Source organism: Gemmatimonadaceae bacterium, assembly GCA_035533755.1.
GTDB lineage: Bacteria > Gemmatimonadota > Gemmatimonadetes > Gemmatimonadales > Gemmatimonadaceae > JAGWRI01.
On the sequence record DATLTC010000053.1, the window covers coordinates 1 to 56,932 of the forward strand.

The window sequence follows — 56,932 nt, forward strand, 5'->3', positions numbered from 1 at the left end:
ACGCGGCGTCGCTGCGTCAGCCTTTCGGCCATTGCGCAAGATTCCCCACTGCTGCCTCCCGTAGGAGTCTGGGCCGTATCTCAGTCCCAATGTGGCTGGCCATCCTCTCAGACCAGCTACCCGTCGTCGCCTTGGTGAGCCTTGACCTCACCAACTAGCTGATAGGCCGCGAGCCCCTCGCGCTCCCCCGGAGGTTTCCTCTTCGGTCGATGCCGACCAAAGAGAATATGCGGTATTACCCGGCCGTTGGGCCGGCTATCCCCCAGAGCGCGGCAGGTTGCTCACGTGTTACGCACCCGTTCGCCGGTTGCCCTTGCGGGCCCCCGTGACTTGCATGTGTTAAGCACGCCGCCAGCGTTCGTCCTGAGCCAGGATCAAACTCTCCAATGAGTTCGAAATAGCTCTCTCGAATACGCTGCCCACGCTGTCGCGTAGACAGCGTGTCCGAATCACAGAATGTTCAGTTTGAACTCTCCCCGGTGCCCCTGAACGGGACCGGCTCAATGAGTTCGCCTCGCACATCCATCTTCCCAATTCAATTGTCAATCAGCTTGTTTGTCGCCTTGTCAGCGACAGCCTTCAATCATAACCAGCATCGCTATCGTTAGTCAAGAGTTTGAAACAACTTTCTCAGCCTCTTTCTTCGATCCGGTCGCCTCGCGCGACCCGCGCTGCCAGCCTTCTCATGCGCCGTGTAGGAATCGAACCTACAACCTAGTGATTAAGAGTCACTTGCTCTGCCAATTGAGCTAACGGCGCATCGCAACTCGATTCCGCGTGGTGCGCCAGGAGGGAATCGAACCCCCGACCTACAGCTTAGAAGGCTGTTGCTCTATCCAACTGAGCTACTGGCGCTTCGTTCGCAACAAAGACCCGCGCACCGCTCGAGCCTCCGTCAGGTCGGGGCGCCCGGATTTGAACCGGGGACCTCCTGCTCCCAAAGCAGGCGCGATACCAGGCTACGCTACGCCCCGTGAGCCCATAATTCTACGCGCCACCCCCACGCCAGTCAACCGCACGCGACGAGTGATTTCAACAGCGCCGCGACCGCGCGGCCACGATGGCTCACCCGCGCCTTCTCCTCCCGCGACACCTCCGAAAACGCACGCCCCAACTCGTCGCTCACGAAGTACGGATCGTACCCGAATCCCTCCCCGCCCTCCACGCGCGCGTCGGCAATGCGCCCCGTCACTTCACCACGCGCCAGCCGCTCCCGCGTCCCGTCCCAGTACGCCGCCACGCACACGTACCGCGCCCGCCGATCGCGCTGCCCCCGGAGACGTTCCAACAGCAGCGCGTTGTTCGCCGCATCGAGCGCCTCGCCCCGAAGGTCCGCCCGCCCGCTCCAGCGCTTGCTGTGCACGCCCGGCGCCCCGCCGAGGGCCGCCACCTCGAGCCCCGAGTCGTCGGCCACCACGGGCAGCCCACCCCCCTTCACGAAGAAATGCCGCGCCTTGGCGCGCGCGTTCTCCTCGAACGTCGCGAACGCCTCCAGCGCGTCCTCCTCCGCGGCCTCAGGAATCCCCGCCTCGGCCAGATCGCGCACCGCGAATCCCGCCGCCGCGAACATCGGCCGCAGCTCGCGCAATTTCCCGGCGCTCCGCGTGGCCAGCAGCACCACGCGCTCGCTCACACGCCGAGCGCGACGCGCTGGGCGGCGTCGAGCCGCCGGATGCCCTGCTCGGCCAGCTCCAGCAACGCGTCCAGCTGGGAGCGACTGAACGTGGTGCGTTCGCCGGTGCCCTGCACTTCCACGAACTCGCCGGCGCTGCTCATCACGACGTTCATGTCCACGTCCGCCACCACGTCCTCGACGTATTCGAGATCGAGCCGCGGCACGCCGCCCACGAGGCCCACGCTCACCGCGGCGACGCGGTGCCGCACCGGCGACTCGGCCAGCCGGCCGCTGGACACCATCCACGCGAACGCGTCGACCACGGCGACGCACGCGCCGGTGATCGCCGCCGTGCGCGTGCCACCGTCGGCCTGCAGCACGTCGCAATCGATGCGCACCGTGTATTCGCCGAACGAGAACCCGCCGAGCATCGCCCGCACGCTGCGCCCGATGAGCCGCTGGATCTCCTGCGTACGCCCACCCAACTGCGCACGTTCGCGCGACGTGCGCGTATGCGTGGCGCGGGGGAGCATCGCGTATTCCGCCGTGAGCCAGCCCTGCCCACTTCCCTTGCGCCAGCCCGGCACGCCGTCCTCCACCGACGCCGTGCAGAGCACGCGCGTATCGCCGAACGCCGCGAGGCAGGATCCCTCGGCGTACGGGGCGGCGCCCCGCGCCAGGGTCACGACGCGCAGATCGGCGTCGGCGCGCGTGGTGCGAGTGGGCACGGAACGGTCAGCCACGGAGTTTCTCGATGATGGAAGTGGTGGATTGGCCCGGCGTGAGCGGAATGACGACCACGTCGCCTCCGCGCGCGCGAACCTCGGGGGCGCCGACGATCGTCGCCTCGGTGTAGTCGCCGCCCTTCACGAGCACGTCGGGCGCGAGCGCCCGGATCAGTTCGAGCGGCGTGTCCTGGTCAAACAGCACCACGGCGTCGACCATGGCGAGCGCGGCGAGCACGTACGCCCGCTCCTGCTCGCTGCGCACGGGGCGCGCCGGACCCTTGAGGCGGCGCACCGACGCGTCGGTGTTGAGTCCGACCACGAGCGCGTCCCCGAGGCGCCGCGCGCCGAGCAGCAGATCCACGTGCCCGGGGTGCACCAGGTCGAACACGCCGTTGGTGAACACGACCCTGCCGGATGTGCTCCGCCGCCACCGGCGCGCCTGGTCCCACGACATGATCCGGTCGAGCGGAGCGCCGGCGTCGCTCAATACGTATCCTCGGCGTGCGGATGGAACGACATCACACGCACGGTGAGCGGCAACTCGATCTGTTCGGTGTAGTCGGCCGACACGCGGATGATCCGCGTGCGGGGATCGCGGTCGATCGACAGTTCCTTGGCATCCTCGGGAAGCCCCAGCGAATCCGCCTGTATCCAGAGATGCGCCAGGATGAGCGAGTCGGGCCGGACGCCGTTGAACTTCAACTCCTGCTTCATCGCGTCTTCGTACTGGTAGAAGGTCCAGTACGCCTCGCCGACGTTGAGGCCGAAGTAGATCGCCGCCGACACGATGAGCAGCGTGAACAGGCAGCCCAGCGAGCTGCGTCCCGCCCGGATCCTCACCATTGCGACTGCGCTCCGTCGACGATGTCGTCCACGATATGCTGGATGGCGAGCTTGCGCCCGTCGATCTCGGCGCGCTCGGCATATTCGCCCGACGCGCTGAGCCCCTTGCGCGACCAGAGCGTCTTGCCGGTGGTCTGATCGACGATCTCGACGTCGAGCGTGATCTGCAGCCGGCGCCGGGCCGAGACGGTCTGGGCCGGATTGGCGCTGAACGAGACGGGCACGTCGGCTTCGTACCCCGTGATCGTGCCGCGCACGATCGCGTCGGCGCGCGTCTCCGGCGCCTCACGCACCCCGAGCCGCTTCTGCAGCTCGCTGCGCATGGCGTCGAACAGCTCACGCTGGACGTCGGGCGAGGCGGTCTGATTATCGAACGGGAGCACGGCCATCGTCTTGATGTTCGGCGGGAAGGCGCCCTGCGAGAACCCGTAATGCACCGCGCACCCCGCGACAGCGGCGAGGGCGAGGACACTAAGGAAACGTCCAGAGCGTGGGATCAAACGGTGCGGTCTCATCAGACCTTGTGATGACGAGATCAAGGGTGCGCCGGTCACTTTCACTATGATAGCGGATATGCCCGTCCGGCGTGCGCGTGACCCATTCCTGTACCCGCCCGCCGGCCACGCGTTCGAGGCGCCGCAGCTGTCCCCCCTCGAACGTGACCCGCCACTGCACGGGCGTTCCGATGTCGGCGCGGAGGACCGACCCGTCCATCCGAGCCACCGTGTCGGCGAGCGGGGGGACGGCCAGCCGGCCGAGCGCCGCCCATAGGAGGGGGGCCGGCGGGACGAACCGCATGGCGGCACGGCCCCCGGGCAGGCGCAGGTCGCCGTCGATGAGCACCGCGGCGGCGCCGCCCATCCCCCCAGCCAGGAACAGGTCGAGCCGCACGCTGTCGGGGGGCGCGATCCGGGCGGCCCCTTCTCCGCGCGCCACGAGGTCGCCGTCCTCGAGTTCCCAGTGGAAGACGAGCTTGCGGTGGCCGGCGCCGAGGTCGGCGCGCGGAAAGCGGACCGGCGCCGGCGCGCCGCGCAGCGGCGCGAGGCGCGGCGCGCATCCCCCCGCGACGAGCAGGGAGGCGAGCAGCGCCAGGCGGTTACCGCGCCGCCTGCAGCTGGGCACGAAATTCGGTGGGCAGCGCCGTGGGACGCCCCGCGCGGTCGAGCGCGACGAGCGTGGTGCTGGCGGTGACCAGGCGCTGGCCGGTATCGGCATTCACGATCAGGTACTCGAACGCGACGGCCCGCGACCGGACGTCGGTCAAGCGCGTCTCGACGCGAATCCGATCGTCGTACCGCGCCGCGGCGTGGAAGCGCAGCGCCGCGTCTGACACGGCCAGCGCCACCCCGCGCCGCTCGAGTTCGGCGTAGCTGATCCCGAACTGGCGGATGAAGTCGGTACGGCCGATCTCGCACCAGACGAGATAGTTGGCGTGGTACACGACGCCCATCTGGTCGGACTCCGCGTAGCGCACACGGAGTTCGCTCAGCTGCACGTGGCTCATGAACGCGAGGCGCGGGGCGCGCCGGATGCGGGACGCGGGGTCATCTGGCGCGAAGAATAGAGCGCGGGTCGGGTTTGTAAAGACGCGGCGCCGAGGCTAGAATGAGCGCGTGCTCGCCTCGCCCTGCTACATCTTCTCGGATATCCATCTCGGGTTCGCCCCCGCGGACGTGGAGCGCCAGCTCCGGGGATTCCTGCGGGATCTGCGTGGACGGGCCGGATCGGTGGTGATCAACGGCGACCTGTTCGAATTCTGGTTCGAATGGCGGCGGGTGATGCCGCGGGCGGGGTTCCGCGTGCTCAGCGCCATCGCCGATCTCACCGACGACGGCGTGCCGGTGCTGATGATCGGCGGCAATCACGACTGCTGGGGCGGCGAGATCCTGCGCGCCGACGCCGGCGTCGACTTCCAGTTGGGGCCGTGGCGCGGCGAAGTGGCGGGCTGGCGGGCGTGCATCGAGCACGGCGACGGGCTGCGCGACCGTGAGGACCGCCGGTACCGCGCGTTGCGCGCGGTGCTGCGCAACCCACTGGCGATCCGGGCCTTCCGGTGGATCCACCCGGACTGGGCCACGGCGCTGGCGGGCGGCAGTTCGCACGCCAGCCGCTCGTACGCCGCGCGGGACGGCGGCCGCGGGCTGCGGCAGGTGGCGGAACACCGGCTCGCTGCCGATCCTTCGCTGGACCTGCTCGTGTTCGGCCACTCCCACGTGCCTGCCCTGGAGCGAATGCCAACCGGCGGGATATACGCGAACGCCGGCTCGTGGCTCGACGCGCCCACCTTTCTACGGGTCACGCCAGAGCGCGTGGAACTGCGCCGGTGGGACGGGTCAGCCGAGGGGGTGGCGCTCGACGTCGTCGATCGCGCTGCCCAGAAAACGCTGTCCCAGGGCGAGGAATAGCGACGGCTCGTCGGACGCCACGAAGTGGTACCGCGGCGTTGCGCCGTCCGGTGCCGACAGACCACGATCGTGGAGCACGCGCGCCGTCTCGGCCGCCGTTTCCTCGGCGCTGTCGATGAGCCGCACGTCGGCGCCCAGCACCTCGTGGAGCAGCGGCTTGAGCAGCGGATAGTGGGTGCAGCCGAGCACCACCGTGTCCACGTGGTGGCCCACGACCGGCCGCAGGTACTCCTGGGCCACGAGCCGCGTCGCGTCGCGGTCGGTCCATCCCTCCTCGACGAGGGGAACGAACAGCGGGCACGCTTGCGCGGTGACCCGCGCATCGGGGCGCAGGGCGTGGATCGCGCGGTCGTACGCCCCCGACCGCACCGTGCCGGCCGTGCCGATGACGCCGATGGCTCCCGAGCGGCTGGCGGCGACGGCGGCCCGGGCGCCCGGCTCCACGACGCCGATCACGGGAATGGCGCGCTCGGCACGGAGCATCGGCAGGGCGTGGGCGGTGGCGGTGTTGCAGGCGACGACGATCGCCTTCACCCCGCGCTGCTGCAGGAAGTCGGCGATTTCGCGGCTGTACCGCTGCACCGTCTCCGGGCTCTTGTTGCCGTACGGGACGCGCGCCGTGTCGCCGAAGTAGATGATGCTCTCATGCGGGAGCTGCCGCATGAGTTCATGCACCACGGTGAGGCCACCGATGCCGGAGTCGAACACTCCGATGGGGGCGGGATCACTCATCGCACGTGCAGCGTGAGTCCGACGTTCGTGCCGGTGCTGGTCGGGTGCACGGAGAGCTCAGCCGGCAGATCCCAGAGGTTGGCCGACACGTAGGCGTCGAGCCCGCTGAAGAGATGGTTGGCCACGAGGACGGCGATCCAGTCCTCGACGTGGGCGCGCCGGCTGCGGATGAGTTGGCTGTTGTAGGGCGACGCCTGCATCACGACGCCGCTCTGTCCCGTGGCGGGGTCCCACCGGGAGACGACGATGCTATCGGTACCGGCATTGCGCGCCTGCCGCAGGTCGAACTGCGCCTGGCGCAGCATGGTGACGCACATCGCTTCGAGGGCGATGAACAGCGCCGACGCGCGAGGACGGCCGAGCACGGTCTGCGCGTATCCCGGGACGATGAACGAGTACGCGAACGACCGGGCCGGCGACAACGGCGGCATGAGTTCCCGGCGCGGACCCTGGGTGGTATCGGCGGCCGGCTTGGCTGCGGCCGCCGGCGGCGGGCGCAGGGTGTCGGCCTTCTGCGCGCCGGCGCGCCGGGCGGTCCCGGCCATGGCCAGCAGAGCGGCTGACAGGATCAGCGTGACACGCACGGCATTCCGCACACGAACGCTCCTCGAATTTCCCCGGGCTCTCGCTGGCGGGAGTGCATGGGAATCGAACCCACCCAACCCGACATCGTCAGGTCGCAACAGTTTTGAAGACTGCGGAAGCCACCAGGCCTCCTCCACTCCCCACGTCACACGAGGACCAGCGCCACAGGGCCGGCAGCACGAACGCCGCCGATCTCCACGGCTCCCGGTACGCGGGAAAGATAGTCGTCCAAGCGGTGCGCCGGCACGGCGACGAGCAGACCTCCCGAGGTCTGCGGGTCGAGCAGCAGCGCCCGTTGGACCTCGGTGGCGGCCCCCCAGTCCGTTCGGGTGCGCAGGTACGAGAGGTTGCGGTCCGCCCCGCCCGTGCGCATGCCGCGCTCCCAGGCGCCGACCGCCCCGGGCAGAGCCGGCACGGCAGCGGCGACGATCTCGAGCGTGACCCCGCTCGCGCGGGCGATGTGGGACGCGTGGCCGAGGAGACCGAACCCGGTGACGTCGGTGGCGCACTTGGCGCCGACGTCGAGCGCGGCGCGGCTGGCGGCGGCGTTGAGCGCCCGCATGGAGTCGTGGAACGTCCGGGCATCGGCCTCACCCAAGGCGCCCGCCTTCTCCGCGGTGGCGAGGAGGCCCGTCCCGAGCGGCTTGGTGAGCACGAGCCGGTCGCCGGGGCGGGCGGCGGCGTTGGTGAGCATCCGATCGGGGTGCACGCGTCCGGTGACGGCGACGCCGAACTTCAACTCCTCGTCGATGATCGTGTGGCCGCCGACGACGAGCGCGCCGGCCTCGTGCACCTTGTCCTGCCCCCCCCGGAGGATCTGCCCCAGCACCTCGAGCGGCAACGTGCCGACCGGGAATCCGACGATGTTGAGGGCGGTGATCGGCTCGCCACCCATGGCATACACGTCGGAGAGCGCGTTGGCGGCGGCGATCTGCCCGAAGAGGTATGGATCGTCGACGATCGGCGCGAAGAAGTCCACGGTCTGCACGAGCGCCAGATCGGGAGACAGCAGGAAGACGCCGGCGTCGTCGAATGTCTCGCGTCCGACGATGAGGCGCGGGTCGGACTGGTGTGGCACGCCCTGCAGCGCCTCGGAGAGATCGCCCAGGCCGAGCTTCGCGGCGCAGCCGGCGCAGCGCGCGAACCCGGTGAGGCGGAGCAGTTCCGCCGAGGCGGGGGCGGTGCCCATGGGCTACTTCACGGCGACGACGGCTTCGATCTCGACGAGCACGTTCCGCGGCAGCGCGGACACCTGGACCGTCGAGCGGGCGGGGCGCGCGTCGCCGAGGGCGCGGGCGTACGCATCGTTGACCATCGGGAAGTCGCTCATGTCGTGCAGGAATACCGTGGTCTTGACGACATCGTTCCACGTGGCGCCGGCGGCTTCGAGGATCGCCTTGAGATTGGCGAGCACGCGCTCGGTCTGGGCGACGACGTCCCCGGCCACCACCTGACCGGTGGCGGGATCGATGGCGATCTGGCCGGCGGTGAACAGGAAGCCGTTGGCGATCACGCCCTGGGAGTAGGGCCCGATCGCGGCCGGCGCCTTGTCGGTATGGATGGTGTTGGGCATTCGAGGGCTCTCCAGCGAGTGAGCCGGCGCGAGGCCGGCGCGTGTGTCGACGTGCATGCGATCCGCGGGAACCTACTCAGACGGCATCGTGCGTCGCCAGGCCGAACAGTCGCTCCGCGTTCCGCGTCACGACCGTGCCGAAGGCTTCCGGCTCGACGCCGCGCGCCTGGGCCACGCGGGCGAGCGTCAGACTGACCCACGCGGGCTCGTTCCGCTTGCCGCGATGCGGCACGGGCGCAAGGAAGGGCGCGTCGGACTCGACGAGCACCCGATCGTCCGGCACGAGGCGCAGGAGCGCGTCGTCGGCCCATTTCTTGAACGTCACCACGCCGCTGAACGACACGTACCAGCCCACGGCGAGCGCCGCTTCGGCCAGCCGGTGCGATCCGGTGAAGCAGTGCAGGACACCGCGCACACCGCTGGAGCCGGCCTCCTGGATCATGGCCCGCGTGTCGTCTTCGGCCTCGCGCGTGTGCACGACGACCGGTTTGCGCAGGTCGCGGGCCAGGCCCAGCTGGGCACCGAACGCCCGGCGCTGTTCGGCCCGTGGCGAGTGCTCGTAGTGATAGTCGAGCCCGCACTCGCCGATCGCCACGGCGCCCCGCCCGCATTCGTCGCCGATGCGCGAGGCGTCGCGCAGGGGATCGAAGCCGGCCGCGTCGTGCGGGTGGACGCCGGCCGTGAAATAGAGGAACCCCGGGTGCAGCGCGGCGAGCGCGCGCGACCGCGCCGCCGCGTCGAGGGACTCGCCGATGCAGACGACGGCGCGCGCGCCGGTGAGCCGCGCGCGCTCGATGACCTCGGCGCGGTCGTCGTCAAAGGCCGGATCGGCCAGATGCGAGTGGCTGTCGATGAATTGAGCCATGAACGAAGAACCGCCGCGGGATGCGCGGCGGTTCCGGAAGCGTCAGGGACTGGCCTCGCGTCGCCGGGCCTGGGCGGCCCCGGCCCGCGCCGACACGCCGGCCCCGCCCTGTCCCTCGAGGGATCGCGGCCATTTGGCCTCGATCCAGAGGAGCAACGCGCCGGCGACGTAGATGGAGCTGAACGTGCCGGTGAAGATGCCGAACGCCATGATCCACGAGAACGGACGGATCACCTCGCCGGCGAAGAACAGCAGCGCCAGCGTGGCGATGAGCGTGGTGACGTGGGTGAGGATGGAGCGCGGCAGCGTCTCGTTGATCGACCGGTTCATCACGTCGTACAGCGATTCCTTGCGCTGCTTCTTGAGATTCTCGCGCACGCGGTCGAAGATGATGATCGTGTCGTTGAGCGAGTATCCGATCACGGTGAGGATCGCGGCGACGACGGTGAGCGATATCTCCAGCCGCATCATGGCGAGGAACGCCAGCGTGGTGAAGATGTCGTGCGCCGTGGCGACCACGGCGGCGACGCCGAAGCGCCACTCGAACCGGATGGCCAGATAGATCAGGGTGACGAGGAACGAGATGAGGACGGCGACCAGCGCGTTGCGGCGCAGTTCGGCGCCCACACGGGGGCCGACGTACTCGGACCGGAGGACCTTCACCTGCGACGTATCGCCGAACTGGGCGTGGAGCGCGGTCTCGATCTGCCGGGCCGTGCTGTCGTTGACCTCGCTCGCGGCCGAATCGGACGTGGCGCCGCTCGCCAGGCCCTTGGGCTGGGCGCTGATCGTGTAGTCGTTGAGCGTGCCGAACTGCTGGATGGTGGAGCCCGAGAACCCCGCCCGGTCCACCGTCTGGCGGATGGCATCGGCCTGGGGCGGCTTGGTGAAATGCACCTGCATCAGCGTGCCGCCCGTGAATTCGATGCTGTACCGCGCCCCGCGAATGCCGAGCGCGGCGAGTCCGATGACGATGAACGCGATCGTGGCAATGGCGGCGTGCCGCCAGTACTTGATGAAGTCGTAGCTGGTGCCGTGAAGAATGCGCAGCATTTAGATGCTCAACGTCTGGGCGCCGCGCGAGCGGTTCAGCCACAGGAGGAAGAAGGTTCGCACGACGAAGATGGCCGCGACCATGGACGCCACGACACCGGCGATCAGGGTGACCGCGAACCCGCGCACAGGGCCGCTGCCCCACTGGTACAGCACCGAGGCGGTGAGGATGGTCGACACGTTGGAGTCGATGATGGCCGGCATCGCGTGGCGGAATCCCTCGTCGATGGCGGTGCGCACCGTCTTGCCGCGGTCGAGCTCTTCACGAATGCGCTCGAAGATCAGCACGTTTGCATCCACGGCGATGCCGATGGACAGCACCATGCCGGCCAACCCGGGCAACGTGAGCACGGCGTTGAAACCGGCCAACGTGGCGAGCGTGAACAACACGTACAACGCGAGGCCGCCCACGGCGAGCAACCCCGAGAACCGGTAGTAGATGGTGAGGATGAGCACGATCGCGATGACGGCGATGAGCCCGGCGCGGAATCCCTTGTTGATGGAGTCCTGGCCCAGCGACGGCCCGATGACGCGCGTCTCGGCCACGCGAAGCGGCACGGGGAGCGCGCCGGCCCGCAGGACGAGCGCCAGATCCTGCGCGGCGGCGAGATCCTTGCCGCCCATGGTGATCTGCCCCCGCGTCCCGATGGCCGACTGGATGACCGGCGGCCGACCCATGACGCGATCATCGAGCACGATCGCCATGTAGTCGTTCACGTGCTTGCCGGTCTCGTTGCGGAACCGCCGTCCGCCCTCGTTGTTGAGGGTGAACTCCACCACCGTACCGTCGGTGGGGGACTGCGTAGGACGCGCGTCGGTGAGGTAATCGCCGGTGATGATCGGCGTGGCATCGGTGACGTAGAGCGCCTTGTACCACTGCGATCCCATGTTCGTGGAGTCGGTGCCCCAGAGAATCCGCTTGCCCGGCGGCATCGCCGCCTGGATGGCGGGCAGCTGGAGCCAGCCCTCGACCGCGGGGACCTTGTCGAACGCCACGAAGTATTCCCCGGGCATCCCGCCCTGGGAGATGGCGCCGGAGAACGCGCCCGCCGCGTTGGCGCCGAGCGAATCGACGTTGGTGGTGTCGCTCTTCTTCCCGGCCGTGTCCTTCTTGGCGGCGGCCCCCTTGGTGGTATCACCGCCGGTGAGCAGGCCCTGCAGGCCCGCGGGCGCGGCAGGCTTGGCGCCGGCCACCGGTTTGCCGGCAGCCACGGCCCCGCCCGCGTCCTTGATGATCTGATCGAAGCGCGGCAGCACCTTCTCGAGCGCCTTGGTCTTGTCGGTGATCAGGAACTCGAGGAAGGCCTGCTTCTTGACGATGTTCTCGGCGCGCTGCGGATCGTCGTAGCCCGGGATCTCGACCATGATGCGGTCGTTGCCCACCTTCTGGACCACCGATTCCGACACGCCGAATCCCTCGATGCGGGTTCGGACGGTCTTGAGGGCGCGGTCGATCGCGTCAGCCACCTTGCTGGCCGGGATCGCCTGCTTGGACTGATCGATCTCGAGCGTCAGGTGGATGCCGCCCTGCAGATCGAGGCCCTTACGAAGCGGAACGTGGCGCTCGGTGGTGTCGTGGAGGATGCCGTCGGCCCCACGATACTGCACCGTCTCATTACGCGGCACCAGCGCCCAGATGGACATCAGGCACAAGGCGGCGATGGTCAGGAGGCGATACTTCAGGTTGGACATGCGACTTCGGTGGGAGAAATGAGTTTACCCGGAACCTATAAGGCTATCCAGCAGGCAGAACTACGTCAACGCACGACGGGCACTTTGCGCGTCGATTTTCAGCTGTGCGACCAGCGCTTCGGGACCACTGAACTTTAGCGTGTCCCGGAGCCGAGCCACGAACTCCACCGCCACCGGACGGCCGTACCAGTCCCCGCCGGCCTCGAACAGGTGCGCTTCCAGCGCGATCGCGTCGTCGCCGAAGGTGGGACGGGGACCGAGGTTCAGCATGCCGCCCAGCGTGCCGGCGGCGCTCGCGATGCGCACCGCATACACGCCCACCGGGGGCAGTAGCTTGCGCGGTGAGGGGAGGGCCAGGTTGATGGTGGGGAACCCCAGCAGGCGCCCCCGCCCCGCCCCAGCGACCACGCGTCCGAGCGCCTCGTAGGGCCGGCCAAGCCCCCGGACGGCGCCGGCGAGATCGCCGGACCGCACGGCATCGCGGATCACGCTCGACGACACGCGCTCCCCGTTGAGCAGCGTCACCTCGTCGACGACCTCGGCCGTGAAGCCCGACGTCCTGGCGATCCGCTCCACCAACTCGGCGTCGCCTTCCCGGCCGTGGCCGAATCCATGGTCGTGGCCGATGAGCAGGGCGCGCAGCCGGTAGCGCCCCACGAGGACGTCGCGAATGAACGCCTCGGCGCTCAGGGCCGCGAACGCCCGCGTGAACGGTATCTCGGCCACGTAGTCCACCCCGCAGCCGGCCAGTTCGAGCAGCTTCTCCTCGCGCACCGTGAGGCGGTCGGGGGCGGAGGCCGGCTGGAGGATCTCCAGGGGATGCGGCTCGAAGGTGACGACCAACGACGGGAGCCCGAGTTCCGCGGCGCGCTCGCGCAGGCGGGCGAGGACGTGCTGGTGGCCGCGATGCACGCCGTCGAAGGTGCCCACCGTGATCACCGCGCCGGTGACGTTGGGCGGGAGCGCCGAACGGACCTCAGCCATCCAGCAGCACCACTCTGGGCTGCCAGCGGTCGTCGTCGCGGAAGGCGACCGCGACGAGATCGCCGTTGGCGGTGAGGGCCGCGCGGTCGCCGGGCACTCGGGCCGGGATGGCGCGCCCGTGCGCCACGAAGGGCAGTTCGTCGGCGGCCAGCGGCTGCTCGGGAAGCTGGGCCACGGCGTCGCGCAGCGGACGGACGGCGGCCGTTCCCTGCCGCACCGCATCGAGCGAGGCCGCGTCGGCGACGTCGAACCGGCCGGCACGAATGCGGCGCAGGGCCACGAGGTGCGCGGCGCTGCCGGCGGCGATGCCGAGGTCGCGGGCGAGGGCGCGCACGTAGGTGCCGCCGCCACACGACACCGTGACGTCCAGATCGTCGCCGCGGCGCGCGCGCACGGTCCACATGTGCACGCGCACCAGCACGGGAGCGAGGTCCAGGGGGCGGCCGCGCCGGGCGGCGGCGTAGGCGCGCACGCCCTTGACCTGCTTGGCGGAGTAGGCCGGCGGGCGCTGTTCGAGATCTCCGACCATTCCGGCCAGGGCGGCATCGACCGCCGCCGCCGACGGCGCCGGCGCCTCGCGCACGACGGCGCCGGTGGCATCGTCGGAGTCGGTCTCGGCGCCGAAGCGGATGGTCGCCTCGTACACCTTGGGCTCGGCGTCGAGGTACGGCACGAGGCGGGTGCCGCGGCCCATGAGGAGGACGAGCAGGCCGGTGGCGAAGGGGTCGAGGGTGCCGGCGTGCCCCACGCGCGGCTGTTCGAAGGCCCGACGCACCACCGCCACGACGTCGTGTGAGGTCATGCCGGCGGGTTTGTCGACGAGCAGCAGGCCGTCAGTCGTCCTGGGCTCCATCCACCGGCTTTCCTTCGCGAACCTTGGCGAGGAGCGACTCGATGCGGGCGGCGCGGGCGATGCTCTCGTCGAGCTTGAACGTGATTTCCGGCGCCAGCCGGAGCTGGAGCGCGCGGCCGACGCGGGAGCGAAGGTGGGGCGCGAGGCTGTCCAGCCCCTCGACCGTGGCCGCGCGCTCGGCCTCCGAGCCCATGATGCTCACGAACACCTTGGCGTGGCGCAGGTCACGCGTCACGTCGACGCCGGTGACCGTCACCAGCCCGACCACACGCGGGTCCTTCACGCCTTCGGCCAGGAACATGGCCACGACTTCGCGGATGGCTTCCGCGACACGGTCCGGCCGTCGATTGTCTGCGCTCATTGGCACTCATACCCCGTCCCCGCGCGCGGCAGCGCCACGCGCGGCGACCGATCAGGTGGCGGGCGACGAGCCAAGGGACCGCGCAATCTCCTCGGTCCGGTAGCACTCGATCACGTCTCCCACCTTGATATCGTTGAAGTTCTCGATGCCGATGCCGCACTCGAAGCCGTCCTTCACTTCCCGCACGTCGTCCTTGAAACGGCGCAGCGAGGAGATCGCGCCGTCGTAGATCTCGACGCCGTCGCGAATGACGCGGACGCGGCCCTGCCGATTGATCACGCCGCTGCGGACGTAGCAGCCAGCGATGGTTCCGATGCGCGACACCTTGAAGATCTCGCGCGCCTCGGCTTCGCCGAACACCACCTCGCGCCGTTCGGGACGCAGCATGCCCTCGAGGGCGGCGCGCACGTCGGCCACGGCCTCGTAGATGATGCGGTACAGCTTGATGTCCACGCCCTCGCGCTCGGCGGCGGTACGGGCGTTGTTGTCCGGTCGCACGTGGAAGCCGATGATGATGGCCCCCGACGCCTTGGCGAGCAGGATGTCGCTCTCCGAGATGGCACCCACGCCGCGGTGCACGACCTCGACCTGGACCTCGCCGGTGGAGAGCTGCTGGAGGGCGTCGGCCAGCGCTTCGGCCGGGCCGCCCTGGTCGGCCTTGATGAGGATGCGGAGCGTGCGTCGTTCACCGCTCGCCGCGTGCTCGATGAAGTCCTCGAGCGACACGCCGCGCGACGTGCGCCGGCTCTTGGCTTCGCGATCGAGCCGCTGCCGGCGCTGCGCGATCTCACGCGCGGCGGACGCATCGTCCACCACGAGCAGCTGATCGCCTGCCATCGGCACGCCTTCGACACCGAGAACCTGCACCGGAATCGCCGGCCCGGCGTCCTTGACCACATTGCCGCGCTCGTCGAGCAGGGCGCGCACACGGCCCGAATGCATGCCGCAGATGAAGTGATCGCCCACGTGGAGCGTGCCGCTCTGGATGAGCACCGTCGCGACCGGGCCCTTGCCCGGATCGAGCTGGGCCTCGACCACCGACCCGGTGGCGCTCTTGCTGGGGTTGGCCTTGAGGTCGAGGATCTCCGCCTGCAGCAGGATCTGGTCGAGCAGTGTTTCGATGTTGGTGCCCTTCTTGGCCGAGATCTCGCTGGACAGCGTCTGGCCGCCGAACTCCTCGAGCACCACGCCCTGCTGCAGCAGGTCCTGCTTGACCTTCGCGGGGTTGGCCTGCGGGAGATCGACCTTGTTGATGGCGACGATCATCGGCACGCCGGCATTCCTGGCGTGCGAGATCGCTTCGATAGTCTGCGGCATCACGGCGTCGTCGGCGGCCACGACCAGCACCACGATGTCGGTGACCTGCGCGCCTCGGGCGCGCATGGCGGTGAACGCCTCGTGGCCCGGCGTGTCCAGGAACGTGATGGACTTGCGGTTGGGCAGCGACACGTGGTAGGCGCCGATGTGCTGCGTGATACCGCCCGATTCGCCGGCCACGACGTTGGCGCGCCGGATGAAATCCAGGAGCGACGTCTTGCCGTGGTCGACGTGGCCCATGATGGTGACCACGGGAGGACGCGACACGAGATCCTCGGGCCGGTCGGCGGGCTGGGCTGCCACATCCTCGGCCTGATAGGCGTCCTCGCGGACGGCCTGGAAGCCGAATTCGCCGGCGATGAGTTCGATCTGATCGAAGTCGAGTCGCTGGTTGATGGTGATCATCAGCCCCAGGTTCTTGAAGGCGAACGACACGATCTCCGTGGCCGGCACCTTGAGGATCTGGGCGAGCTCGCTCACCGTGATGAACTCGTTGACGCGCACGAGCCGCTTCTCGCGCTCGGCCTCCGCCACGCGCGCGGCCTCGGCCTCCTCGCGGTGACCGCGGCGGGCGTCGCTCGACGAGCGCCGCGACGGGGCGCCGCGCATGGCCGCCATCGTCTTGGAGATGTTGGCGTCCACCGCCCCCTGGTCCACGGTGCCCCGGCGACCCTTCTTGCGGCGGGTCCGATCGGGGGCGCCGCCACCGGGCTTGGCCTGTCCCTTGTCCTCGCGCCGCGGCGGCGCGGCGATCCCGCCACCGGGCGCGGCCGACGCGACGGGACGCGGCGGCATGAACGACGAGCCGCCGCCCCCGGACCGCGGACGCGGGGCCCCGGGCGTGACCGGCCGCGGACGCGGGCGCTCGCGCCCCGACGGCGCTCCACCCTCGGGCCGCTGCGGCGCCGAGCGCGATTCCATATGCGTCATCGGTTCTTCGGCGGCCGCCGTCTCCGCCATCTCGTCGGAGCCCGTGAATGCTTCGGGGGCCTCGACTTCCGGCATCTCTTCGTACTGCGCCTCTTCCAGCTCGATCGCGGCCTCGGCGGCGAGCTTCGCGGCAGCGTCCGCCGCAGCGGCGGCCTCGGCGGCGGCTTCTTCCTCGGCGGCCTTGACGGCAGCCTCGGCGGCGGCGGCGGCGACGTCCGCTGCCTTGCGGCGGCGCCGGACGGGCGCGCCGGCGGCGGCCGGCTCTTCAGCGACCGGAGCGGCTTCGGCGGGAGCGGCGGCCGGCGGCTTGGCGTGGGTCGCCTTGGGCGCCTTCGCGGGCTTGGGAGCCGCCTTTGGTGCGGCGGCGGCGTCAGGCGGCGTGTCGGCGGCGGCCGTGCGGCGGCGGCGCGACGGGGCGGCGGGCGCATCCTTGCGCTCGGCGCGCACTCGCTTCTCCCGTTCCCAGCGCGCGCGGAGCCGTGCGACCTGGTCGTCGGTGAGCAAACTCAAATGGCTGCGCACGGGCACGTCCATTTGACGAAGCAGACCAACCACTTCGTCAGCAGGAATCCCGAACTCGCCAGCCAAGTCGTGTACGCGAAGCTTGCTCAATCCAGCCTCCTAAGTGGACTCCGGAGAGTCCGAGTTCACCACACCAAGAATACCCCTGGCGAGCTGGTGGTCGATGATTCCGACCGCCGCCGTCAGCGTCCGCCCCGTGACGGCCCCCAACTGCGCCGCCGCGAGTCCTTCGACCATTTTCACGCGCCGCCCGCGGAGGAGCGGCACCAGCTTGGCCAAGCTATTCTCCGACGCGTCGCTCGCCACCAGGGCCAGCGCCAGCGTTCCCCTCTTTGCCGCCCCCCGCACCTGCTCCACCCCAACCACCGCGTTTCGCGAGCGGAGGCCCAGCCCGACGAGGCCGAGCACCCGCCGCGCCTGATCAGGCGTCACGCGGGCGAGGCGCCGTCCGAGGGCGGCGCCTGGTCTTCGCCCTTGCCCTCCGCCGGCGAATCTCCCGGGGCCGCCTCGTCGGCGGGGCCCTCTTCCGTGGTCAACTCGGCGAGGATCGCCATCAGGCGGTCCGCGTCGTCGAGCGTGATGCCGGTGAGCCGAAGAAAATCGTCGCGCTCGAGATCGATGATGTCGTTGAGCGTACGATAGCCCGCCTCCTCGAGGATGGCGACCGTCGCCGGCGGCATGCCTTCGATCTCCGACAGCGGCACGTCGGCCACGTCGCTCTCTTCGGGCAGGGGCGCGAAGATCGCGCCCTCACCGCCGCGTTCGAGCCATTCGCGGCTGGAGTACAGATCGATCTTCCAGCCGGTGAGTTCGGACGCCAGGCGCACGTTCTGCCCATTGCGTCCGATGGCGAGGGAGAGTTGATCCTCGTCGACCACCGCCTGGATGGTCTTGGTCACGGCGTCGCTGAACACGCGGGCCACGCGGGCCGGCGCGAGCGCGAGCTTGGCGAACCGCTCCGGATCCGGCGACCAGGGCACGATATCGATGCGCTCGCCGCCCAACTCGTTGACCACGGCCTGCACGCGCGAGCCCTTGAGGCCCACGCAGGCGCCCACGGGATCGATGGCGTCGTCCCGGGAGAACACGGCGATCTTGGTGCGGCTGCCGACCTCGCGGGCGGTGGCCTTGATGTCGACGATCCCCTGCTGGATCTCGGGCACCTCGAGCTTGAACAGGGCCTTGACGAACAGCGCGTCGGCGCGGCTCAGGATGAGGCGCGGTCCCTTGGGGGTCTCCTCCACCTTCTTGAGGACGGCCCGCACGGGCTCTCCCTGATGGAAGTGCTCGCGGTGATTCTGCTCGCGATACGGAACGATGGCCTCCGCCTCGCGGAACTTGTTGAGCATGATCACGAGCTTGCCGCGCTCGATCTGCTGCACCTCGCCGGACAGGAGCTCGCCGACGCGCGAGGAGAACTCGTCGCGGATGCGGGTGCGCTCGCCCTCGCGAACCCGCTGGATGATGCGCTGCTTGGCCGCCTGCACCGCCGCCCGGCCGAACACGGCGAAATCGACGGGTTCTTCGAGCACGTCGCCGGCGTCGAATTCCTCGTCGTACACGCGGGCGTCCTCGACCGCGATCTCGCGGCTCGAATCCTCGACCACGTCGACCACGGTCTTGAGGAGGACGATCTTGATGTCGCCCTTGGCGTCATCGATCGTGACCTCAGCCTGCACATTGGCGCCGTATTTCTTCGCGAGCGCCGCCATGATGCCGTCCTGGAGGAGCCCGTAGAGTTCCGCGCGATCGAGCTGCTTGGTGCTGGACACCTCGCGGAATGCGGCCAAGATCTCTGCTGAGCTTACCATCCACGCATCCTCGTGATGGGCCGGCGACTCGCGCCGACCACCGTTGGTTGTCCCCGCGATGCCGCGGGCACCCATGCCGATCCGTTCATCCCGTTACACGCGGAACGCGAGCCGAGCCTCCTTCACCGCATCGAGGAGGACGCGTCGGCGCTCCCCCGATTCCAGTTCCAGTTCGATCAGGTCCGCACCGCCCTCCGCCTCCACGCCGACGATCCGAGCTTCGAACCGCCCCCCGTGAACCGGGCTCAAGACATTCGCCCACCGCCCGATGAACCGGCGCCATTCCGCCGCCGTGCGCAGGGGCCGCTCGCCAGGCGAGGACACCTGCAGATCGTAGCGGTCGGACAGGAGCGCACTGCCGTCCAGTCGCGCCTCGATGGCGCGGGATGCACGGGCACAATCGTCTACCGTAACCTTCTGGCCGTCACGCCGATCAATCCGGACCTCGATGAGGGGGCGCGACTTCGTGCCCCCACGCCGGAACTCGACAAGGTCAAATTCCAGCGCTCCAAGCTCTTGATTGACAAGACGTTCCAGCTCTTCGTTCACGCTATTTGGAAGGTACCCCTACAGAAACAAAAAATGTGGGGAACCTCCCCCACATTTCCGCGCGGCAACCACCGCGTGTGACTAGGAACCTACAGGATGTGCGTAGGTGAGTCAAGCGAACGCACCGAGGGGAAGGCCAGCACGGCGATCTGCCGGCCGGCGTCGCCGGCGCGATGCGAGAAGAACCGTTCGTTGTCGCATCGCGTGCACCACCGGCTCGTGGAAATCCTGATCACGCCCTGCGCGCGGGCGTGGCCCGCGATGAGCGCGCGGAGATCCACCGGTGTCGGACGAACCACCGCACGCCCGGTGAGCCGGGCATGAACGTCCGGACTGACCTCGTAACACCGGCCGCACACCGCCGGCCCGAGGTGCAGGGTGAGATCTCGCGGGGGGCACGCGAGGGCGGCGAGCGCCGCGATGCCCGCTTCGACGATCCGGGCCTCGGTGCCGCGCCAGCCCGAATGGAGCAGCGCGCACGCGCCCGAGGGATGGGCGAGGAACACCGGCACGCAGTCGGCCACCATGACGGCGGCCGCGGTGGCCGGCGTGGGCGGGCAGGCGTGGCCGTCGGCGCCGGGCGCGCGCAGCCAGCCCGACCAGCCCGGTGCATGCGTGATCACGCGGGCGCCGTGGACCTGCGCGGCCGTGGCCAGGCGGCCCACCCCGCGGGCGTCGAGGGCCGCAGTGAGGGCGTTCCAGCGCCCCATGACGTCCCCCACGGGCTCGTCGGTGGCGGTGCCGAAGCTGCCCGCGTCACGGGTGGTGGTGAACGCCACGAAGCCGAGCGCGGTGAGGTCCTCGACCGGCTCCGCGGCGGGCAACGCGGCGATCACGCGTCGCGCACTTCGACCCGCTCGATCTGCGCGCCGAGGGCGCGCAGGCGCTCGTCGATGCGCTCGTAGCCGCGCTCGATCTGCTGCACGTTGTGGATCGTGCTCTGTCCGTCGGCGGCGAGGGCGGCGAGGAGCATCGCCATGCCGGCCCGGATATCGGGCGAGTCGACGCTGCCGGCGTGGAGTCGCGACGGACCGACGACGAGCGCGCGGTGCGGGTCGCACAGCACGATCCGCGCCCCCATGCCCACCAGCTTGTCCACGAAGAACATGCGCGATTCGAACATCTTCTCGTGCATCAGGATCACGCCGTGGCACTGCGTGGCGGTCACGATCGCGATGGACATGAGGTCGGCCGGGAACGCCGGCCAGGGCTGGTCTTCGAGCTTGGGGACGTGGCCGCCGAGATCGCTCTGCATGATCCGGGCCTGGTCGGCGGGCACCACGAGGTCCGCGCCGTCCACCTGGCAGGTGATGCCCAGGCGCTCGAACCCGATGCGGGTGGAACGCAGGTGTTCAACGCCGGCGCGCTCGATGCGGAGCGCGGAGTTGGTGACCGCGGCGAGGCCGATGAACGAGCCGACCTCGATATGATCGGGGCCGATCTCGTAGGTGGCGCCGCCCAGCGACCGCCCGCCGTCGATGGTCAGCGTGTTGGTGCCGATCCCGTGGATCTGCGCCCCGAGCGCGACGAGGAAACGCGCCAGGTCCTGCACGTGCGGCTCGCCGGCCGCGTTGCGGAGCACCGTCGTGCCACGGGCCGTGGCGGCCGCCATGAGGGCGTTCTCGGTGGCGGTCACGCTGGGCTCGTCGAGGAACACGTCGGCTCCGGTGAACCCGTCGACGCGCATCTCGTACTGCGTGGACACCGTGAACGTGGCGCCGAGTTCGCGCAGCACGTGGAAATGCGTATCGAGCCGGCGGCGGCCGATCACGTCGCCGCCGGGAGGCGGCAGGACCACGGCGCCGCTCCGCGCGAGGAGCGGCGCGGCGAGGAGGATCGACGCGCGGATGCGCGCGCAGAGCACCGGATCGAGCCGGGCGGCGTGCACCGAACGGGCGTGGACGGCGAGGGTGTTCCGATCCGACCACTCGGCGGAGGCGCCCACCGAGCGGACGAGCTCGACGAGGGTCTCGACGTCGCGGATCCGCGGCACGTTGGTGAGGGTCACCGGCTGTTCGGTGAGCAGCGTGGCGGCGATGATCGGCAGCGCCGCGTTCTTGTTGCCCGCGGGGCGGATGGTTCCGGAGAGCGAATGCCCTCCCTGGACGACGAACTGCAAGGCGCTCATGACGCTCGGCGATCGAAGGGACAGCGGACGGTGCGGCGACGGACGATGGCGAAGAATGACGGGCGCACGGAGGGTGCGTCAAGCGTGCGCCGGATCGCTTGACACGATGACGCGCACCTGCGTACGTACGTTCACCCACCCATGATGCCGGTCTTGATGGTGCGCGCGAGCGCTTGGCTGCTGCAGGCGGTGGCGACACTCCCGGATACGATCGTGACCCGGCAGATCGTCGCCCGCGGCTGGTTCGACCAGATGACCCACGTGGCGAGCGGCATTCTGACGCTCCTGCTGCTGGCGCTGGTGCTGCTGGTCTTTCCCGCGGCCTGGTACGTCCGCAATCGGTTCAGGCAGCTGGCGGTGATCCTGGACGGGTTGCGCCACGACGTGGCTCCGGTGCTCGAGCGCACCCGCGGCGTGATGCTGAACGCCGAGCAGATCTCGCAGACGGTGCGCGAGGATGTGGAGCGGCTGAGCGAGACGGTGGAGCAGTTCGACGCGCAGCTCCGGGAGATCGCCGATATCGCCGGCGCGCGGGTGCGCGACTTCGACGCGCTGCTCGGCGCCGCGCAGGAGGAAGCCGAGGACCTCTTTCTCAGCACGGCCTCGGCGGCGCGCGGGCTGCGGGCCGGCGTGCGGGCGATCAGGCGGCGGCGCTCGAAGGACGAGGCGCCGCCCGCGCTCGACGAGCCGGAGCCCGATGAGCCCGACGACGCGCCGGACGCCGATGCGCCCGACGATCCGGCGGATTCAGCGCCGCACTCGCGGGCGCCGCGGCTGCGCCGTCACCGGCGCCGCGGAACGTGACCGTGGGCCGGATCGCGGCGATGCTGGGGATCGCCGCGTTCCTCGTCGCGGCCCTTCCCCACCCCGCCCTGGCGTGGACCCCGGGCACGCATGTCTTTCTGGGCGAAGCCGTCCTCCGATCGGCCCAGTTCCTGCCGTCGTCGATCGCCGATCTCCTGCACGCCTTTCCGTACGATTTCCTGTACGGGTCGATCGCGGCCGATACGAGCATCGCCAAGAAGTACGCGCCGGCCGGCCGCCACTGCCATTCGTGGGAAGTGGGCTTCGACATTCATGAAGCGGCGGGCGACGAGCCGCTGCGCGCGTTCTCGCTGGGGTACCTGGCGCACCTGGCGGCCGACGCGGTGGCGCACAACTACTTCGTCCCCATGCAGCTCACGGTCACGTCGTCCACGTCATCGATCGGGCACAGCTACTGGGAGAGCCGGTTCGAAACGCATCTGGGCGAGCGATACAGCCGGCGGGCACGCGACCTGATCCTGCTCGATCACTCGACGTCGGATTCGTTGCTCGACCGCATCCTGAGCCCCACGCTGTTCAGCACGCAGACCAACCGGCGCATCTTCCGCGGCATGGTGCACGTGGCGGATTCCGAGTCGTGGCAGCGGATCTTCCAGTTGATGTCCGAGAAGAGCCGCTGGGACCTGCAGGATGCGGAAGTCGGAGGATACCTGGAGCGCTCGTTCGACTTCATCGTGGACCTGATGCAGCGTCTGGATCACTCCGACCCGTACCGGCTCGATCCGTCGGGCGACGAGCGCCTGGGGCGCGCCAAACGCGTGCGCCGGCAGGCCCTGCGGCTGGGCGGCGAGGAGGCCGTGCGGGAGCACGCCGTGGAACATTTCGGAATGCCGGCGGCCACGCTCACGTTCGCGCGATCGCTGCCTTCTCCGATCTACGACCCGAGCCGCGCCGCGAGCAGCTGAGCGAGCCGCTTGGGGTCGGCGCTGCCCTTGGATTTCTTCATCACGGCGCCGATGAGCACGCCCTGGAGTTTCTTCTCGCCCTGGCGGAACCGCTCGGCCTCGGCCGGCATGGCCGCGATGACCTCGTCGAGCCACGTCCCCAGCGCGTCGTCGTCGGAGACCTTCACGAGGCCCTCCCGAGCGGCGATCTCGGCCGGTGCTCCACCCGACGCGACCATGATGCCGAATATCTGCTTGGCGGCGGTGTGGCTCACCACGCCGTCGCGCACCAACCCGAGCAGCGCGCTCAGCGCGGCCGGCTGAACACGGAAATCGGCGATGTCTTCTCCGCTCGCTTTCAGCGCGCCGAGGACCTCACCCATGACCCAATTGGCGGACGCCTTGGCATCGCCATGGGCGCGCACCGTGGCCTCGAAATAGTCGGCCACGCGCGGGCTGGCCGTGAGCACCTCGACGTCGTACTCCCCGAGCGCGTAGTCGGCCACGTAGCGCGCGCGCCGCGCGGCGGGAAGCTCGGGCAGATCGCGCCGGATGCGAGCGACGAAATCGCCCGCGAGCACGAGGGGCGGCAGATCGGGTTCCGGGAAGTAGCGGTAGTCGTGGCTCCCCTCCTTGCTGCGCGCCGGCCGCACCTCCGCCGCCGCGCCGTCCCACAGCATCGTCTGCTGCTCCACGCGCCCACCGGCGTCGATCAGCGCGCACTGACGCACGAATTCCGCGTCGAGGGCCCGTTCCACGCCGGAGAAGGAGTTCATGTTCTTCACTTCGGTCTTGGTGCCGAGGGCCGCGTCGCCGTGCGGGCGCACGCTGATGTTCGCGTCCACGCGGAGCGAGCCCTCCTCCATGCTCACGTCGCTCACGTCCACGTACTCGAGCACCTGCTTGAGGGCGCGCAGGTAGGCGCCGGCATCGGCGGCCGAGCGCATGTCGGGCTCGCTCACGATCTCGATCAGCGGCACGCCGGCCCGATTGAGGTCGATGGCCGTGGCTCCGGAGAATCGATCGTGGATGGACTTGCCGGCGTCCTCCTCCATATGCACGCGGGTGATGCCCACCGATCGGTGGCCGGTAGCGAGCGCCCCGCCGGTGGCCAGCGGTTGATCGAACTGGGAGATCTGGTAGCCCTTGGGGAGATCCGGGTAGAAATAATTCTTGCGCGCGAACACGGACACGCCGTGCACCGTGCAGTCGATGGCGAGCGCCGCGCGCACGGCGAGTTCCACGGCGCGCGCATTGAGCACGGGCAGCGCGCCCGGCAGCGCCAGGCACACCGGACAGACGTTGGTGTTGGGCGGCGCGCCGAACGCCGACGAACAGGCGCAGAACGCCTTGGTCGCGGTCTTGAGCTGGACGTGGACTTCGAGTCCCACGACCATCTCGTACCGTTCGGCGAACGCCGCGAACGTGGAGGCGCTCATCGGTGCGCCTCCTCGCCGAGCGCGCGCTCGAGCGCGAACGCGGCCGAGAACATGCGCGCCTCGTCGAAGAGAGGGGCGATGAACTGGCCGCCCACGGGCAAGCCGTCGACGCGCCCGATGGGCTGCGACATGGCCGGCACGCCGGCGAGGTTGGCCGTGGCCGTGAAGATGTCGTTCAGGTACATCTCGTACGGATCGGTGGTGGCGCCGATGGGGAACGCCGGCGTGGGCGTGGTGGGCGTGAACAGGAGATGCACGCCGCTGGCGAACACGCGGGTGAAGTCGTCGGTGATGAGCTGCCGCACCTGCTGCGCCTTGCGGTAATACGCATCGTAATAGCCCGCCGAGAGCACGTACGTGCCGAGCATGATGCGCCGGGTCACCTCGGCGCCGAACCCCTGGGAGCGGGTGGCCTCATACATCCCGCGCAGCCCGTCGCCGTCCAGCCGCAGGCCGTAGCGCACGCCGTCGAACCGCGCCAGGTTGGACGACGCTTCGGCGGGCGCGACGATGTAGTACACCGGGATGGCGAGCGCCGTATGGGGGAGCGAGACGTCCCGGATCTCGGCGCCGGCCGCCCGCAGGAGGTCGAGCGCGCGTTCGCAGTGCGCCCGCACGCGCGGTTCGAGATCGGCCGGGAAGTATTCGCGCGGCTTGCCGACGACCAGGCCGCGCAGCGACGCGTGCGCGGCCGCGCGGTAGTCGGGCACGGGGCGGTCCACCGACGTGGCGTCATACGGGTCGCGGCCGGCGACGACGCCGAGCGCCAGTGCGGCGTCATCCACGCCGGCGCCGAACACCCCCACCTGATCGAGGGACGAGGCGAAGGCGACGAGGCCGTAGCGGCTGACCCGTCCGTACGTGGGCTTCACGCCCACCACCCCGCACAGCGCGGCGGGCTGGCGCACCGACCCACCGGTCTCGGATCCAAGGGCGATGCGCACGACGCCGGCCGCGACGGCGGCGGCCGATCCGCCGGACGACCCGCCGGGCACGCGGTCGGGGGCCACCGGGTTCCGGGTAGGGCCGTACGCGCTGTGCTCGGTGGACGAGCCCATGGCGAATTCGTCCATGTTCGTCTTGCCGAACACGACGGCGCCCGCGGCGCGCAGACGGCGGACGACGGTGGCCTCGTAGGGACTGACGAACCCGCGCAGGATGCGCGACCCGCAGGTGGTGGGCAGCGTCCGCGTGGCGATGTTGTCCTTGACGGCCACCGGGAAGCCGGCGAGCGGCCCGTCGGGGCTGGTGTCGGCGTCGGTGAACGCGGCGGCGTCGTCTCGCCAGGCGAAGATATTGAGGCCGTCGCGGCCGGCGTTCACCTCGTCGGCGCGGCGGGCCGCCGCCGCCACGGCTTCCCGGGCGGCGGCGCTCATGCCTCCTCTCCGGTCTCGTGCGTGGCGAGCCGCGGGACGAGGAAGAATCCGTCGCGCACGGAGGGCGCGAACTTTTCCGGTGCGCGATCGAGGGGATCGGCGGGGCCAACGTCCTCGCGCAGCGGCATGCCGGCGCCGGCCTCGGCGCTCGCGGCCTGCGAGGTGTCGACACGCGAGAGCGCGTCCATGTGCCCGAGGATCGTGTTGAGTTCGGCCACGAGCGCGTGGGCGCGTTCGTCGGTGAGCCCGAGCCGCGCCAGTCCCGCGATGTGCCGCACGTCGTCGAGTGAGACCGCCATCAGTCGATTCCGCGTTCGAGGTTCGCCTGCGCGACGACGAGCGTCTTGCGCCCGACGGCTTCGTCGTCGAAGTCCACGCGCGCCTTGGTCTGCGCGCCACTCCCCGTGATCTCGGCGATGGTCCCGGCGCCGAACTTGCGATGCGTGACGCGGGAGCCGACGGCGATGACCGCGGCGTCCTGCGATTCGTCCTCGACGTTGACCGCCGAAGGCACCGGACTGCCGGGGCGGCGGGCCGCGGCGCTGCCCGATGGGAAGATATCGTCGTCGTCGATGAGCGACGAGCCGTTGGACCAGGACCGGCCCACGGCGCCCCGGTCGGAGCGGCCGCCGAGGCCGGCCATCACCCCGCGCCCGCTGCTGCGGACGCGAATCGTCTCGCGCCGCTCGAGCATCCCATCGGGAATGGCGGTGAGAAAGCTCGACGGGCGGGACGGCATGAACTCCCCGTTGCGACGGCGCGATTCGGCATGCAGGAGATACAGCCGCCGCTCGGCGCGGGTGATGCCCACGTAGAACAGGCGGCGCTCCTCCTCGAGCATCGCCGGATCGTCGTAGGCGCGGGCGAGGGGAAAGAGTCCGTCCTCGAGGCCCCCGATGAACACCACGGGGAATTCCAGCCCTTTGGCATTGTGCAGCGTCATCAGGGTCACGGCATCGGCATCGGCGGCCAACTGGTCGACGTCGGCGACGAGGGTGGCGCGTTGCAGGAACACGTCGAGGGGCGTGAGTCCCACCTCCCCCTCGACGTCGGCCACCGTCTCCGATGCGCCGGCGATGAGTTCGCGCACGTTGTCCAGGCGGTCGCGCGCCACCTCCTCGCCCTCGGCGCGCAGGTGGTCGGCGTAGTGGATGGCCTCGACGAGGTCGCGCAGGAGCTCGTCCACGGCGGACTCGCGGGCCTGGTCGCGGAAGCGCGCGATGAGGGCGACGAAGTCGGCGAGGGCCGTCCGGGTAGCCGGGCGGACGCCGTCGAGCAGGTCGTCGCGGGTGGCGGCGGCGAACAGTGTGAGACCGGCGTGGCGCGCGCGCTCGGCGAGCATCTCGATCGTCGCGTCGCCGACGCCGCGGCGGGGGACCGCCACGGCGCGGCGAAAGGCCTCGTCGTCGGCGGGATTGGCGACGAGCTTGAGGTAGCTCATCACGTCGCGGATCTCGCGACGGTCGTAGAAGCGCACGGCGCCGATGAGCCGGTACGGCACGGCGTGGCGGCGCAGCGCCTCTTCCATGGCGCGGCTCTGGGCGTTGGTGCGGTAGAGCACGGCGAAGTCGCGCAGCTGCCAGTCGCTCGATCCGCGTTGACGGCGCAGCTCCTCGACCAGCCAGTCGGCCTCGTCGCGCTCATCGAGCGCGCGCACCGACACGACGCGGTCGCCGCCGCTCAAGGTGGCGCGGAGGGTCTTGCCCATGCGCCCGGCGTTGGCGGCGATCACGACGTTGGCCAGCGCGAGGATCGGCGGCGTGGACCGGTAGTTGTCTTCCAGTCGCACGACCTGCGCCTGCGGAAAATCCTTCTCGAAGTCGAGGATGTTGCGCAGGTCGGCGCCGCGCCAGCCGTAGATGGATTGGTCGTCGTCGCCGACGACGCAGACGTTCCCGTGCCCGCCGCCGAGCAGCGAGATCAGGCGGTACTGGGCGCGATTCGTATCCTGGTATTCGTCCACGAGCAGGTAGCGGAACTTGCGCCGGAGCCGGTCGAGCTGATCGGGATGGCGCTCGAGGATGCGCACCGGCAGCACGAGCAGGTCGTCGAAGTCGGCGGCGTTGGCGCGCTGCAGGGCGGACTCGAGGTCGGCGTACACCGGGGCGATGGCCCGGGTGAACGGATCGGCGGCGAGCGACGCGTATTCGTCGGGCGCGACGAGGGCGTTCTTGGCGTCGGAGATCGCGCCTCGCACGGCGCGGGGCGCGTACTGCTTGGGCGAGACGCCGTGGCGTTCCATGAGGCGCTTGAGGAGGGCGAGGGAATCGTCCTCGTCGTAGATCGTGAACGCCGGCGTGCGCCCCACGAGGTGGGCCGCGCCGCGCAGCATCCGGGCGCCGATCGCATGGAAGGTGCCGGCCCACATGCCGGCCGGCTCGTGGGCGAGGAGCGACGCGATGCGCTCGCGCATCTCGCCCGCCGCCTTGTTGGTGAAGGTGACGGCGAGGATCTGCGAGGGGGCCACGCCATGCGTCCGGATGAGCCGGGCGATGCGACGCGTGAGCACGCGCGTCTTGCCGGAGCCGGCGCCGGCGAGCACGAGGAGCGGGCCTTCATGATGGAGAACGGCTTCGCGCTGCGCGGCGTTCAAGCCTTCGAGCAGCGCGTCGTCGGTGGGTTGCAGCATCAACGAAAGATAACGTCGAATGTCGCCCCGCGGTCGGTGGGCGCGAGTAGCAGCCGCCCCTGGTGGTTCTCCTCGACGATGCGCTTGGCGAGCGCCAAGCCGATGCCCCACCCGGCCTGCTTGGTGGAGAACCCGGGCTCGAAGATCCGGTCGCGCAGCTCGCGCGGAATGCCGGGGCCGTCGTCGCTCACGCGCAGGCGCGAGCCGCTCTCGGCCAGCCGTTCGGTGGAGATGGTGATCCGGCCGCCGCGGCCGGCGAGCGCATCGAGCGCATTCTTGACGAGCACCTCGGCCGCCCACTCGAGGAGCACGGCGTCGCCGGTCACGACGAGCGGCCCATCGGCGTGCTGCACGTCGATCACGATCGTGTTGGCCAGCGTGGGGACCCGCGCGCGGAAGTAGACCGCCAGGCGGTCGACCATGGCGTCGAGATCCACCGGCTCGCGCTTGGGCTCGCGGCCGATGCGCTCGAAGCGGTGGGCCACGCGATCCAGCCGGTCGAGATCGGCCCGCATGTGCGCGGCCATGGCGCGCGCGCCGGGATCATCCGCGCCCCGGTCCTCCAGCAGTTCGATCCAGCCGCCGATGCTCGACAGCGGGGTGCCCAGCTGGTGCGCCGACTCGCGCGCCATGCCGGCCCAGAGGTGCTCCCGCGCCGCATCGGTGCGGCTGCGGATGATGTACACGCCGGCGAGGAGCAGGAGGAGCGCCGTCACCGCCTGGAGCGGCGGAATGATGCGCAACCAGTACACGAGGGGCGTGTTGCCGTAATGCACCTGCCACAGCGTCTCGACCACGGGCGGATTCTGGCGGTCGAGCACGCCCACGTAGGCGCGCACGCGCGGGTCGGCGTCGCCCACGGAGTCGAACGGCAGGTTGGCGTGGAAGAGCGGCGTGCCCCCGCTGTCGGTGACGATGAGCGGAACGCCCTGTTCGCGGATGCCCTTGGAGATGTCGAACAGCGCCTGGAATGCCGCGTTCTCGCTCGTGTCGCTCAGCGCGCGATACACCCGCGAGTACATGCGGCTGGAGCGTTCCGCCTCGCCGCGGAGGGCCGTGACCACCCGCTGCGTGTAATACACGTACGACCCGAGCAGGAGAACGATGAGCGTGGCTACGAGCACTTCCGGCGCGCCGCGCCGCATGCGTATCACGCGAGCCGGTCCGTCCCCAGGTAGGGCCGCAGTGCCGCCGGCACCGCCACCGAGCCGTCCGGCTGCTGGTGGTGCTCGAGCAGACAGGCGATGGTGCGGGGAAACGCCAGGCCCGAGCCGTTGAGCGTGTGCACGAACCTGGGCTTCTCGCCCGGCGCCGGGCGGTAGCGGATGTTCGCGCGGCGGGCCTGGAAGTCGGTGAACGTGCTGCACGACGACACCTCGAGCCACGCGCCCACCCCCGGGGCCCAGGCCTCGAGGTCGTAGGTCTTGGCCGACGAGAAGCCCGTGTCGCCGGCGGCGAGCAGCTTGCGCCGGTACGGGATCTCGAGGCGTTCGAGCAGAGTCTCGGCGTGCCGCGTGAGCGCCTCGAGCTGGGCCTCCGAATCTTCCGGGGCCGCGTAGCGCACCAGTTCCACCTTGTCGAACTCGTGCGTGCGCAGGATGCCGCGCGTGTCCTTGCCCGCGGAGCCGGCTTCGCGCCGGAAGCATCGCGAGTAGGCCACGAAGGCCATCGGAAGCTGCGTCGCCTCGAGAATCTCGTCGCGGTAGAGATTCGTGACCGGGACCTCGGCGGTGGGAATGAGGAACAGGTCGTCGCCGCGCGTGGCGTACGCGTCGTCCTCGAACTTGGGCAGCTGGCCCGTTCCGGTCATCGTCGCGCGCGTGACGAGCTGCGGCGGCCACACTTCCTCGTAGCCGTGCTCGCGCGCGTGCGTGTCCATGAACATGGCGAGCAGGGCCCGCACCAGCCGCGCGCCCTGGCCACGGTAGACGGCGAACCCGGATCCGCTGATCTTCGCCGCCCGCGCCGGATCCAGCATGCCGAGCGCCGCCATCACGTCCCAGTGCGGCTTCACGCCCGCCGGGTCGCGGGGCGTGCCCCACGTCTTGACGATGACATTGCAGGCCTCGCCGCCCGCGGGCACCGCGGGCAGGGGGACGTTGGGGATATCGAGGAGCACCTGCTGCAGCGCCGCCTCGACCTCGGCCACCCTGGCCTCTTCGCCCGCGATCGCAGCGCCGATCGCGCGTCCGCGGGCGATGAACTCGTCGGCGTCCTCGCCGGCCCGCTTCCGCCGCGCCACTTCCTGCGACGTGGCGTTGCGCTCCGCCTTCTTCTCCTCGACCGCCGTGATCAGCGCCCGCCGCTCGCGCTCGAGCGCTTCACCCCGATCCACCACTCCCGCCAGCGCCTCGCCGGCGCCCCGGCGACGCATGCCGTCGCGCAGCACGTCGATCTGATCGCGCAGCATTCGGAGATCGTGCATGGATCACTTCGTGGGGACGCCGGGGGTGAGCGTGGTGTAGCCGCAGTTGGGGTCGGAGATCACGCGCGTGTACATGGCGCGGAGCAGCGGGTTGATGCTGTCCACCACGAACTTGGCATAGTAGGAACTGCCCAGCGAGTAGACCGTGCAGGTGGTCGCGTCGAGCACGTTCACCGCGACCACCTGCCCCACCGGCACGACGAGCGTCGAGTCGTAGGTGTACCCGCCCTTGGCGGCCTGCGTGTAGTCGTCGAAGATGCCCCCGATCTTCTGCAGACCCACGCTGTTCACGCTCGCGAGACCGCTGACCACGGCGCGCGCCGGGTAGATCACGATGCGGCCGGCGGTATCGATGTCGAGGGCGACGTTGAAATAGAAATTGGCATCCACGCTGACCGCGGACCCCGACAGGAAGTCGATCCCCGCAGGCGTGGCCGCCGGACTCCCGTTCAGCGCGTACACGGTGGGCGACGTGATCGTGGTCGGGAACTGGGCGGCCGGGGGCTTGAGGGCCCCGCAGCCCACGCAGAACGCGGCGGTGGCCGCGCCGAGAATCAGCGAAAATCTTGGCATTATCGGGGGCCGAGGAAACCGACCAGCAGGGGATGCAAGGGCGAAGGATACCGACTGCGCTGAGGGACTTCAAGCGATTGCGATCGCTTGACTTCGCCGTGGGGGATCTCTAGCTTCGCCAACACTTTCCAGGGAGCGGGAATGGCGAGCATTCGCGATCTCGTCGTTGCCATCAGGCAGCGCGAGGGGGTGGAGGCCGCGGTCATCCTTGGCCGCGACGGACTGCTGATCGACAGCCAGGTGATCGCAGGACTGGATCCCGAGGATCTTGCCGCCCGGATTCCGCCGATCCTCGCCTCGGCCGACGACCTCGGCGCCGCCAGCGGGCGCGGCGAATTGCGGACCGCCGTCCTCGAGCACCACGACGGCCTGGCCATCGTCTCGGCGCTGACCGCGGAGGCCGTGCTGTTCGTGCTCCTCGCGCCGGGCGCCAATGTGGGGCAGCTGTTGTACGAGTTGCGCCGCAATCGAGAGCACATCGCCGCGCTCGTCTGACCCGTGCCGTCTCCCCGACCGATCTGCCATGTGCTCGTTGCCGATGACGAGCCCCACATCGGCCGCATCATCAAGATGAAGCTCGAGCAGGGCCCGTTCCGGGTCTCGCTCGCGTACGACGGCCGCGAAGCGATGGCGCTGCTGGAGCGCGAACCCGACATCGAGTTGGCCCTGCTCGACGTGATGATGCCCCACCTGAGCGGCCTCGAGGTGCTGGCGGCGATGCACGCCGACGAACGGTGGCGCGACATCCCGTGCATCATCCTCACCGCGGCGGGCGAGGAGGAATACCAACGACGCGCGATGGCCATCGGGGCGAGTGATTTCTTCACGAAGCCGTTCAGCCCGAAGCGGCTCTACGCGCGGGCCGCCGAGCTGGTGGGACTGACCGCGGAGAATTCCGGCGTGGACATCGCATGAGTCGCTGGGTTGTGGTATTGGCGGGGGGGATCGGGTCCCGCTTCTGGCCGCTCAGCACCCCCGACCGCCCCAAACAGCTGCTGCCGCTGGTGAGCGGCCAGTCGCTGCTCCGCGACACGCTGGATCGCGTGCGCCCGCTGGCCGACGCGGCCCACACGCTGATACTCACCAACGCGTCGCTCGTTCCCGCGATCGCAGCGCTGGCGCCGGAGATCCCGGCCGGCAACCTGATCGCCGAGCCCCGCCCGGCGGGGACGGCGGCCGCGCTGGCGTGGGCCGCGCACCACATCGCGACCGTGGACGGCCCGTCCGCCACGATGCTCTCCGTGCACGCCGACTGGGCGGTGGCCGACGCCGACGGGTTCCGCCGGACGCTGACCCGGGCGGCCGAGGCCGCCGAGCAGCACCGGAGCCTGGTCACGGTGGGGGTGGTCCCGTCGCGGCCGGACCCCGGGTTCGGCTACGTGCAGCCGGCAGCGGAGATCTCCCCCGGGGTGCGGCGGGTGGCGCGCTTCGTGGAGAAGCCCGATCTGGCGCGGGCCACGCAGATGTGCGCCGACGGCTACCTGTGGAATTCGGGCATCTTCGTATGGCGCGTGGACGACTATCTGGCCGAAGTGCACGCCCACACGCCCGAGGTGGCACCGGCCCTCGACGCCCACGGGGACGACCTGGCGGCCTTCTTCGCGCGCGTCGCCACGCCGATCTCGGTGGACGTGGGGGTGATGGAGCGCAGCGCCCGCGTGCTCGTGCTGCCCGGCGATTTCGGCTGGGACGACATCGGCGTATGGGGCGCGCTGCGGCGGGTGCGCGCGCTCGACGCCGCCGGCAACGCGCTGGGCGGCGACGTGTATGCCGTGGAGGCGCACGACAACGTGGTGCTCGCCGAGCGCGGCACGGTGGTGTTGTACGGCGTCCGCGATCTGGTGGTGGTCACGTGCGACGGGATGACCGTGGTCACGACGGTCGACAAGTCGCACACGCTGAAGGACCTGCTCGCCCAACTTCCGCCCGCGGTGCGCGACCGGCCATGAGCGAACTGTTCCTGTACGACGACGCCCGGGCGCGCCAGTTCGAGCCGTTCGCGCTGAGCCGTCCGATCGGCGAGTTGCGGTCGGGAGCGCTGCTCCTGCGCGAGCGCTGGGAAACCGCGATCGGACGTCCGGCCGCCGGCCTGGTGAGCGCCCCGCACCTGGCGGCGTTCGCCGAGGACGATTCGCCGCGCGTGGTGCGCGACGCGCTGCCGGCCGGGACGATCCTCGCCAATGCGCGCTGTGCGGTGGCGCTCGCTCACGCGCCGGACGCCGACGTCTGGCGGTGCGATGGGCGGGTGGCCGCGGTGCGCCTGCGGTGGCCGGTGGCGCTCGACGAATTGCAGGAGGGGGAGCGCGCGCTCGAGACGCTGGCCGCGCCCGAGGGCCGGAGCGCCCAGGTGCACGGCCGGTGGATCGACGAGATCTGGCACTTCATCCGGGATCTGCCGGCGCAGCTCCTGGAGGACATCGCGGCGCTGAGCGACGGCGCGTCGCTGCTGAGCGCCACGCACGGCGCGCGCGCCGGCGAGCACCCGGTGTTCGTGGAGCGCGACGCCGTGGTGGAACCGATGGTGATGTTTGACGTCACGGGCGGCCCCGTGCTCATCCGGCGGGGCGCGACCGTCCAGGCGTTCACGCGGATCGTAGGGCCGTGCGTGATCGGCAAGAACTCCGTGGTGGGCGGCGGCCGCATCGCCGCCAGTTCGATCGGCGAATCGTGCCGGGTGCACGGTGAATTGAGCACGTCGATCATCCTCGGCCACAGCAACAAGGGGCACGACGGATTCGTGGGCCACTCCTACCTGGGCCGCTGGGTGAACCTCGGCGCCGGAACGATCACCAGCAACCTCAAGAACACCTACGGGTCGGTGGCGCTGTGGACGCCCACCGGTCTGCGCGACAGCGGGATGCAGTTCCTGGGGGCGATGATCGGCGACCATGCGAAGACGGGGATCGGCGTCCGGCTCACCACGGGCACGGTGATCGGCGCCGGCGCGAACATCTTCGGCGGCGGGGTGATGCCCAAGGTCGTGCCGCCGTTCGCGTGGGGCGACGCCCCGCCGTACGCCACCTACGAACTTCCGAAATTTCTTGAAGCCGCCGAGCGGATGATGCAGCGTCGGGGCGTGGTGATGACCGACCGCACCCGGGCCCAGCTCAGCGCCGCGCACGTCACGCGCTGGACCGCGAGATAGCGATGCGCGTCTGGGTGCTGGGCAGCGGCAGCGGCGGCAATGCCGTTCTCCTGGAAGCCGGGGCGGGCCGCATCCTGGTGGACGCGGGGTTCGGCGTGCGCACGCTGGCCGGCCGTCTGGCCGCGATCGGGGTGGCGCCGGAATCCATCGAGGCCTGTGTGCTCACGCACGAGCATACCGACCACGTGAAGGGCGCCGCCGCGGCGGCGCGCAAGTGGGGATGGGCGGTGCACGCGACGCGGGGAACGATCGCCGGGACCCCCGATCTGGTCGGCGCCCGCGTGCACCCGTTCGCCGCCGGCGCCTCGCTGGCGTTCAGCACCATGGACGTGGCCACCGTGGGCACGCCGCACGACGCCGCGGAGCCGGTGGGCGTGGTGGTCACGGCGCGGGCAACGGGCGAGCGCGCCACGGTGTGCACCGACATCGGGCACGTGAGCGACGGAGTGCGCGCGCTGTGCCGCGACGTGGACCTGCTGATCCTCGAGTCGAACCACGACGAAGGGATGTTGCGCGCGGGGCCGTATCCGCCGGTGGTGCAGGCGCGGATCGCCGGGGACCGCGGCCATCTGGCCAATCGCCACGCGGCGGCGCTGATCCGCGACAGCATGACGCCGCGGCTGCGCCACGTGGTGCTGGCCCACCTCAGCCAGAACTGCAACGCCCCGGCGCTGGCCCGTGAGACCACGGAGCGTGAGGTGAAGCGCACCGTGTACCGCGGGGAGGTGACGACGGCGCTCCCCGACGCCGTGATCGGGCCGTTCGCCGTGGGCCGGCCGGCGACCGCCGCCGCGCCGCAGTACCGCCTCGATCTGTAGCGGCGGTCGCGGCGCGGCGCGCCGGCACGCGCGAACGGGGCGGAGCCGCTCGCGCAGCCCCGCCCCGCCCGTTGTTCACAGAAAGCTGATACCTGCCAGCCGACTGCGGTGTGGCTAGTACATCCCGCCCATGCCACCACCGGCCGGAGCGGCCGGCGCGCCACGCTCTTCCTTCTTCTCGACGATCAGCGCTTCGGTCGTCAGGAGGAGCCCGGCGATCGACGCCGCGTTCTGCAGCGCCGTGCGGGTGACCTTGGTCGGATCGATGACCCCGGCCTGCACGAGGTTCTCGTACGTGTCGGTGAGCGCGTTGTACCCGAACGCGTCATCCTTGGACGCCCGCACCTTCTCGACCACGATCGAGCCTTCGCCGCCCGCATTGAACACGATCATGCGGATGGGCTCTTCGATGGCGCGACGGATGATGTCGACGCCGATCTGCTCGTCGGCCTCGCGGGTCTTGAGGCCCTTGAGCGCGCGCTGGGCACGGATGAGCGCCACCCCGCCGCCCGGGACGATGCCCTCTTCGACGGCGGCACGCGTGGCGTGCAGCGCATCCTCGACGCGGGCCTTCTTCTCCTTCATCTCGGCTTCGGTCGCGGCGCCGACGTTGATCACCGCCACCCCGCCGGCGAGCTTGGCCAGCCGCTCCTGGAGCTTCTCCTTGTCGTAGTCCGACGTGCTCTTGTCGATCGCGACGCGGATCTCGGAGATGCGACCCTCGATCTTCTTCTCATCGCCGTTGCCGTCGATGAGCGTGGTGTTGTCCTTGTCCACGACGACGCGCTTGGCCCGTCCGAGATCGCCGAGCACGGCGTTCTCGAGCTTGAAGCCGACGTCCTCGCTGATCACCTGGCCGGCGGTCAGCACGGCGATGTCTTCGAGCATCGCCTTGCGGCGGTCGCCGAAGCCCGGCGCCTTGACGGCGCACACCTTGAGCGTGCCGCGCAGCTTGTTGACGACGAGCGTCGCCATGGCCTCGCCTTCGATGTCCTCGGCGATGATGAGCAGCGGCTTGCCCGTCTGCGCCACCTTCTCGAGCACCGGAAGCAGGTCCTTCATCGCCGAGATCTTCTTGTCGTGAATGAGGATGTAGGCGTCTTCGAGCGCCGCTTCCATCTTCTCGGGATCGGTCACGAAGTAGGGCGAGACGTAGCCGCGATCGAACTGCATGCCGTCCACCGTCTCCAGCGTGGTCTCGAGGCCACGGGCCTCCTCGACCGTGATGACGCCGTCCTTGCCCACCTTCTCCATCGCTTCGGAGATGAGCTTGCCGATCTCGGCATCGTTGTTCGCCGAGATCGTGCCCACCTGCGCGATCTCCTTCTTGCCCGACGTCGGCACGCTGATCTTCTTGAGTTCCTCGATCACGGCCGTGACGGCCTGGTCGATGCCGCGCTTGATCGCCATCGGGTTGGCGCCGGCGGTGACGTTCTTGAGGCCTTCACGGAAGATCGCCTGAGCGAGCACCGTGGCCGTGGTCGTGCCGTCGCCGGCGTTGTCCGAGGTCTTGGTCGCGACTTCCTTGACCATCTGCGCGCCCATGTTCTCAATCGGATCGGCGAGCTCGATCTCCTTGGCCACCGTGACGCCGTCCTTGGTCACGGTCGGGGCACCGAACTTCTTGTCGATCACGACATTCCGTCCCTTCGGGCCGAGCGTCACCTTCACCGCTTCGGCGAGCTGATCCACGCCGCGCTTGAGCGCCGCGCGGGCGTCCACGTTGAAGTGGAGTTCCTTTGCTGCCATGGTCTGATTCCTCTACAAGCGAGAATTGGTTGGAAAAAAGGGACTCAGCCGACGACCGCGAGTACGTCGGACTCGCGGAGGATGAGCACCGGCTCACCGTCGACCGTGACTTCGGTGCCGCTGTACTTTCCGTACAGGACCTTGTCGCCGACCTTCACTTCCATCGGAACGCGCTTGTCCTTCTCGTAGCGGCCCGGTCCGACGGCGATGATCTCGCCCTGCTGCGGCTTCTCCTTGGCGGTGTCGGGGATGTAGAGTCCGCCGCGCATCTGCTCGGCCTCTTCCATCGGCTTGATTACGACGCGATCCGCCAGCGGCGAGACCTTCACGCCTGAAGCGCTCTTGGTTGCCATTGGTACTGCCCCTCCGACTGAAGCTGGTGAGGTGATGGGTGTTGTCCTGATGTGTTAGCACTCACACGTCCCGAGTGCCAATCAGGGGGAAAGGTAGCCGCTCCGAGGGCGACATGCAAGGCGGTGACCGGTCAGCTCCTCGCGGCTATCTGCTTCGATTGTAGCGACTTACGTGCCAGAAAGACCCGCCAAAATTGCCACGACACGCCGTCGGGTTGGCTTGCCGGGTGCCACCTAGGCAGTCAGAAGCCCGAACGCCAGGTCCAGCCCGGTCAGGGTCAGGTACGGATCGATCACCTCGAACGACCGGCAGAGATCCCGGAACGCTTCGGCCAGCCCGCCGGTGGCGATCACCGTCGGGGTCTCCTTGCCCGGCCACTCGGCCTTGATGCGCGCCACGAGGCCGTCGATGGAGTCCGCGGCGCCGAACATGACGCCGGCGCGGATGCAGGCTTCGGTCCGCGTGCCGATCACGCGGTCGGGCGGCACGAGCTCGGTGGCCGGCAGCTTGGACGTGCGCCGGAACAGCGTTTCGGCGGACGTGCGCACGCCGGGGGCGATCACTCCGCCCAGGAAGACGCCGTCGCGAGTCACGCAGTCGAACGTGGTGGCGGTGCCGAGGTCCACGATGATGGCGTCGCGCTTGTGGATCTGGCTGGCGGCGAGCGTGTTGACGATGCGGTCCGCCCCCACGGTGAGCGGCTCATCCACCTGCAGGCGGATCGGGAGCTTCGCGGTGGGGTCGATGACGACGAGGCGCGCGTGCGAGATCCAGCGTTCGCAGGCCTCGTGCAGCGGCTGCGTGATCGGCGGCACGACCGATGCGATCGCCACGCCGGTCACCGCGCCGTGGTCGAACCCGTGGCCGGCGAGCAGGGCGCGGAGCAGCACGCCGATCTCGTCGGGAGTCCGGGCCACGTCGGAGGTGATGCGCCAGTGGCCGCGCAGTTGGCCGGCGTCGAACAGGCCGACGGTCGTTTCGGTGTTACCCACGTCGAAGACGAGATTCACACTTCCTCCAGGAGAACGAGCGAGCCCGCGCGCACCGCGTGCGCGCCGGCGCCGGTATCGATCACCACGGCGCCGGACGCATCGATTCCGGTCACCGTGCCCCGCGCCGGCTCGACGCACCGCCGGCCCCGCGCCACGTCCCGCGCCGCGTAGGCGGCGAGTTCCTCGGCGCGGAGCCCGCCCGACTCGGCGGCTGCGGCTCGCAGCGCCGGCACCAGCCGCTGCAGCACCGCCACGCGCGAGACGCCGGCCCGGAGGGCCGCCGCCTCGGGCATCGCGTCGGGCGTTCGAACATTGATGCCGAACCCGACGGCGATCCAGTCCAGCCGCTGCTCCCGCCACCGCGCCTCGACGAGGATGCCGGCCAGCTTTCGCCCGTCGACGTAGAGGTCGTTGGGCCATTTGAGGCCGATCGGGGAGCCGGCGAAGGGCGCGAGCGCGGCGGCCGCGTGCAGTCCCAGTCGCAGCGACAGGACATCCACGGCGCGCGGATCGCGCGGCCGTTCGATGAGGGTGAGCCAGATGCCGCTCCCGCGCTGCGACACCCAGGGGCGTCCCTGGCGGCCGCGGCCGGCCGTCTGTTCATCGGCCAGGACCAGCGTGCCCGCGTCGGCCCCCTCCGCGGCGCGCGCGTGCGCGACGTCGAGGGTCGAACCCACCGTGTCGAACAGTTCGAGCGCCGGCACGCCGAGCGCGCCGGCGAGCGCGTCGGCCGCGACGCCGTCGTAGCGGAGCGTGGGGACCATCGCGCGATCGGTCAGGCGAGGGCCGTGGCGTAGAACCGCTCGTAATGGGCCACGATGTCGTTGAGGGCGTAGCGCCGGCGCGCATCGGCGGCGGCCGTGCGGCTCATCGTGGACCACAGGTCGCGATCCTTGAGGATGCGCAGCGCGGCATGGGCCATCGCCTCGACATCCCCCACGTCGCAGAGGGCGCCCGTCACTCCGTCCTGCACCACCTCGGGCAGGCCGCCCACGTTGGCGCCGATGACGGGCGTGCCGGTGGCGAGCGCCTCGAGCGCGCTCAAGCCGAACGATTCGCGATCGGTGGGCAGCAGGTAGAGGTCGGCCGACGCGAGCAGCGGGGCCACGGTCTCGATCTTCCCCAGGAACATCACGTGCTCATGGACGCCGAGCCGGCGCGCTTCGTGCTCGGCGACCACGCGATCGGGCCCGTCGCCCACCATGACGAGCACGCTCGGCAGTTCGGCCGTCACCCGGGCGAATACGCGGACGATATCGACCACCCGCTTCACGGGCCGGAAGTTGGAGATGTGCATGAGCACGGGGCGGCCGTCGCCGAAGGCGCCGCGCGCCGCCGGATAGCGCGCCCGGTCGTAGACGGTGGGATCGATGAAGTTGGGGATCACCTCGATGCGGCTTCCCGTGCACCCGAACGCCGTGACCGTCTCGCGCTGGAGGAACTGGGACACCGCGGTGAGCCCGTCGGACTTCTCGATCGAGAACTTGGTGATCGGATAGAACGACGGATCCTGGCCCACGATGGTGATGTCGGTGCCGTGGAGCGTGGTGACCACCCGGATGTCGGGGCGCGCCGGGTGGAGCATCTCCTTGGCGATCCACGCGCTGGTGGCGTGCGGGATGGCGTAGTGGCAGTGCAGCAGGTCGAGCCGGTGCGCGAGCACGACCTCGTGCATGCGCACGGCGAGCGCGAGGTCGTAGGGCGGATACTCGAACAGAGGGTAGCGGCCCACGTCCACTTCGTGGAAGTACACTCGCGGCAGGAACGCCGGCAGGCGGAAGGGCTGGCGGTACGAGATGAAGTGCACCTCGTGTCCCCGATGGGCAAGCGCGATGCCGAGTTCGGTGGCGACAGCGCCCGAGCCGCCATAGGTGGGATAACAGGTGATGCCGATCTTCACCGCCTCATGCCTCCTCGTCGCCTTGCCACCACCGTTCGATGACCGCCTGCCAGTCCGGCCGTGCGGGATCGAGGGTCGTCACCGGAGCGCCGCGCAATTGATGCCGGAACCAGGTGCGCTGCCGCTTGGCATATTGCCGCGTCTCCACGACCACCCGCGCCCGTCCTTCGGCGGGCGACAGTTGGCCTTCCGCCACGGCACGAATCACGTTGTACCCCGCCGCGTTCCACGCCGGCGCGCCCCGAGGCACGCTGGCCGCGAGCCGGCGCGCCTCGTCCAGCCATCCCGCGTGCAGCATGGCGTCCACCCGCGTCTCGATCCGCGCCGCGAGCACGGCGCCCGGATCCACGAGAAGATAACGCGCGCTCCACCGCGGCGGGCGCGCCGCCTCGCGATGCAGCGTGCTCACGCGGCGGCCGGTGAGGAGGGCCACCTCGATGGCGCGCAGGAGCTGCGTGCGGCCGAGGTGCGCGCGCGCCGGGTCGAGCACGGCGCCCCAGCGGCGCAGGGCATCGATCGGCATCGGCGCCAGCACGCCGGCAAGGGCGCGGCGGCGTTCGGCGTCCAGCGGCGGCTCGTGGAACAGCGGGCCGAACAGCGCCCGCAGATAGAATCCGGTGCCGCCCACGATGAGCGGCTCGCGCCCCGTCCGCGCCACATCGGCGAACCAGCCTTCGGCGTCGGCGGCCCAGGCGGCGGCGGAGTAGCGCGCCGTGGGATCGAGGATGTCGATGCCGTAGTGCGGCACGCGCCGACGTTCGTCGGGCGACGGCGTGGCCGTGCCGATATCGAAGCCGCGGTAGATCTGGCGCGCGTCGGCGCTGATGATCGACGCCCCGAACCGTTCCGCGAGCCAGAGCGCGATCGCCGACTTGCCCGCCGCCGTGGGGCCGCAGATGACGCGGCGCCTATTTTCTTCCAAACCGCCGCTCGAGTTCGTCCCACGAGAGGAGGACCACGGTGGAGCGTCCGTGGACGTCGTGCGCGGGAAGCGTGGTGCGGCGCAGGTCGACGAACAGGGCCCGCATCTCGCCGGGCGACAGCGCATCGCCGGCCTTGATCGCGGCCTTGCAGGCGATCGTCGCGGCGAGCCGCTCGTGGCGCTGCGCCACCGCGGCGAACCGGTCGCCGGTGAGCGCGTCGAGCGTCTCGCGCAGACACCGCTCGGGATCGAATCGCGGGTGTGGCATGGGCACGCTCCGCACGATGAGCGTGTGGCCCCCGAAGCCCTCGATCTCGAAGCCCAACTGCTCGAACGCGGCCCGGTTCTGCTCGAAGGCTTCGGCCTCGGCGGGTCCCAGGTGCAGCGTGATCGGGAACAGCAGATGCTGGGCCGGCGCCTCGCCGCGCGTGAGCGCGCCCATGAACGCCTCGTAGAGCACGCGCTCGTGCGCCGAGTGCTGGTCGATGAGCACGACGCCCCCGTCGCCCTCGAACATCAGGTACGTGCGACGGAGCTGCACGAGCGGCGGGATGGGTTCGGCGTCCTCGGGCTCGCGCTCCACCGGCGGGGCGGGCTCGGCGCGTTCCGCCTGCGCGTCGGCGAACAAGCCGTCCGGCGCGGGCGGCTCGCGGCGCAGCGCTTCCACGTCCACGGGGGAGAAGGCGTCGCGCGGGGCGGCGGGAAATGGAATGGGCGGGCGTCCGATCACGGCGCCGGCGCCGATCGTGCCCAGCGCGCGGCGCACCGCGGCTTCCACGGCGCGCTCCACGGGCCAGCGGTCGCGGAATCGGACCTCCGCCTTGGCGGGGTGCACGTTCACGTCCACGGCATCGGCGGCCACCTCCACATCGAGGAACAGCGTGGGGCGCACGCCCGCGGGAATCGTGGACTTGAATGCCGCCTCCGCGGCGCGCACGATGCCCGGGTCGCGCACGGCGCGGCCATTGACGGAGACGAAGACCCGCCGCCCGGCGATCCCGACGTCGGCCGGCCGCTCGACCAGCCCCGAGACGCGCGTGCTGCCGCTCACGTCGTCGACCTCGAGGAACCGTTCGGCGTAGGTGCCGCCCCAGAGCGCCGCGAGGCGGGCCCGCAGCGACGAGGCCGGCGGCAGCGCCATGACGCGCTTGCCGTCGTGGTGGAGCGTGAGCCGCACGTCGCGCCGCGTGAGCGCGATGCTGGTGATGGCGTCGACGATGGCTCGCCATTCGGAGCGCGGGCCGCGCATGAACTTCAGCCGAGCGGGCGCATTGTAGAACAGGTGGGCCACCGTCACGGTGGTGCCGCGCCGGCGGGCGGCGTCGGCCGTGTCGAGCACCGTGCCGCCGGCGGCACGCACCCGCGTGCCGCCGCCGTCGGCGGCCGCCGTCTCGATCTCGAGGTGCGATACCGAGCAGATCGCGGGCAGCGCTTCGCCACGGAATCCGAAGCTGGCGACGCCCACCAGGTCGGACGCCGCGCGGATCTTGGAGGTGGCATGGCGGGCCAGCGCGAGCACGGCGTCGTCGCGTCCCATGCCCCATCCGTCGTCGCTCACGCGAATGCGCTGTCGGCCGCCCTCCTCGACGTCCACGTCGAGCGAGCCGGCGCCGGCGTCGAGGGCGTTCTCGATCAGCTCCTTGACCACCGATGCCGGGCGCTCGACAACCTCGCCGGCGGCAATCTGGTCGGCCACGGCGCTCGGCAGGATGGCGATGCGGGAAGCGCCGAGCGGCATCGGGTCTGGTGTGGCGGACATCGCGTGGAAGCTACCGGATTGCGGCCGCGAGCGTCAATCGAGGGACGGTAGCGGCGCGTCGAGCGCCACGAGTTGTTCGTTGGCCATCCAGCCTTCGCGTCCGCCGTCCAACTGCACGCGCGACCACGCCCCCTGGCGCCCGAGCACGCGCACCATCTCGCCCACGACCACGGTGGGCCCGCGATCGGCGCCGAGGGCCGGATCGTCGCTGAGCGTCACACTCGTGCGCGCCACCGCCACACCGCGTGCCGAGAGGCGCGCCTGCAGCGAGACGGCACCCAACCCGACCAGCGCCGCGCCGACGGCCAGCGGGACGGCCCAGCCGGCGGTCCACGGGGCGCGGCGGCGCACGGCCGGGTGCCAGGCCACGCACGCCGCCAGCCACCCCAGAGCCATCAACAGGATCGCCGCGTCGAGCGGCACGGGCGGCGCGTAGCCGGGCGATAGCGCGCGGATGCCGTGCACGAGTCCCAGTCGGCCGCGCACGTCGCCGGCGAGCGGCTCGAGACCCAGGGCTCGCCGCCATCCGACGACGGCGTGCACGGTATCGCGCCCCGCCCACGCCGCGGTGCCGAGGTTGGCCCATCCGTCGGCGGCGCGTGGCTCGGCGGCCACCACGCGCGCGAACGCATCGCGGGCGGCCACGAAATCGCGGCGCTGGTACGCCGCCACGCCGGCCCGGAACGTGTCGGCCGGCGTCCCGCTCTGCAGCGCGTGCACCGAGGCGGCGAGGCCGACCGCGGCCACGAGGACCAGCGCCATCGCGCGGAACGGCAGTTCGCGCCGATCCAGCGCCTCCTGGTCAATGCGACGCACGAGCGCGACCGCGGATTCGCCGGCGCCGGGCACGAGCGGTGTCTGGCCAGAGAATGCGGCCGCATCGAGCTCGCGGAGCAGCTGTTCCGCCTGCGCCGCCGCGTCGGTCGACACACCGGCCAGCCGCAGCGCGTGGCGGAGCGCATCCGGCCTGGTGAACGCGTCGGAGTCGAGCGCCAGCCGCTCGCCAAGCACCGATACGAAAGCGCGGCGCAGGGCGCGGCCGTCGGGATGCGGGCCGGCGGCACGCACAGCGTGATCCATGCGCGCGGCGGGCTTGAGGGGCCGCGGCGCACGGCGCCGGCGCGAACGCCAGCGCGCGCCCACGGCGGGGAGCGGCGCCATGGCCAGCAGCAGCCAGAACGCGGGGTGCGACGACAGTGGCTCGCCGATCGCGCCGCGATATTCGGTGCGCAACGGCAGGACTTCCTGGCGGCGCGTGGAATCGACGGCGGCCAGCGTTCCCGGCCGGACGGCGACGCGGAGGCTCGACGACATCGCCACCTGGTAGCGGCGCGCCGCGGGATCGAAGTAGGCATAACGCACGGCGGGCAGCACCTGATTGCCGGCCACGCGCGGCGTGACCACCCAGTCGAAGTCCTTCGACCCGCCGATCCGGCGTCCCGTGGTATCGACGCGGACGCGAACGTCGGACGGCACGGCCGACGCCCAGGGGATGTCGAGGCGCGGCCGTGGATAGAGCTTCACATTGCCGCTGCCGGACACGCGCACGGTGAGGGTGAGCGGGTCGCCGACGCGCGCCGCCGGCTCCAGCCGGGCGCTCACCTGCAGGTCGCCCACCGCGCCGTCGAAATCGGCGGGGCGACCGGCGGCGGGCGGATCGACGGCGATCAGCACGGCGCTGTCGGTCTGCAGTTCGTGCGACTCCTCGCGACTGAAGAAGCTCGCGCCCACGGGCAGCGAATACGTGAGCTGCGCGGGCGGAATGACGATGCGTCCCGCCTGCAGGGGGAAGATCGCCCGGCGATAGACGAGGGCATCGAAGCAGCGCGAGGCGCCGCCCGGCGCGCGCTCGGTGCCTCCGGCCGCGAGATCGTAGGCGAGCACGGACTGCATGTCCGGCGGATAGAACGTGGGATTGCGCCGGAGGCGGCGGCGCATCGCGCTGTTGAGGAACACGGCCACGTCGTAGTTGGCCTGCTGGCCCACGTACACGGTGTCGGGGCCGGCGGCCCGGAGATCGGCTTCGCCGTCGGCGTCGATGCGGGCCCGGGTGAGCACGGCCGGCACGGCATCGCCCGTCGACGGCATGACGACGACGCGCATGGCCTGCGACCGCGCGACGGTGGCGCCGAGTCGTGCCTCGAACGCCGGGATCGTGTACGTGCCGGCCCGGTCGGTGACCAGCACGTAGCGATATTCGACCATCACCGACGGCACGGCGCGCGAGTCGCGCGCCACGCTCGGCATCGTGGCCGACCGCATGAGGTCGAACGGCTGGAACGACGGGACGACGACGCGCGGCAGGATCGTGCCCGGCGCCGACACAGCCACGGACACATCGAGCGGCTCGCACGCGCCGACGGTATCCGGTGCGTGCGCCACGATGGCAAGCTGGGCGATGAGCGCCAATCCGAGCACGTCTACCAGTCCTTGCCGCCGGGCGGCGGCTCGGCGCTCGTACGCCGCTGCTGTTGCCTGGCCTCCACGTCGCGTTCCTCGCGCGCTGCGCTGGCCAGGAGCTGCGCGGCCTGGTTCATGCCCAGGCCGCCGCTGGGATTCTGCGACGATTCCGGCGACGGGCTGCCATTGCCCCCGCCGCCCCCGCCCCCGCCGCCCCCGCTCTGCTGCTTCTTGTCGCGCAGCGCGAGCTCGTAGTTCCACTTCGCGTCGAGCTCGTCCGGGCGCAGCAGCAGCGCCTTCTTGTACGTCGCGAGGGCCGCCTGCACGTCGTCGCTGCCGTTGTCGGGGCCGGCGGCGAGGCCGCGACGCAGGTGGGCGAGGCCGAGGTTGAACAGGGCGCGGAACCGCAGTTCCGCATCGGGCAGATCGACCACGCGCTCGAGGGCGTCCGTGGCCTGCTGGATGGAATCGGCGGCGAGCGACGCCGTGCCGTAATCGTAGATCGTCTGGGGCCGCACGTCCCCCTGTTCGATGGCGCTCCGGTAGAGCGCCACCGCCTCGGGATACTGCTTGGCCCGGTACGCGGTAGCGGCCGCGGCGGCCTGACGGCTGCCCGCGCACCCCGAGATGACCGCCACGAGGATCAGCGCGGCCACGGTCGCCGCGGCCGGCCCGCGTAGGGGATCGCCGCGTCGCCGCCGGTCGGTACGCGCGACCAGGAACGCATCGAGCAGCAGCAAGAGGACCGCGGGCAGCAGGAAGAGTTGGTAGCGCGGCGTCCGCGTCTCGGCGCCCACCGACGTGCGCTGCTGCGTGCGCAGCGTGGACAGCGCGTCGCGGATGCGGGCCGCCTTGTCGGTGGCCGCGGCGTCGATGAACGTGCCGTGCGCCGCCTGCGCGGCGGCCTGCAGCATGCCCGGCACGTAGTGCGTGATCACCACCTGCCCGCGGTCGTCCCGCTTGACCGTCATCGTGCCGTCGGGCGCCCGCACCGGGATCGTGGACCCGGCCGTCGTGCCGAAGCCGACCGTCACCAGGCTGATGCCCTTCTCGCCGGCACGCCGCGCTTCGGCCACCACGTCGGCCTCCGGCTCGAACGCCTCGCCGTCGCTCATGACCACCAGCGCGCGGTCGGCGCCGCTGCTGCCGAGCGACAGCAGGTCGGTGCCCTGCCGGATGGCCCGCGACAGCGAACTACCCGGCTGCCCGACGATCGACGGGTCGAGGTTGTCGAGGAAGAGATCGAGGGCCCCCTCGTCCACGGTGAGCGGCGACAGCACGTAGCTGCGTCCGGCAAACACGATCAGTCCGATGCGGTCACCCGGCGACATGGCGCGCAGCCGGCGCACCTCCTGCTTCATCCGCTCCAGCCGATCGGGGCGGACGTCGGTGGCGCGCATGGAGAGCGACACGTCGAGCGCCAGCACCATGTCGAATCCGCGGGTCCGCGTGACGTTGCGCTCGAGCCCCCAGCGCGGCCCCGCCAGCGCCACACCGGCCAGGGCGCAGGCGCCGGCCAGGCGCGCGGCCCGCCAACCCGCGGACTGCGCGAGCGCGCCAGGCATCAGCCGCGAGACCACGTCGAGGTCGCCGAACCGCTCGAGCCGGGCGCGCCGCCGCCGTCCGCCCCGCAGCAGCACGACGCCGACGGCCGCCGGGAGCAACACCGCCAGCGCAAGGATCCACGGGTAGTCGAAGGTCACGGCAGCGGCGCCTTCCACGCGACGAGGCCCAACTCCAACGTCAGGCCGAGCAGCGCCAGCCCCAGCGGCCAGCGATAGAGTTCGGTGTACCGCACGTACGTCCGGGTCTGCACCGGCACGCGCTCGAGTTCGTCGATCTGCTGATAGATGCGGCGGAGCGCGGCGGCGTCGCGAGCCCGGAAGTACCGCCCGCCGGTGATGTTCGCCACGTCGGTGAGGAGCGACTCGTCGATCTCGACCGGACGATTCTCATAGCGCAGACCGAACAGGCCGCGCCCCACGGGCACCGGCGCCATGCCCTCGGTGCCGACGCCGATCGTGTAGATCTTGATGCCGAACGCCGCCGCGGCGCGGGCCGCCGTCCGGGGATCGATCGCGCCGCGGTTGTTCACGCCGTCGGTGAGCAGGATCATGACGCGCGACCGGCCGGGGGCGTCGCGCAGCCGGTTGGCCGCCGTGGCGATGGCGGTGCCGATGGCCGTGCCGTCCTCGAGCTGGCCCGCCTGCAGATTGTCCACGGCCGCGTTGACCACCGGATAATCCGTGGTGAGCGGCACCTGGGTGAGCGCCTCGGCGGCAAACGCGACGATACCGATCCGATCGCTCGTGCGCTCGGCGATGAACTCCTTGACCGTGCGTTTGGCCACTTCGAGCCGATTGTCCGGCTGGAAGTCCTGCGACAACATGGAGCTCGAGAGATCGATGGCGATGACGATGTTGATGCCCTCGCTGGTCACGTTCTCCGCGCGCGCGCCGGCACGCGGGCGGGCCAGCGCGACCACGGCGAGCAGGATCGCCAGGTTGCGCAGCGCGACGATCCAGCGCGTGACGCGGCTGTGCCGCCCGGCGACGGCGGCGAGGACGCTGACGCGCGAGAACACGATGCCCGCGCGCTGGTGGCGCCGGTACCACCACCACCAGACGGGAAGCGCGAGGAGCAACCCCAGCGCCGCCGGCGTCACGAACTCCACGTGCGGGATTGTCATCAGGCCGCCTCCGACTGCGGCGGCGGCGCGGACGCGACGTGCTCGTGGGCCACGACCGCCTGCGCCTCACGCCCGAGCTCGAGCGCCTGCTCGGTGGTCAGGGTGCGGCGCGCGAACTTGATCAGGTCGGCCTCCTGCAGCAGCCGATGCAGCGACTCGTGCGGCACCGCCGCCGCGTCGCGGAGTTCGGCGGCGAGTTCCTCCGACGTGAGCGAGAGCGTGGCCAGCGGATACCGCGCCACCAGATAGTCGCGCAGCACCTCGACGACGAGCGCCACGTAGCGGCCGCGCTCCCCCGCCTCGACGAGGCCGAGGGCGGCGACGCGCGCGAACTCCCGCTCGGCGCGCGCGAACGGATCGACGCCGGGCGCCGAGGGCAGGCCGCCGCGCCCACGACGGCGCCAGGACACCCAGAGCAGGAACGCGATGAGGGCGAGCACGCCGAGGATCCACCACGGCACCGCCGGACTCACCAGCAGATCGCGCGCCGGCTTGGGCACGCGGAGCGACGAGTCCCCCGGGAGCACGCTCTTCACGAACACCGTGAGGCCGGCCAGCGGCACGAGGGTCTGGCGCCCTCCCGCCTCCACGATCACGTCGGGGAGTCCCACGCGGAGCGTGCCCACGTCCCACGCCGCGAGCCGGTAGCTGGCCGTCTGATCGACCGCGCCCGCCGTGTGGGCGTCGGTGACCACACGCGGATCGAGCGCCTGCACGCTGCCCGTCGAATCGGGGCCCGGGGGGAAGATGATCGTCGCGCCGGCGGCGGCCCGCACCCGGACCTCGACGCGGAACGGCTGGCCGACGGTGACGGTGTCGGGGCGAATCACCGTGCCCGACCGGGCAGGCCCCTGGGCCCGCGCGACGAACGCCGGAAGGCCCACCAGCAGGAGCGCGCCGCGAAGTCGCACGGCTAACGCCTCCAGGCCCGCGTTTCGCGCGTCCGGAAGAACCGGAGCAGCGGCTCGATGATCGGCGCTTCGGTGCGGATGGGCACCTCATCGATGGCCAGGCGGCGCAGCAACCGCTGCCGGCGCTCGCGCTCGGCGTTCACGCGCTGCGCGTACGCGGCGCGCACCAACGGATCGCTGGTATTCACGTCGATCGTCGCCCCCGTCTCGGGATCGACGAGGCGGGCCAGCCCGACGTCGGGCAGCTCGACCTCGGCGGGATCTTCCACCGTCACGGCGACGACGTCGTGGCGCTGGGTGAGCAGCTTGAGCGGACGCTCCACGTCGGCGCCGAGGAAGTCCGAGACCACGAAGATGATCGCCGTATGGGAGAGCATCCGTCCCAGATACCCGAGCGCGCCGCCGACATCGGTGCCGCGGCCCTGCGGCTCGAACACCAGCAGGTCGCGCAACACGCGGAGCGCGTGCCGGCGTCCCTTGCGCGGGGGCACGACGTGCTCGACGCGGTCGGTGAAGAACACCGTGCCCACGCGGTCGTTGTTGCGGATGGCCGACATCGCGAGCACGGCGGCGAGTTCCGCGGCCACCTCGCTCTTGAACCGGCGCCGCGTGCCGAACCGCTCCGAGCCCGACAGGTCCACGGCGAGCACGACCGTCAGCTCGCGCTCCTCGATGTACCGCTTGACGTACGGCCGCCGCATGCGGGCCGTGACGTTCCAGTCGATGGTGCGCACCTCATCGCCCGCCTGGTACTCGCGCACCTCCGAGAATTCCATGCCCTGCCCCTTGAACACCGACCGGTATTCCCCGGCGAACAGCGAATTCACGAGGCCGCGGGTACGCAACTCGACCAGCCGGACCTGCCGCAGGATGTCCGGGGAGACGAGCGCCGTACGCGAGGCGGCGGCCGTGGTCATGGACTCTCGATCTTGGCGAAGATGCGGCGCACGATCTCTTCGGTCGTGATCTCCTCGGCCTCGGCTTCGTACGTGGTGATCACCCGGTGGCGGAGCACGTCGGGCCCGATCGCCTTCACGTCGTCCGGGGTCACGAAGGCGCGGCCGCGCAGGAACGCATGGGCGCGCGACGCCTGGGCGAGGGCGATCGTGGCCCGCGGGCTGGCGCCGAATTCGATGAGCGGCGCGAGATCGGGCAGGCCGGCGGCCGCCGGGTCGCGCGTGGCGTGGACGATGTCCACGATGTAGTCCACGATCCGGTCGTCCATGTACAGCTCGGCGATGCGCCGCCGCGCCTCGAGAATCGCCTGGGGCGTGGCCACATGCTCGACGGCGATCGGCACGCCGCTCGCCATGCGGCGCATGATCTCCTTCTCCTCGTCGCGAGTGGGATAGCCCACGCGCAGCTTGAGCATGAACCGGTCCACCTGCGCTTCGGGGAGGGGGTACGTGCCCTCCTGCTCGATGGGATTCTGCGTGGCCAGCACGAGGAACGGTTCGTCGAGGGTGTACGTGGCGCCGCCGATGGTGACCTGCTTCTCCTGCATCGCCTCGAGGAGCGCCGCCTGGACCTTGGCCGGGGCGCGGTTGATCTCGTCGGCGAGGATGATGTTGGCGAAGATCGGCCCCTTCTTCACCACGAACTGCCCCGACCCCTGTTCGTACACCTGCGTGCCGAGCACGTCCGCCGGCAGCAGGTCGGGCGTGAACTGGATGCGCTGGAACGTCGTGTCGATCGTCTCGGCGAGCGTGCGCACGGTCAGCGTCTTGGCCAGTCCCGGAACCCCCTCGAGCAAGACGTGGCCGCCCGTGAGCAGGCTGATCAGCAGCCGCTCCACCATGTAGTCCTGGCCCACGACCCGTCGCGCGACCTGCGCCGTGACGTCGTGCACCAGGCGAGAATCCGCCGACGAAGTGTGCTGTGGTTCCACGGCCGCTCCAACGAGGGGTGGGTGTGCGAAGGCGTCCCGATCTGTACCCCGCCGCCCGACGGCGGTTCTATCCGTTCAGCGCTCGACGTGCTCGGCGAGCGCGTTGATCACGGCCGCCTCATTGGGCTTGAGCGGCCGCGTCGCCCCGCTCGGCAGCGACCCCAGCTGCACCGGCCCGAACCGCGTGCGCACCAGACGGTCGACGTCCAGGTTCAGCGCCTCGCACAGGCGCCGGACCTCGCGCGTCCGCCCTTCCGCGATCGTAATCTCGAATGCCCACCGGCCGTCGGCCAGTCGTTCCGCCGCGGCATGCCGTGCCGTGACCATGCCGTCTTCCAGCGCGACCCCGGTCTGCGCAACGCGGGCGGCCGTCTTGGCGTCGCCACGCACCGTGGCCACGTACGTGCGCTCGATCTCGCGACTGGGGTGGGTGAGGGCGTGCGCCGCCGCGCCGTCGGTGGTCATCAGCAACACGCCTTCCGTCAGGTAGTCCAGGCGCCCGACGTAGACCAGCCCCGGCACCTTGGGCACGAGGTCGAACACCGTGCGGCGGCCGGCCGGATCCGATTTCGTGGTCATCACGCCGGACGGCTTGTGCAGCACGATCCACGTGGCCGCGGCGGGCGCCGCCACGGCGCGCCCGTCGACCAGAATGCGGTCCACGCCCGGGACGACGCTCTGGCCGATGCGCGCCACCACGCCGTTGATCGTGACGCGGCCCGCCGCGATCAACTCCTCGGCCCGGCGCCGCGACGCGACACCCGCGCGCGCCAGCGCGCGCTGGATGCGCATCGGAGAGTCCGTCACACGGCCTTCGGTTCGGCACGCAGGGCGATCGCGAGCTCGTCGGCCCGCGGCAACTCCTGCAGATGCCGCAGGGCGAAATGTTCCAGGAACAGCGGGGTCGTCCCATACAGCAGCGGGCGGCCCAGTCCCTCGGCGCGCCCCACCACGTCCACGAGCCCGCGCTCGTGCAGCGACTTGAGGACGCCGCCCACGTTCACGCCGCGGATCTCCTCGATCTCGGCGCGGCCGATCGGCTGGCGATAGGCCACGATGGCCAGCGTCTCCAGCGCCGCCGCCGACAGCCGCTGCGGACGGGCGGCCAACTGCGCGCGCTCGATGGCCTCGGTGTACTCGGCGCGGGTGAGGATCTGCCAGCCCCCCCCGATCTCCACGAGTTCCACGCCGTGACCGTCCACGTCGTAGTGCTCGCGCAGCGTCTCCAGCTCGGCCGTCACGACGGCGAGCGGGGCCTCGGGATCCAGTTCGGCCAGTTCGGCGAGCGGAATCGGTCGCGCGCTCGCGAACAGCGCGGCTTCAAGCAGCTTCGCCAGCGGCGTCACGCGCGATCTCCACGTCTGCAAAGGGTTGGGGTTGGTTCACGCGCAGCTCGCCGACCTTGGCCAGCTCGAGCAAACCCATGAGCGTCGAGAGGACGAACGACGGCTCGGCATCGCGTTTCACGATCTCCGTCCACATGATGCGGGCCCGGAGCACGAGTAGGGCGCGGATGATGGCCACCGCCGCCGGCACGTCGAGCGGCCGGGAGACGACGTCGTGGACGGAGGGCCGCCGCGCCGCACGCAGCACGCGGTCCACCGCCGAGAGCAGCTCGCTCAGCGAGAGCGCCAGCGGCGCCGGCGCCGAGGGGGCGTTGGGCAGCACGAAGGCGCGCGCGAACTGGTTGCGCCGCTCCTCGCCGCGGTGTTCGAGCAGGTCCACGACCTCGCGCATCTGCTGGTACTCGAGCAGGCGGCGCACGAGTTCCGCGCGCGGATCCTCCCACGCTTCCTCGCCGCTGCGCGGCAGGAGCATCTGCGCCTTGATGCGCAGCAGCCGCGCCGCCATCTCGAGGTAGTCCGCCGCATCGTTGAGCCCGAGCGTGCGGATGCGCAGCAGGAACTGTTCGGCGATGCGGGCGATCGGGATGTCGTAGATGTCGAGTTGCTCTTCGCGGATGAGCGACAGGAGCAGGTCGAGCGGCCCGGAGAACGCGGTGAGTTCGACGACGAACGCCGCGTCGCCGCTGGGCGACTCGAGGGTCAACTGCGCGTCGCTCATCGCGGCGCCCACTGCTGCGCGTTGGGCATCATGAACGGATCGACGGCCCTGAGCAGGAAGTCGCTGACGTGCATGGCCGGCTGCATCCAGAACGAGAAGAAGGGCCCGCCGAAGTACAGCAGCACGACGAGGACGATGATCCCGTAGCGCGACAGCGCCTGATAGCGCAGCGACCACGCCGGCGGCAGCAGGTACTTCATCACGTGCGAGCCGTCGAGCGGAGGAATGGGAATCAGGTTGAACGCGATGAGCACGAGGTTGATCCAGACGCCGTAGGTCAGCATCACCTGCAGAATCGCCACCGTGTCGTCGAGCGGCGTCACGTAGCGGCCCACGAGCCCCACGAGCGCGATCGCCGCCGCGCAGCCCAGCGAGATCACGAGATTGGCGCTCACGCCGGCCAGCGACACGATGATGTCGCCGCGCTTGAAGTTGCGGTAGTTGCGCGGGTTCACGGGCACCGGCTTGGCGCCACCCAGGATCACCTGCCCGTGCGACACGATCCACAGCATGACCGGCAGGAGGATGGTCATGAACGGATCGATGTGCCGGATCGGGTTCCAGGTCAGGCGCCCCAACTGGTAGGCCGTAGGGTCGCCCTGCCGGAATGCGGCGTAGCCATGGGCGTATTCGTGCGCGATCACGGAAAACAGGAGGATCGGCGCAACGAAGAGAAAGCTCTGGAGTGTATTCAACGGCGGGTGCGAGAGCGCGGGGCGAGTCGCTGACTCGCGCGTGGACGTGGCGCGTAAGCTAGTGATGCCGGTGAAGGGTGTCAAAGTACTGTGGCGTCACGACATCCGGCGTTTCACCGCGCTTGACTTTACCCCGCGGCGGCCCTAGGTTCCTCGCTTCGCGCAACCGCGCGAATCGACCGGCAAAATTCGGAGAATTTCGTGCCAAAAATCGCATCCGCGAAAAAGAACATGCGGAAGTCTCGGGCCGCGACGGTGCGCAATCGCGCCCAGCGCGCGGCGCTCAGGACCGCGCTGAAGAAAGCCAAGGCCCCCGGGGCATCGCACGCGGACAAGATTGCGGCCGCGACCCTGGCTGACCGTGCCGCCCGCAAGGGACTGATGCACCGCAACGCCGCCGCCCGCCACAAGAGCCAGATCGCTCGCAAGGCGTAACGCAGCGGACGAGATCGCCAGTAGCACAAAAGGGCTGCGAGAACATCGCAGCCCTTTTTGCGTGGCCCCGGCGCCGGATCAGAGCGACGCCAACTCCGCGCCGCACCGCTCGCAATACCACTCCGTGGGGTAGTTCATGGCGGCGCATTCGGCGCACTTGAGCGTCTTCGGCTGCTCCACCGCGCCGGACGGCCGCAGCACGATCGGGTTGTTGGCCGTGACGTTCGCCGCGAACGGACGTTCCCCGCCCCGCACCGCCTCCGGCACCGACCCGACGATCCCCGATGTGGCGTCCGCCGGATCCTCGCGGATGAACTCGCGCTCGTGCGACACCCGGCCGGCCCGCGACACCAGCGACTGGCCCAATCCGTCGCTGTCGTCGTGCATGACCGCGGCGTCCGGCGGCGGCGAGGGCGCGATGGGCGTGCTGGAGGCGTACGGCGACACCACGGACTTGAGGAACGCCAGCTCATCGAACGCCGATCGGGCGGGCGGCGTGGGCTGCGGTTCCGGTCCCTGCGGAGCCGGCGTGGACTGCCGCGCCGCCTCGGGGTCCGGCATCGCGGGCTCGGTCACGATGCCGGAGTCCGTGGCCGCCTGCGGCCGCGGCGCCGGCTCCGGCGCGACGGCGACCGGCGGCGCCATCGCAGCACCGAGGAGGTCATGGACGCGGTTGAGGTCGGCGCCCACCACGGCCTGCTCGGCGGCGATCTCGGCCAGCGTCTGGTCGGCCTCCCGCGCCGTGGCTTCCCAAGCGTCGGGCGACAGTTCGCCGACGTGCGCGCGGAGCTCGGCCTCGGCCCGCTCGTCGCGCCGGGCCTGTTCCTGCGCGGACAGTTCGCCCAGCCGCGCCGTGTACTTCTCGGCCTGGGCCTCGAGCTCGGTGGCATGCGCCTTGAGTTCGTCGACGACCCGCTGCAGGCGCCCTTCGTAATCCAGGCGCACGCGCTCGTACACGTGCAACGCCGTGGATTCGCGGCGGGCCTCGAGGGTGGAGAGCCAGGCCTCGAACTTGGCCCGCTCTTCCATGAGCGCGGTCACGACGTCGAGCGGCGACCCCGGAGTCTTCCGGGTCATGCGATCACCCGGGCCGCGGCGGCGACGGCGCGGAGCGCGGCCGCCTGGTCGTCGGTCAGCTGGCGCACGCGCCCCAACTGCCGCGCGGCGAGCAGAATGCGCGCCGCGTGCTCGAGGCTCTCCATGCGCTGGTACGCGATGGTGAGGGACGGACCGACCGTCGTCGCACCGTGATTGGCCATGAGGAATGCGTCGTAATGCGGAAGGAAGGGTTCGAACTGGTCGGCGAGGGCCTCGCCGCCGGGCGTCACGTACGGGACGAGGGGGACCCCGCCCATCTGCAGTATCACTTCCGGCAGCACCGGCGCCAGGAAATCCTCGCCGGCAACGCCGAATGCCGTCGCCGTCGGCGGGTGGGCGTGCACGACTGCATGGACGTCCGGCCGCCGTCGGTAGATGCGCATATGCATCCGTACCTCAGACGACGCAGGGTGGTTCCCGGAAACGTGCCGGCCCTCGGCATCCACCACCACCAGGTCCTGGCCCTGCACCTCCCCTTTGGACCGGCCGGCCGGGGTGATCAGGATGCGGTCGTCGCCCAGGCGGACCGAGACGTTGCCGTCCGGGCCGGCGATGAGGCCGCGCGCGTACAGCCGCGCGCAAACCCCGACGATCTCAGCCCGCCCCTCGGCCTCGGCGGCCATCGATCACCCGGTCGCGCGATGGATGACCTGGCCCTCGACGAGGGTGTAGTGCACGCGCCCGGCGAGGGTCATTCCGGCGTAGGGCGAATTGCGGCCCTTGGACTTGAAATGCGCCGGATGCACCGTCCACTCGGCTGCCGGGTCGAACACCGTGATGTCGGCGGCGCTCCCCGTGCGGAGCGTGCCGCCCGGAAGGTGGAAGATCCGCGCCGGCGCCACCGACATCTTGTCGATGAGCGTCACGACGTCGATGATGCCCGGCTTCACCAGCCACGTGATGTTCACGGAGAGCGCCGTCTCGAGGCCCACGATGCCATTGGGCGCATCGGCGAATTCGCGTTCCTTCTCGTCGTAGTGGTGCGGCGCATGGTCGGTGGCGATCACGTCGATGACGCCGTCGCGCACGGCCTGTTGCAGCGCCTCGACGTCGTCGGCGGTGCGCAGCGGCGGATTCATCTTGGCGTTGGTGTCGTACCCCTCCACCGCCGCTTCCGTGAGGGAGATGTGGTGTGGGCAGACTTCGGCCGTGACGTTGATGCCGCGCTCCTTGCCCCAGCGGATGAGGTCCACCGATCCGCGCGTGCTCATGTGGCACAGGTGGACGTGGCCGCCGGTGCGGCGGGCGAGGAGAATATCGCGGATCGCCATGATCTCCTCGGCCTCCGAGGGAATCCCCTTGAGGCCCATCTTCGCGCTCATCAGCCCTTCGTTCATGGCCCCGCCGGCTGCCAGCGTGGGCTCCTCGCAGTGATCGGCCACGGGGATGCCGAAGGTGCGCGCGTACTCGAGCGCC

General features: G+C 70.5%; 59 protein-coding genes, 4 tRNA genes and 1 rRNA gene (1 of these 64 cut by a window edge). 9 read left to right on the forward strand and 55 right to left on the reverse strand.

Features of this window, described 5'->3' with window-relative positions; all coding sequences use genetic code 11:
• From VNE60_07295 to VNE60_07345, 11 genes are all read right to left on the reverse strand, one after another.
• A 16S ribosomal RNA gene (locus VNE60_07295) occupies window positions 1–390 on the reverse strand; the annotation flags it as partial.
• Between the two features lie 296 nt (window positions 391–686).
• Window positions 687–759, reverse strand: a tRNA-Lys gene (locus VNE60_07300).
• A 19-nt stretch (window positions 760–778) separates the two neighbouring features.
• Window positions 779–855: transfer RNA gene (locus VNE60_07305), tRNA-Arg, on the reverse strand.
• Window positions 856–900: 45 nt separating this feature from the next.
• Window positions 901–974: transfer RNA gene (locus tag VNE60_07310), tRNA-Pro, on the reverse strand.
• Between the two features lie 35 nt (window positions 975–1,009).
• The gene (locus tag VNE60_07315) at window positions 1,010–1,633 is read right to left on the reverse strand and encodes a non-canonical purine NTP pyrophosphatase (GenBank protein HVB31311.1); all 624 of its coding nucleotides are present in this window, start codon (window positions 1,631–1,633) and stop codon (window positions 1,010–1,012) included.
• Window positions 1,630–2,358 carry a ribonuclease PH gene (gene rph / locus VNE60_07320; protein HVB31312.1) on the reverse strand — a complete coding sequence of 243 codons (729 nt, stop codon included), beginning with the start codon at window positions 2,356–2,358 and terminating at the stop codon, window positions 1,630–1,632. The genes VNE60_07315 and rph overlap by 4 nt, the downstream gene beginning before the upstream one ends.
• Complete coding sequence (rfaE2, locus tag VNE60_07325; GenBank protein HVB31313.1) at window positions 2,351–2,830, reverse strand: D-glycero-beta-D-manno-heptose 1-phosphate adenylyltransferase; 480 nt, start codon at window positions 2,828–2,830, stop codon at window positions 2,351–2,353. The genes rph and rfaE2 overlap by 8 nt, the downstream gene beginning before the upstream one ends.
• Window positions 2,827–3,186, reverse strand: coding sequence for a hypothetical protein (locus VNE60_07330; protein ID HVB31314.1), 360 nt, complete (start codon window positions 3,184–3,186; stop codon window positions 2,827–2,829). Before VNE60_07330 ends, rfaE2 begins: the two co-directional genes overlap by 4 nt.
• Window positions 3,180–3,623 carry an LPS assembly lipoprotein LptE gene (gene lptE / locus VNE60_07335; protein ID HVB31315.1) on the reverse strand — a complete coding sequence of 148 codons (444 nt, stop codon included), beginning with the start codon at window positions 3,621–3,623 and terminating at the stop codon, window positions 3,180–3,182. The genes VNE60_07330 and lptE overlap by 7 nt, the downstream gene beginning before the upstream one ends.
• A 34-nt stretch (window positions 3,624–3,657) precedes the next feature.
• A complete protein-coding gene (locus tag VNE60_07340) occupies window positions 3,658–4,308 on the reverse strand; it encodes a hypothetical protein (protein HVB31316.1) in 651 nt (216 codons plus the stop codon).
• The gene (locus tag VNE60_07345; protein HVB31317.1) at window positions 4,283–4,690 is read right to left on the reverse strand and encodes a thioesterase family protein; all 408 of its coding nucleotides are present in this window, start codon (window positions 4,688–4,690) and stop codon (window positions 4,283–4,285) included. The genes VNE60_07340 and VNE60_07345 overlap by 26 nt, the downstream gene beginning before the upstream one ends.
• Window positions 4,691–4,799: 109 nt before the next feature.
• On the opposite strand from VNE60_07345, the gene VNE60_07350 reads away from it, so the two are divergent.
• Window positions 4,800–5,591 (forward strand): UDP-2,3-diacylglucosamine diphosphatase, encoded by a 792-nt coding sequence (locus VNE60_07350; protein HVB31318.1) that lies wholly within the window; start codon window positions 4,800–4,802, stop codon window positions 5,589–5,591.
• Here the strand turns inward: VNE60_07350 and murI are convergent.
• The 17 genes from murI to murA form a co-directional block, all read right to left on the reverse strand.
• Complete coding sequence (murI, locus tag VNE60_07355; protein ID HVB31319.1) at window positions 5,520–6,323, reverse strand: glutamate racemase; 804 nt, start codon at window positions 6,321–6,323, stop codon at window positions 5,520–5,522. The two genes, VNE60_07350 and murI, sit on opposite strands and share 72 nt — an antisense overlap.
• Window positions 6,320–6,907 (reverse strand): hypothetical protein, encoded by a 588-nt coding sequence (locus tag VNE60_07360; GenBank protein HVB31320.1) that lies wholly within the window; start codon window positions 6,905–6,907, stop codon window positions 6,320–6,322. Before VNE60_07360 ends, murI begins: the two co-directional genes overlap by 4 nt.
• A 45-nt stretch (window positions 6,908–6,952) precedes the next feature.
• Window positions 6,953–7,049: transfer RNA gene (locus VNE60_07365), tRNA-Sec, on the reverse strand.
• A gap of 4 nt (window positions 7,050–7,053) precedes the next feature.
• Window positions 7,054–8,097 (reverse strand): selenide, water dikinase SelD, encoded by a 1,044-nt coding sequence (gene selD, locus VNE60_07370; GenBank protein HVB31321.1) that lies wholly within the window; start codon window positions 8,095–8,097, stop codon window positions 7,054–7,056.
• Window positions 8,098–8,100: 3 nt separating this feature from the next.
• Complete coding sequence (locus VNE60_07375; GenBank protein ID HVB31322.1) at window positions 8,101–8,481, reverse strand: RidA family protein; 381 nt, start codon at window positions 8,479–8,481, stop codon at window positions 8,101–8,103.
• A 76-nt stretch (window positions 8,482–8,557) separates the two neighbouring features.
• A complete protein-coding gene (locus VNE60_07380) occupies window positions 8,558–9,346 on the reverse strand; it encodes a TatD family hydrolase (protein HVB31323.1) in 789 nt (262 codons plus the stop codon).
• Window positions 9,347–9,388: 42 nt separating this feature from the next.
• A complete protein-coding gene (gene secF / locus VNE60_07385; protein HVB31324.1) occupies window positions 9,389–10,399 on the reverse strand; it encodes a protein translocase subunit SecF in 1,011 nt (336 codons plus the stop codon).
• The gene (gene secD / locus VNE60_07390; protein HVB31325.1) at window positions 10,400–12,091 is read right to left on the reverse strand and encodes a protein translocase subunit SecD; all 1,692 of its coding nucleotides are present in this window, start codon (window positions 12,089–12,091) and stop codon (window positions 10,400–10,402) included.
• 60 nt (window positions 12,092–12,151) lie between these two features.
• The gene (locus tag VNE60_07395; GenBank protein HVB31326.1) at window positions 12,152–13,075 is read right to left on the reverse strand and encodes a bifunctional riboflavin kinase/FAD synthetase; all 924 of its coding nucleotides are present in this window, start codon (window positions 13,073–13,075) and stop codon (window positions 12,152–12,154) included.
• Window positions 13,068–13,928: a tRNA pseudouridine(55) synthase TruB gene (truB, locus tag VNE60_07400; protein ID HVB31327.1), complete on the reverse strand. Its 861-nt coding sequence runs from the start codon at window positions 13,926–13,928 to the stop codon at window positions 13,068–13,070. The genes VNE60_07395 and truB overlap by 8 nt, the downstream gene beginning before the upstream one ends.
• On the reverse strand, window positions 13,909–14,289 hold the full coding sequence (gene rbfA / locus VNE60_07405; GenBank protein HVB31328.1) for a 30S ribosome-binding factor RbfA: 381 nt from the start codon (window positions 14,287–14,289) through the stop codon (window positions 13,909–13,911). The genes truB and rbfA overlap by 20 nt, the downstream gene beginning before the upstream one ends.
• 51 nt (window positions 14,290–14,340) lie before the next feature.
• Window positions 14,341–17,148, reverse strand: coding sequence for a translation initiation factor IF-2 (gene infB / locus VNE60_07410; protein ID HVB31329.1), 2,808 nt, complete (start codon window positions 17,146–17,148; stop codon window positions 14,341–14,343).
• A gap of 9 nt (window positions 17,149–17,157) precedes the next feature.
• The gene (locus VNE60_07415) at window positions 17,158–17,490 is read right to left on the reverse strand and encodes a ribosomal L7Ae/L30e/S12e/Gadd45 family protein (protein HVB31330.1); all 333 of its coding nucleotides are present in this window, start codon (window positions 17,488–17,490) and stop codon (window positions 17,158–17,160) included.
• On the reverse strand, window positions 17,487–18,848 hold the full coding sequence (nusA, locus tag VNE60_07420; GenBank protein HVB31331.1) for a transcription termination factor NusA: 1,362 nt from the start codon (window positions 18,846–18,848) through the stop codon (window positions 17,487–17,489). Before nusA ends, VNE60_07415 begins: the two co-directional genes overlap by 4 nt.
• A 114-nt stretch (window positions 18,849–18,962) precedes the next feature.
• Complete coding sequence (locus VNE60_07425; protein ID HVB31332.1) at window positions 18,963–19,418, reverse strand: hypothetical protein; 456 nt, start codon at window positions 19,416–19,418, stop codon at window positions 18,963–18,965.
• An 89-nt stretch (window positions 19,419–19,507) separates the two neighbouring features.
• Window positions 19,508–20,254 (reverse strand): polyphenol oxidase family protein, encoded by a 747-nt coding sequence (locus VNE60_07430; GenBank protein ID HVB31333.1) that lies wholly within the window; start codon window positions 20,252–20,254, stop codon window positions 19,508–19,510.
• Window positions 20,251–21,546, reverse strand: coding sequence for a UDP-N-acetylglucosamine 1-carboxyvinyltransferase (murA, locus tag VNE60_07435; protein HVB31334.1), 1,296 nt, complete (start codon window positions 21,544–21,546; stop codon window positions 20,251–20,253). The genes VNE60_07430 and murA overlap by 4 nt, the downstream gene beginning before the upstream one ends.
• Before the next feature lie 141 nt (window positions 21,547–21,687).
• Here murA and VNE60_07440 point away from each other — a divergent pair, with 141 nt between their 5' ends.
• Window positions 21,688–22,350 (forward strand): hypothetical protein, encoded by a 663-nt coding sequence (locus tag VNE60_07440; GenBank protein HVB31335.1) that lies wholly within the window; start codon window positions 21,688–21,690, stop codon window positions 22,348–22,350.
• Window positions 22,347–23,276: a zinc dependent phospholipase C family protein gene (locus VNE60_07445; protein HVB31336.1), complete on the forward strand. Its 930-nt coding sequence runs from the start codon at window positions 22,347–22,349 to the stop codon at window positions 23,274–23,276. The genes VNE60_07440 and VNE60_07445 overlap by 4 nt, the downstream gene beginning before the upstream one ends.
• On the opposite strand, the gene gatB is transcribed toward VNE60_07445, so the two are convergent.
• Genes gatB through VNE60_07480 form a run of 7 tightly spaced genes read right to left on the reverse strand, consistent with a single transcriptional unit; the run spans window position 23,246 to window position 31,697 of the window.
• Window positions 23,246–24,694: an Asp-tRNA(Asn)/Glu-tRNA(Gln) amidotransferase subunit GatB gene (gene gatB / locus VNE60_07450; protein ID HVB31337.1), complete on the reverse strand. Its 1,449-nt coding sequence runs from the start codon at window positions 24,692–24,694 to the stop codon at window positions 23,246–23,248. The two genes, VNE60_07445 and gatB, sit on opposite strands and share 31 nt — an antisense overlap.
• Entirely contained in the window at window positions 24,691–26,070 is a 1,380-nt protein-coding gene (gene gatA, locus VNE60_07455; protein HVB31338.1) for an Asp-tRNA(Asn)/Glu-tRNA(Gln) amidotransferase subunit GatA, read from the reverse strand. Before gatA ends, gatB begins: the two co-directional genes overlap by 4 nt.
• Entirely contained in the window at window positions 26,067–26,369 is a 303-nt protein-coding gene (gatC, locus tag VNE60_07460; GenBank protein HVB31339.1) for an Asp-tRNA(Asn)/Glu-tRNA(Gln) amidotransferase subunit GatC, read from the reverse strand. The genes gatA and gatC overlap by 4 nt, the downstream gene beginning before the upstream one ends.
• Entirely contained in the window at window positions 26,369–28,699 is a 2,331-nt protein-coding gene (locus VNE60_07465; protein ID HVB31340.1) for a UvrD-helicase domain-containing protein, read from the reverse strand. The genes gatC and VNE60_07465 overlap by 1 nt, the downstream gene beginning before the upstream one ends.
• Window positions 28,699–29,844, reverse strand: coding sequence for an ATP-binding protein (locus VNE60_07470; protein HVB31341.1), 1,146 nt, complete (start codon window positions 29,842–29,844; stop codon window positions 28,699–28,701). Before VNE60_07470 ends, VNE60_07465 begins: the two co-directional genes overlap by 1 nt.
• Window positions 29,845–29,849: 5 nt before the next feature.
• Window positions 29,850–31,124 carry a serine--tRNA ligase gene (gene serS / locus VNE60_07475; GenBank protein ID HVB31342.1) on the reverse strand — a complete coding sequence of 425 codons (1,275 nt, stop codon included), beginning with the start codon at window positions 31,122–31,124 and terminating at the stop codon, window positions 29,850–29,852.
• A 3-nt stretch (window positions 31,125–31,127) separates the two neighbouring features.
• Entirely contained in the window at window positions 31,128–31,697 is a 570-nt protein-coding gene (locus VNE60_07480; GenBank protein ID HVB31343.1) for a hypothetical protein, read from the reverse strand.
• Window positions 31,698–31,838: 141 nt separating this feature from the next.
• Between VNE60_07480 and VNE60_07485 the strand changes: the two genes are divergently transcribed.
• Genes VNE60_07485 through VNE60_07505 form a run of 5 tightly spaced genes read left to right on the forward strand, consistent with a single transcriptional unit; the run spans window position 31,839 to window position 35,660 of the window.
• A complete protein-coding gene (locus VNE60_07485; protein ID HVB31344.1) occupies window positions 31,839–32,192 on the forward strand; it encodes a roadblock/LC7 domain-containing protein in 354 nt (117 codons plus the stop codon).
• 30 nt (window positions 32,193–32,222) lie between these two features.
• Complete coding sequence (locus VNE60_07490) at window positions 32,223–32,612, forward strand: response regulator (GenBank protein HVB31345.1); 390 nt, start codon at window positions 32,223–32,225, stop codon at window positions 32,610–32,612.
• Window positions 32,609–33,646 (forward strand): sugar phosphate nucleotidyltransferase, encoded by a 1,038-nt coding sequence (locus VNE60_07495; protein HVB31346.1) that lies wholly within the window; start codon window positions 32,609–32,611, stop codon window positions 33,644–33,646. Before VNE60_07490 ends, VNE60_07495 begins: the two co-directional genes overlap by 4 nt.
• Entirely contained in the window at window positions 33,643–34,842 is a 1,200-nt protein-coding gene (locus tag VNE60_07500) for a putative sugar nucleotidyl transferase (GenBank protein HVB31347.1), read from the forward strand. The genes VNE60_07495 and VNE60_07500 overlap by 4 nt, the downstream gene beginning before the upstream one ends.
• A 2-nt stretch (window positions 34,843–34,844) precedes the next feature.
• Complete coding sequence (locus VNE60_07505) at window positions 34,845–35,660, forward strand: MBL fold metallo-hydrolase (GenBank protein ID HVB31348.1); 816 nt, start codon at window positions 34,845–34,847, stop codon at window positions 35,658–35,660.
• A 114-nt stretch (window positions 35,661–35,774) separates the two neighbouring features.
• Here the strand turns inward: VNE60_07505 and groL are convergent, their stop codons facing one another.
• The 17 genes from groL to VNE60_07590 form a co-directional block, all read right to left on the reverse strand.
• A complete protein-coding gene (gene groL / locus VNE60_07510) occupies window positions 35,775–37,409 on the reverse strand; it encodes a chaperonin GroEL (protein ID HVB31349.1) in 1,635 nt (544 codons plus the stop codon).
• Window positions 37,410–37,453: 44 nt separating this feature from the next.
• Window positions 37,454–37,738: a co-chaperone GroES gene (locus tag VNE60_07515; protein HVB31350.1), complete on the reverse strand. Its 285-nt coding sequence runs from the start codon at window positions 37,736–37,738 to the stop codon at window positions 37,454–37,456.
• Window positions 37,739–37,996: 258 nt separating this feature from the next.
• Entirely contained in the window at window positions 37,997–38,773 is a 777-nt protein-coding gene (locus VNE60_07520) for a type III pantothenate kinase (protein ID HVB31351.1), read from the reverse strand.
• Window positions 38,770–39,519: a biotin--[acetyl-CoA-carboxylase] ligase gene (locus tag VNE60_07525; protein HVB31352.1), complete on the reverse strand. Its 750-nt coding sequence runs from the start codon at window positions 39,517–39,519 to the stop codon at window positions 38,770–38,772. Before VNE60_07525 ends, VNE60_07520 begins: the two co-directional genes overlap by 4 nt.
• Window positions 39,520–39,530: 11 nt before the next feature.
• Entirely contained in the window at window positions 39,531–40,655 is a 1,125-nt protein-coding gene (gene bshA, locus VNE60_07530; protein ID HVB31353.1) for an N-acetyl-alpha-D-glucosaminyl L-malate synthase BshA, read from the reverse strand.
• A gap of 4 nt (window positions 40,656–40,659) precedes the next feature.
• Window positions 40,660–41,577 carry a tRNA (adenosine(37)-N6)-dimethylallyltransferase MiaA gene (gene miaA, locus VNE60_07535; GenBank protein HVB31354.1) on the reverse strand — a complete coding sequence of 306 codons (918 nt, stop codon included), beginning with the start codon at window positions 41,575–41,577 and terminating at the stop codon, window positions 40,660–40,662.
• Window positions 41,564–43,336: a DNA mismatch repair endonuclease MutL gene (mutL, locus tag VNE60_07540; GenBank protein HVB31355.1), complete on the reverse strand. Its 1,773-nt coding sequence runs from the start codon at window positions 43,334–43,336 to the stop codon at window positions 41,564–41,566. Before mutL ends, miaA begins: the two co-directional genes overlap by 14 nt.
• Window positions 43,337–43,369: 33 nt before the next feature.
• Window positions 43,370–45,754 carry a BatD family protein gene (locus VNE60_07545; GenBank protein HVB31356.1) on the reverse strand — a complete coding sequence of 795 codons (2,385 nt, stop codon included), beginning with the start codon at window positions 45,752–45,754 and terminating at the stop codon, window positions 43,370–43,372.
• Window positions 45,755–45,756: 2 nt separating this feature from the next.
• On the reverse strand, window positions 45,757–47,439 hold the full coding sequence (locus tag VNE60_07550; protein ID HVB31357.1) for a VWA domain-containing protein: 1,683 nt from the start codon (window positions 47,437–47,439) through the stop codon (window positions 45,757–45,759).
• Entirely contained in the window at window positions 47,436–48,425 is a 990-nt protein-coding gene (locus VNE60_07555) for a VWA domain-containing protein (GenBank protein HVB31358.1), read from the reverse strand. The genes VNE60_07550 and VNE60_07555 overlap by 4 nt, the downstream gene beginning before the upstream one ends.
• On the reverse strand, window positions 48,425–49,336 hold the full coding sequence (locus tag VNE60_07560) for a hypothetical protein (GenBank protein HVB31359.1): 912 nt from the start codon (window positions 49,334–49,336) through the stop codon (window positions 48,425–48,427). The genes VNE60_07555 and VNE60_07560 overlap by 1 nt, the downstream gene beginning before the upstream one ends.
• A 2-nt stretch (window positions 49,337–49,338) precedes the next feature.
• On the reverse strand, window positions 49,339–50,253 hold the full coding sequence (locus VNE60_07565; GenBank protein HVB31360.1) for a DUF58 domain-containing protein: 915 nt from the start codon (window positions 50,251–50,253) through the stop codon (window positions 49,339–49,341).
• Window positions 50,250–51,224 (reverse strand): AAA family ATPase, encoded by a 975-nt coding sequence (locus tag VNE60_07570; protein ID HVB31361.1) that lies wholly within the window; start codon window positions 51,222–51,224, stop codon window positions 50,250–50,252. Before VNE60_07570 ends, VNE60_07565 begins: the two co-directional genes overlap by 4 nt.
• Before the next feature lie 75 nt (window positions 51,225–51,299).
• Window positions 51,300–52,031, reverse strand: coding sequence for a pseudouridine synthase (locus tag VNE60_07575; protein ID HVB31362.1), 732 nt, complete (start codon window positions 52,029–52,031; stop codon window positions 51,300–51,302).
• Complete coding sequence (gene scpB, locus VNE60_07580) at window positions 52,028–52,570, reverse strand: SMC-Scp complex subunit ScpB (GenBank protein ID HVB31363.1); 543 nt, start codon at window positions 52,568–52,570, stop codon at window positions 52,028–52,030. The genes VNE60_07575 and scpB overlap by 4 nt, the downstream gene beginning before the upstream one ends.
• Complete coding sequence (locus VNE60_07585; GenBank protein HVB31364.1) at window positions 52,545–53,288, reverse strand: ScpA family protein; 744 nt, start codon at window positions 53,286–53,288, stop codon at window positions 52,545–52,547. The genes scpB and VNE60_07585 overlap by 26 nt, the downstream gene beginning before the upstream one ends.
• Window positions 53,285–53,983: a site-2 protease family protein gene (locus VNE60_07590; GenBank protein ID HVB31365.1), complete on the reverse strand. Its 699-nt coding sequence runs from the start codon at window positions 53,981–53,983 to the stop codon at window positions 53,285–53,287. The genes VNE60_07585 and VNE60_07590 overlap by 4 nt, the downstream gene beginning before the upstream one ends.
• Window positions 53,984–54,184: 201 nt before the next feature.
• Here VNE60_07590 and rpsT point away from each other — a divergent pair, with 201 nt between their 5' ends.
• Window positions 54,185–54,418, forward strand: a complete 234-nt coding sequence (gene rpsT, locus VNE60_07595) for a 30S ribosomal protein S20 (GenBank protein HVB31366.1) — start codon at window positions 54,185–54,187, stop codon at window positions 54,416–54,418.
• Window positions 54,419–54,496: 78 nt separating this feature from the next.
• Here rpsT and VNE60_07600 read toward each other — a convergent pair whose 3' ends face one another.
• The 3 genes in view from VNE60_07600 to VNE60_07610 are tightly spaced (at most 3 nt apart) and all read right to left on the reverse strand, a layout consistent with a single transcriptional unit that may run on beyond the window.
• A complete protein-coding gene (locus tag VNE60_07600) occupies window positions 54,497–55,495 on the reverse strand; it encodes a hypothetical protein (protein HVB31367.1) in 999 nt (332 codons plus the stop codon).
• Entirely contained in the window at window positions 55,492–56,139 is a 648-nt protein-coding gene (locus VNE60_07605; GenBank protein ID HVB31368.1) for a class II aldolase/adducin family protein, read from the reverse strand. Before VNE60_07605 ends, VNE60_07600 begins: the two co-directional genes overlap by 4 nt.
• Before the next feature lie 3 nt (window positions 56,140–56,142).
• Window positions 56,143–56,932 carry the 3' portion of a dihydroorotase gene (locus tag VNE60_07610; GenBank protein ID HVB31369.1) on the reverse strand. Its footprint extends 506 nt past the window's final position, so only the last 790 of its 1,296 coding nucleotides appear in the window; its start codon lies beyond the right edge, outside the window; it ends in the stop codon at window positions 56,143–56,145.

Coding starts and splice junctions, on each gene's coding strand:
- VNE60_07555 (HVB31358.1), bottom strand. CDS start 48,425: ATGACAATCCCGCACGTGGAGTTCGTGACGCCGGCGGCGCTGGGGTTG.
- VNE60_07500 (HVB31347.1), top strand. CDS start 33,643: ATGAGCGAACTGTTCCTGTACGACGACGCCCGGGCGCGCCAGTTCGAG.
- selD (HVB31321.1), bottom strand. CDS start 8,097: ATGGGCACCGCCCCCGCCTCGGCGGAACTGCTCCGCCTCACCGGGTTC.
- VNE60_07495 (HVB31346.1), top strand. CDS start 32,609: ATGAGTCGCTGGGTTGTGGTATTGGCGGGGGGGATCGGGTCCCGCTTC.
- VNE60_07605 (HVB31368.1), bottom strand. CDS start 56,139: ATGGCCGCCGAGGCCGAGGGGCGGGCTGAGATCGTCGGGGTTTGCGCG.
- gatB (HVB31337.1), bottom strand. CDS start 24,694: ATGAGCGCCTCCACGTTCGCGGCGTTCGCCGAACGGTACGAGATGGTC.
- serS (HVB31342.1), bottom strand. CDS start 31,124: ATGCACGATCTCCGAATGCTGCGCGATCAGATCGACGTGCTGCGCGAC.
- groL (HVB31349.1), bottom strand. CDS start 37,409: ATGGCAGCAAAGGAACTCCACTTCAACGTGGACGCCCGCGCGGCGCTC.
- VNE60_07505 (HVB31348.1), top strand. CDS start 34,845: ATGCGCGTCTGGGTGCTGGGCAGCGGCAGCGGCGGCAATGCCGTTCTC.
- VNE60_07375 (HVB31322.1), bottom strand. CDS start 8,481: ATGCCCAACACCATCCATACCGACAAGGCGCCGGCCGCGATCGGGCCC.
- VNE60_07395 (HVB31326.1), bottom strand. CDS start 13,075: ATGGCTGAGGTCCGTTCGGCGCTCCCGCCCAACGTCACCGGCGCGGTG.
- VNE60_07565 (HVB31360.1), bottom strand. CDS start 50,253: ATGACCACGGCCGCCGCCTCGCGTACGGCGCTCGTCTCCCCGGACATC.
- VNE60_07330 (HVB31314.1), bottom strand. CDS start 3,186: ATGGTGAGGATCCGGGCGGGACGCAGCTCGCTGGGCTGCCTGTTCACG.
- VNE60_07380 (HVB31323.1), bottom strand. CDS start 9,346: ATGGCTCAATTCATCGACAGCCACTCGCATCTGGCCGATCCGGCCTTT.
- secD (HVB31325.1), bottom strand. CDS start 12,091: ATGTCCAACCTGAAGTATCGCCTCCTGACCATCGCCGCCTTGTGCCTG.
- secF (HVB31324.1), bottom strand. CDS start 10,399: ATGCTGCGCATTCTTCACGGCACCAGCTACGACTTCATCAAGTACTGG.
- VNE60_07480 (HVB31343.1), bottom strand. CDS start 31,697: ATGCCAAGATTTTCGCTGATTCTCGGCGCGGCCACCGCCGCGTTCTGC.
- VNE60_07585 (HVB31364.1), bottom strand. CDS start 53,288: ATGAGCGACGCGCAGTTGACCCTCGAGTCGCCCAGCGGCGACGCGGCG.
- VNE60_07525 (HVB31352.1), bottom strand. CDS start 39,519: ATGGTCCCCACGCTCCGCTACGACGGCGTCGCGGCCGACGCGCTCGCC.
- gatC (HVB31339.1), bottom strand. CDS start 26,369: ATGGCGGTCTCACTCGACGACGTGCGGCACATCGCGGGACTGGCGCGG.
- VNE60_07345 (HVB31317.1), bottom strand. CDS start 4,690: ATGAGCCACGTGCAGCTGAGCGAACTCCGTGTGCGCTACGCGGAGTCC.
- VNE60_07465 (HVB31340.1), bottom strand. CDS start 28,699: ATGCTGCAACCCACCGACGACGCGCTGCTCGAAGGCTTGAACGCCGCG.
- VNE60_07600 (HVB31367.1), bottom strand. CDS start 55,495: ATGACCCGGAAGACTCCGGGGTCGCCGCTCGACGTCGTGACCGCGCTC.
- gatA (HVB31338.1), bottom strand. CDS start 26,070: ATGAGCGCCGCCGCCCGGGAAGCCGTGGCGGCGGCGGCCCGCCGCGCC.
- truB (HVB31327.1), bottom strand. CDS start 13,928: ATGGAGCCCAGGACGACTGACGGCCTGCTGCTCGTCGACAAACCCGCC.
- murI (HVB31319.1), bottom strand. CDS start 6,323: ATGAGTGATCCCGCCCCCATCGGAGTGTTCGACTCCGGCATCGGTGGC.
- rbfA (HVB31328.1), bottom strand. CDS start 14,289: ATGAGCGCAGACAATCGACGGCCGGACCGTGTCGCGGAAGCCATCCGC.
- VNE60_07485 (HVB31344.1), top strand. CDS start 31,839: ATGGCGAGCATTCGCGATCTCGTCGTTGCCATCAGGCAGCGCGAGGGG.
- mutL (HVB31355.1), bottom strand. CDS start 43,336: ATGTCCGCCACACCAGACCCGATGCCGCTCGGCGCTTCCCGCATCGCC.
- VNE60_07470 (HVB31341.1), bottom strand. CDS start 29,844: ATGCGGCGCGGCGCGCCGGAAGTGCTCGTAGCCACGCTCATCGTTCTC.
- VNE60_07440 (HVB31335.1), top strand. CDS start 21,688: ATGATGCCGGTCTTGATGGTGCGCGCGAGCGCTTGGCTGCTGCAGGCG.
- murA (HVB31334.1), bottom strand. CDS start 21,546: ATGAGCGCCTTGCAGTTCGTCGTCCAGGGAGGGCATTCGCTCTCCGGA.